The organism is Ruegeria atlantica, assembly GCF_001458195.1.
Taxonomy (GTDB): Bacteria; Pseudomonadota; Alphaproteobacteria; order Rhodobacterales; family Rhodobacteraceae; genus Ruegeria; species Ruegeria atlantica.
In genome coordinates, this window is sequence record NZ_CYPU01000006.1 from 1 (window position 1) to 56,790 (window position 56,790).

Below are 56,790 nucleotides of genomic sequence, written 5' to 3' on the forward strand. Positions count from 1 at the left end.
AGCCTGGTTCGATGTATGCCGTTTTGGCTCCGACAGCTGCAATCCAGTCGCGAACCGCCAGAGCAACGAACTCAGGACCGTTATCTGAACGGATGTAGGACGGTGTGCCGCGCAGAATGAACAAATCCGTCAGAGCATCGATCACATCCGCCGAGTTTAGTTTTCGCTTTACCCTGATTGCCAAGCACTCCCGGCTGAACTCGTCGATGATGTTCAACGTCCGGAAAGGTTTCCCATCATCGGTGCGACAATGCACGAAGTCATAGCTCCAGACATGATTGCTATGTTGTCGAGCGTCAGGTCTGATACCGCACGCCTGAGCCGCTCATTTTCCTTCTGAAGCCGCCTAAGTTCCTTCAATTGGTCTACACCCATTCCGCCATATTGCTTGCGCCAGCGGTAATAGGTTTGCTCCACAACGCCGATCTGTCTGATCGCATCCAGACGCGGCATCCCTTGCCCCATCAGAACTTCAACCTGCCGCAACTTCGAGACAATTTCTTCCGGCTTCGGTCGCTTGTTTGCCATTCTTGGTCCTCCGTTTCCTAATCTTAACGGTGGGCCCATTCAAATGGGGAGGCTCAGGAATCATTGAAGATATCAAAGTTATCGAGGGTCAATCCGTTATCAAGGGACAGGTTCTTATGACCCTCGACCAGACCTCGGCCGAGTCAAATGAACGCGAACTGTTCATCCGCAAAATTTGTCTGCAAGCCATGTCCCAGCGCTTGTCGGCTGAAAACAATGAGCGTGATCGGCTTGAGTTCTCGCCGGAACTGATTGAAGCGTCGAACGATGTCGAGGTGATGGCGATCCTTGACGGGCAAAAAATCAGCTTTGATGTATCCCGTAAGACGTTGCTGAACGACATCGCTTTGCTGGAACGCAACATGGAAGCGCTGAAAATTCGCTCAAGCGGGTTTGAGGCGCAGTTGGAAAGTATGGTTCGGCGTTCGGAAATTTTGCAGGAAGAGTTCGAAACCAAACAAGTACTGTTCAAAAAAGGGCTGGTGCGTAAGGGCGACATCAACACGATCCGCCGCGTGCAGGCCGAGGCCGAGGTCCAACTGGCGCGGTTGACGGCTGAAACGGCTGAAATCAACCAGATGCTTCTGAAATACGAAGAACAGATTTCCCGCACCCGATCCGCCTATCGCGAGGCTGCGTTGGATGAATTGAGCGTGATTGCAGCTGATCTGGAAAGCGTACGCGAAAAATCCCGGCAGGCCCGAAGCGTTCTGGACCGTGCGGTTGTGCGCGCTCCGGTCACGGGAACCGTAGTGCGATTGCACTATCATACGGCTGGCGGTGTTATCGAAACTGGTGAACCAATCGCGGAAATCCTGCCTTCCGATGCGCCCCTGATTATCGAGGCGCAGATCCCCCGAACGGAAATCGACAGCGTCGTGATGGGGCAGCAAGCAACGGTTCGACTGGTCGGGCTTAACCAGCGTACCACTCCTGTGCTGAGCGGCGAGGTCTACTATGTCTCGGCGGACGCGCTAGTGGAAGATTCTGGAGGAATTCCGCAAGAGGTTTATCTGGCGCGCATCTCGCTGGAACCCGATGAGATGGACCGCGTGCGTGGGTTTGTTCCCACACCCGGAATGCCCGCCGAGATCATGATCCAGACCGAGGAACGCACCTTTGCGGCCTATATTGCAAAGCCTGTGACAGACAGTATGTCGCGCGCCTTCCGCGAGCACTGATCACTCTATAGACCTGCTCTTTCCCGGTTTACCGTGTTAGCCTCTGGTGAGATTCACCAGAGGGGACGCTTTATGCCAATAACCGTAGGCCAGATGATGGAGGCAGCAAACGCTGCCGTCGAACGGATTGATACAAACACAGCAAAGGAATTGATGGGGCAGGGTGCCTTGCTGCTGGACGTGCGCGACGCGGTCGAGCTGCGGCAAACCGGCCGTGCGCAAGGCGCGCATCATATACCGCGCGGTATGCTGGAATTCCGCGCTGACGATGCGCTGAAATCTCATGACCCCGAGCTGCGCAAGGACCGCGCAATCGTGCTGTATTGCGCGGCTGGTGGTCGTGCGGCACTGGCGGGCAAGCTGTTGAAAGATATGGGGTATGAAAAGGTCTACAACATCGGTGGGTTGCCGGACTGGGTCAACGGTGGCGGCGAAGTGACCTGATTTCTGACCTCTGTCCGTTGAAATCTGACGCAGATCAAGGCGTATAGCATACCAGTTGTCTAAAGCGATAATCGGGCTTCTGACAAAAGGACAACTGACGATGCTACGCCTTGCCTCTATCCTGTATACTTTGATCGCAACCGCTCTGGCCGGATCGGGCGTTATTGCCGTCCTATCCGCGGGATTGGTGTCTACGGTTGCAATCGTTTCAGCAGCCGCGGCTGGTTGTGTGGCTGCTCTGCCAGTGTCCTGGTTGGTGGCGAAGAAACTGTACCAGAGCGCAGCCTGATCAGGCGTTCAGGAACGTCCTGACAGCGGCTTCAAACTCACGAGGTTTCTCGGCGTGCAGCCAATGGCCTGCGCCGGGGATTTTCGCGAATCGTGCGGCGGGAAAATGCGCGCGGATGGTGCTGCGATGTTCAGGCAGGACGTAATCGGAATCGCCACCGGACAAAAACAGGGTCGGGCCGTCCCAGGATGCATCAGTTTCCGGAAAGCCCATGATTTTGGGCATCTCGACCGCCAGCGTGTCAAGGTTCAGAAGCCAACGCTTCCCTTTGACGTCCAGCGATTGCGTGAAAAAGCTCTGTAGTGCTTTTTCGACGCCCTGCGCGGCCAACTGTCCCTCGGCGTCCGAGCGTCTTTCGATCGTTGAAAAATCCACGGCGTGCATAGCTTCGATGAATTGGACTTGGCTGTGCGTATAAGTAACGGGCGCAATGTCCGCCACAACCAGCTTGCGCACCAATCCTCCGTGGCTCAGCGCCAGCATCATCGCGGCCTTACCACCCATAGAATGCCCGACAATATCTGCCTTGCCGCCATGTTGTCGGATTACCTCAGCCAGATCCTCGGCCAGATCGGGATAACCGTGCTGATCGGTCCATTCGCTGTAGGCGTGATTACGCATATCAACTGCAATGACCTGCCTTTCATCACATAGTCGGCGCGCAATAACCCCCCAGTTTCGGGCTGATCCATACAGCCCATGCGCGATCAGCAGAGGAGGGTTCGAGGTCGGTTCACCGTGAATGATCGTGTTCAGCATTCTGGTTTGATACCTGCGTGCGTTTGAAACGACCAGCCCCCATTGTCGCCCCTGTGGGGTGAGGTTAGATTGCGCAGGCAGGAGGCCACGTCATGTCGCAAACCACAGATATCCAAAGCCAGATCGCGCAGACGGTACAATTGCTGCGTGAAAAGCTGGGTGTAAAGGACCAGACGCTGACGGCTTCTGTCCGCAAGGCCAAGCGCCGATTGCCGCGCCGCGTATACAAGCAGGCCATGATGCTGGCCGGTGCGGAGCAGATGGCCTCGCACCCTAAACTGCGGTGGGTGCTGGACACTCCGAAACTGGCCAAGGCATCGGAAGAGGTTCAGACCCATCTGAGCGGTATTAACCTGGCCGATCGCCGCTGGGGCTGGTTTCTGAACTTTCTGGGGGCTCTTGCTTTGGGATTTCTGGCGCTGGCGGCTTTGGCCGTGTTTGTTCTGCGCTGGCGCGGTTACATCTGACTGCATTCCCAACAAAAAAAACGGCGCCCATTGGACGCCGTTCTGATTTGTGATCCCTGTGTGGATTACAGGTTTGGATAGATCGGGAATTTAGCGCAAAGCTCTGCAACCTCGGCTTTGACCTTGGCTTCAACCGCGCCATTGCCGTCTTCGCCGTTGGCGGCCAGACCGTCGACGACTTCGATGATCCAATCTGCGATCTGGCGGAATTCGATCTCGCCAAAGCCGCGGGTGGTGCCGGCGGGGGAGCCCAGACGGATGCCCGACGTAATGGTCGGTTTTTCCGGATCAAACGGCACGCCGTTCTTGTTGCAGGTGATGTGCGCCCGGCCCAGAGCCTTGTCGACAATGTTGCCGGTTACGCCTTTGGGTCGCAGATCGACCAGCACCACATGGGTGTCGGTGCCGTGGGTCACCGTGTCCAGACCACCTTTGATCAACTGGTCTGACAGCGCCTGTGCGTTCACGACAACCTGCTTGATGTAATCCTTGAACGCAGGCTGCAGCGCCTCGCCAAAGGCCACGGCCTTGGCTGCGATCACATGCATCAGCGGGCCGCCCTGAATGCCGGGGAAGATGGCTGAATTCACTTTCTTAGCGATATCTTCAGCATTGGTCAGGATCATGCCGCCACGCGGGCCGCGCAGGGTTTTGTGCGTGGTGGTGGTTGCCACATGCGCATACGGGAAGGGGCTGGGGTGCTCACCCGCTGCCACCAGACCGGCGAAGTGCGCCATGTCCACGTGCAGGTAGGCGCCGACCATGTCGGCGATCTCGCGCATGCGGGCAAAGTCGATCTGTCGCGGAATGGCCGAGCCACCGGCGATGATCAGCTTGGGTTGGTGTTCTTTTGCCAGCGCCTCGACCTGATCATAGTCCAGCATGTTGTCTTCTTTGCGGACGCCATACTGCACCGCATTGAACCACTTGCCCGACTGGTTGGGGCGCGCGCCGTGGGTCAGGTGACCGCCTGCGTCCAGGCTCATGCCCAGAATGGTGTCGCCGGGTTGGATCAGTGCCTGGAACACGCCCTGGTTGGCCTGAGAGCCAGAGTTCGGCTGCACGTTGGCAAAGCCGCAGCCAAACAGCTCTTTGGCGCGGTCGATGGCCAGGTTCTCAGCGATGTCCACGTACTGGCAGCCGCCATAGTAACGCCGTCCGGGATAGCCTTCGGCGTATTTGTTGGTCATCACCGAGCCTTGTGCTTCCATCACGGCGGCAGAGACGATGTTTTCGGATGCGATCAACTCGATCTCGTCGCGCTGACGACCCAGCTCGGATGTGATCGAGCCGAACAGCTCGGGATCACGGTCAGACAGGGACTGGGTGAAAAATCCGGTATCACGGAGATTGGCGTTCATGGGGGCTCCACATGGCTGGGTAAGAATCTTGCGGATTTCCTATCGGAAACGGTACATGCGCAAAAGCTTTAAAGCGACGAATTGGCCCGCTGTGGCGTCAAGTCTGGCTTATCGGGGAAAGGTATGGTTGTTTCGGAACCAAATGTGCAAGACCGGAAACCGCAACATATGATCCAGAGAATCGCTTTCCTCGCCAGCGACGTCAAAGTGGCCCAAACAGCCCGCGACGTGCTGGTAAAACGTTATGGAAACGCGGCACCGCGGGATGCCGATGTTGTCGTTGCACTGGGCGGTGACGGGTTCATGCTCCATACGCTGCACAGCATGCAGCACCTCGATACGCCGGTTTATGGCATGAACCGAGGAACAATCGGCTTTCTGATGAACGAGTTCCACGAAGCCGACCTTATGGCCCGTCTGGGCGAAGCCGAGGAAGAAGTCATCAACCCACTGGCCATGCGTGCGATGGATCAGTCAGGTAAGATGCACGAAGCACTGGCGATCAACGAGGTGTCGCTGCTGCGCGCAGGGCCACAAGCCGCGCGCCTCAGGATAAGTGTCGATGGCCGTGTTCGCATGGATGAACTGGTCTGTGATGGCGCGTTGTTGTCCACGCCTGCCGGATCGACCGCCTATAACTACTCGGCTCACGGCCCGATTCTGCCAATTGGATCAGATGTTCTTGCCCTGACGGCTATTGCTGCATTCAGGCCGCGTCGGTGGCGCGGTGCGCTGTTACCCAAGATCGCCAAGGTGCGTTTCGATGTGCTGGATGCGGACAAACGCCCGGTCATGGCCGATGCAGATTCGGTTTCATTCCCTGATATCGACTGGGTCGAGATTCGCTCTGAACCTGCAATCCAGCACCGCATTTTGTTCGACCCTGGGCATGGGTTGGAAGAGCGCCTGATATCCGAGCAATTCACCTAAATTTTGGGACTTACGAATTTTTTAGAACATGTGTGAAGCAGTTCACATGAGCTTCATTAACTTTCCGCTAATCTGATCTTGCCCGGAGAACACGTCTCGGTGGGAGTGAGTGGCCACCAAACGACGTTTTCGAACGATTGCGCAGTTTACGCGCTGGCGAGGGTAGGTGGTGCTACGCTCGTTAATGATATCTGGGCTTATTTTAGTAAGCGGACCCCGGGCACAAAAACCCGGGGTCTATTTTCGTTTTGGATCGCACTACGTGCCCATCTCCTCCCACAACGGCAAGCACATTTGACCGACGCGCGCCTCAATTGCGGCGGCGGCATCCACGGCCATATCTTCACGCCAACGGCGGGCGGCGATCTGGACATTGATCGGCTGCGGGCCGCTGGGCAAATCCGCCAGCCGGGACGGAACGCAAGCGGCGGGCATGCCAAGGAAGTTCATCGCATAGGAATAAACGGCGCATCCAAGTACCTCGTGCACCCCTTCTACGCCTTCGGTGTCCCGATCCGGCTTGAAGAATGGTTGCGGCAGGAAAGGCGACAGGACTAAAGCGTAGTCTTCCATAAACAACGACCATTCACGGGCATAGTGGGTGCGCTTGGCCAGCATTCGGATCAGGTCGGTTTCAACTATGGGCGGGAATTCCTGAAAATAGACGTCAAAGATCTCGCGGATGGTTTCAGATCCCGCCGCCTTGATGTCGCTTTGCATCAGGGTCAGGACTTCGCCCATCAAGGCGCGATACCCTGACCGACCACACTCGAATACATCCGGCGGGTCGATCTCTTCCACCAGATAGCCGGCGTCGACCAGCGCATCGCGGGCCGTGTCCAGCGCCTTGTCGACCTCGGGGTGCAGCGCATAGCCGAAGGTGTTTTTGGTGAAGGCCACTTTGATCGGATCATCCATGGCTTCCCCGCGCCACGGAATTGAAACGTGAAATGGATCGCGGGGGTCGGCGGCGATCAGGCTGGGCATGGACAGATGCAAGTCGGCGGCAGAGCGGGTGATCAGCCCCTGGACCGACATGGATTGTGCCAGAATTCCGCGTTCGACCTGTTGGCTGGGGTTCCACGCGGGGACGCGCCCCAGCCCTGGTTTGACTGTGACCGCGCCATTGGCCGCCGCGGGAAACCGCAGACTGCCGCCAATGTCGTTGCCATGCGCGAGCGCGCCGATCCCTGCCATCACACCTGCACCGGCCCCGCCCGAGGACCCGCCGGGCGAGATATGGCGGCCCCAAGGGTTGTGTGTCCGGCCATGCAGTGGGTTGTCTGTATCGGCGCGGAATGAGAATTCGGGCGTGTTCGTCCGTCCGATCACGATGGCTCCGGCATTCTGCAGATTGCGCACAACGGGCGCATCGTCGGGCGCGATTACGTCTTTCAGGGCAACAACACCGTTCGAGGTCGCACGCCCCTTTTGATCGACGTTAATTTTGATAGTGACGGGAACGCCATGCAACGGCCCCGCGGGTGCACCGCCTGCCACGGCCGCATCCAGTTCACGCGCACGCTCCAACGCCTCGGTGCTCAGGTCTTCGACCACCGCGTTCAGGTCTGGGTTGGCCTGATGCATTCGGTCGACTGCATTCTGAGTGACCTCCAACGCGCTCAACTCACCGCTGCGGGTCAAGGCGGTCAGGTCGGTGGCGTTCAGACGCCAGATATCGGTTTGTGTCATGGGCCCTCGCTGTCTTGGAATGACAGTAGGGGGCTTGTTTCAGGTTGCAAGAGAAAGACACGCGGGCGACGGATCGTCGCCCGCATGCCTGCTACTGAGCGTAGCCAAGGGTTTTTAACGCGTCGGTGATCTCGTCCAGAATAGCCGGGTCATCGATGGTGGCTGGCATCTTGTAGTCCTTGCTGTCCGCAATCGACACCATCGTTCCACGCAGGATCTTGCCCGAGCGGGTCTTGGGAAGGCGGTCTACCACCACGGCTAGTTTGAACGCAGCGACCGGCCCGATCTTTTCGCGCACCAGTTTGACGACGTCTTGAACCACCTCGCCATGGTCGCGGTCACAGCCCGCATTCAGGCAAAGGAACCCTACTGGCATTTGACCTTTCAACTGGTCGGTCACACCGATCACTGCACATTCGGCCACGTCGGGGTGGGCGGCCAGAACCTCTTCCATCCCGCCGGTCGACAAGCGGTGGCCAGCGACGTTGATCACGTCATCAGTGCGCGCCATGATGTAAAGGTAGCCATCCTCGTCCACCATGCCTGCATCGCCGGTCTCGTAATAACCGGGGAATTGGTTCAGGTATGAACTTTTGAACCGATCCTCGGCATTCCACAGCGTTGGCAAGGTGCCCGGGGGCAGGGGGAGCTTGATCGCAATTGCGCCCAGCTCACCAGGTTTCATCGGATGACCGCCCTCGTCCAATATCTGCACGTCATAGCCCGGCATCGGTTTGGCGGGTGAACCCAGCTTGACCGGCAGTTCCTCGATCCCCAGTGGGTTGCCGGCGATGGTCCAGCCTGTTTCGGTCTGCCACCAGTGATCGATCACCGGCACCTTCAACGCGTCCTGCGCCCATTCGATCGTATCGGGATCAGCCCGCTCGCCGGCCAGATACAACGCGCGCAAGCAGGAGAGGTCATACTTCGCCAGCATTTCCCCCTTGGGGTCTTCACGCTTCACGGCGCGGATGGCGGTCGGGGCGGTGAAAAAGCTTTTGACCTTATGCTCGGAAATCACCCGCCAGAACGTGCCTGCGTCGGGGGTGCCAACGGGTTTGCCTTCAAACACAATCGTCGTGTTGCCGTGGATCAGCGGAGCGTAGCAGATATAGGAATGCCCCACGACCCAGCCCACATCCGAAGCCGCCCAGAACACATCGCCCGGATCGACATCGTAGATGTTTTTCATTGTCCAGTTCAGCGCCACCAAATGGCCTGCGGTCGGGCGTACAACACCTTTGGGCGCGCCGGTGGTGCCGGAAGTATACAGGATGTACGCCGGATCATTGCCATCGACTGGAACGCATTCCGCTGGTTCGACACCGTATTGGAAGCCATGCCAATTGTAGTCGCGCCCTTCAATTAATTGTGCCACTTCCTGTTCGCGCTGGAAGACCACGCAGAACTCGGGCTTGTGGTTGGCCATGTCGATGGCCCCGTCCAGCAGCGGTTTGTAATGCACGACGCGACCTGGTTCCATCCCGCAGGATGCAGCGATGATTGCCTTGGGCTTGGCGTCGTCGATCCGGACAGCCAGCTCATTGCTGGCAAAGCCGCCGAAAACCACCGAGTGCACGGCCCCCAGACGGGCGCAGGCGAGCATGGCCTCCAGCGCTTCGGGGATCATCGGCATATAGATGATGACACGGTCGCCCTTTTCGACGCCCTTGGCGCGCAATGCCCCGGCCAGATTGGCCACGCGGTTGCGCAGTTCGACATATGAAATCTCACGCTTGGTGTGGGTGATCGGGCTGTCATAGATGATTGCGGCCTGTTCGCCGCGACCGTTTTCGACATGCCGGTCGACCGCGTTCCAGCAGGTGTTCACCTTGGCATCGCTGAACCACTCATACAAAGGGGCGTTGTCGTCAAACAGGGCTTTGGTCGGCGGTTGAACCCAGTCAATCGCCTTTGCGGCGTTCATCCAAAAAGCCTCTGGATCCGATTTCCAGCCTTCGTAAATGTCCTGATATGCCACGGTGAACTCCTCCTAAATCTCCTTGAGAAATGTGTTATGTGGCCAGGGGGCACCGCACAAGCGAACGCTTTGACGGAGCGTCACTTTATCGCAAAAAATTTGCAAGAATCCGCAGGTTGGCCTGCAAATTTTTGCAAATCATCGCCTTTTTGCTGACTTTTAACGATCAATTTTCCGCTTTTGCAAAGTTGAATATTTTGGCGTGCAAATTATTGCCTGCTGTGAATCAAACAGGGCGCCGATACTGGCGCCCTGAATACTGTGCTCAGGTTTATTAACCGTAATGCGCTACGGGTGTACCCGCGATCGCCGCCATATTCAGCAATCCGCGCGCTGTGATCGACGGCGTCACGATATGCGCCTTGTTGCCCATGCCCATCAGGATCGGGCCGACCTCCAAGCCATCGGCCTTCATTTTCAGGATATTGCGCACTCCGCTCGCCGCATCCGCATGGGCAAAGATCAGAACGTTTGCTGTTCCTTTCAGGCGTGAGTTCGGGAAGATCCGCGAACGCAGTTCAGGGTCGAGGGCCAGATCCAGGTTCATTTCACCTTCATATGTGAAATCGCGCGGCTCGGCGTCGAGGATATCCAGTGCCGCCCGCAACCTTTTGCCCGATCCTTCAGCCTGATTGCCAAACTGCGACTGAGAACAGAAGGCGATTTTAGGCTCGATCCCGAAACGTCGAACATGACGCGCGGCGCCAATGGTCGACTCGGCCAGCTCTTCTGGGGTTGGTAGCTGCCGAACATGGGTATCGGCAATGAACAGCGGTCCGTCCTCGAGGATCATCAGCGACAGCGCGCCATGCGGGTGCAGATCGACATCGCCCAGAACCTGTTCGACGTAGTTCAGGTGCCAACGATACTCGCCAAAGGTGCCGCAGATCATGCTGTCTGCCTCACCACGTTGCACCATGATGGCCGCAATGGCGGTGTTGTTCGTCCGCATGATCGCCTTTGCCAGGTCCGGCGTGACGCCGCGGCGTTGCATGATCTCGTGATAGGAGTTCCAGTAATCATAATATCGCGGGTCGTCTTGCGGGTTCACAATCTGGAAGTCTTTGCCGGGACGGACCGTCAGCCCCAACCGCTCGCATCGTGCATTGATCACTTCGGGGCGGCCGATCAGGATTGGGGTTTCGGTTGTTTCCTCTAGAATGGCCTGAGCTGCGCGCAGAACACGCTCGTCCTCACCCTCGGCAAACACGATCCGGCGCGAGGCCACGGCCGCGGCCTCAAAGACCGGGCGCATCAGAAGGGCAGACTTGAAGACGGACTGGTTCAACCGCTCTTTGTATGCCTCGAAGTCGTCGATCGGGCGCTTGGCCACACCGCTTTCCATCGCGGCTTTGGCAACGGCCGAGGACACGACGCCGACAAGGCGCGGGTCAAAGGGTTTGGGGATCAGATAATCGGGGCCAAAAGTCAGTTGCTCACCTTTATAGGCCGCAGCCGCCTCGGCGCTGGTCGTGGCGCGTGCCATCTCGGCGATCCCGTCCACGCAGGCGATCTGCATTTCGTCGTTGATTTCGGTCGCACCCACATCCAGCGCGCCCCGAAAGATGAAGGGGAAACACAGAACGTTGTTGACCTGATTGGGAAAGTCGCTGCGGCCCGTGGCGATGATCGCGTCCGGCGCGACTTCGCGTGCGGCTTGTGGCAAAATTTCCGGGCTTGGATTAGCCAGCGCGAAGATGATCGGGCGCTTGGCCATCTTCTCAACCATCTCAGGCTTCAGGACGTTCGGCCCGCTAAGGCCAAGGAACAGGTCTGCATCGCCGATTACATCGTCTAGCGTGCGCAAATCCGTTTTTTGTGCGAATTGATCCTTGTGCGGATTCATGTCCTCTTCACGGCCTTCATAGACAAGCCCGTGAATGTCGCACAGCCAGATATTCTCGCGCTTGACGCCCAGCTTGACCAGCATCATCAGGCAGGCAATTCCCGCCGCGCCGCCACCGGTTGAGACCACTTTGACGTCTTCGAAATTCTTGCCCGCAACGTGCAGCGCATTCTTGGCCGCGGCACCCACGACAATGGCGGTGCCGTGTTGGTCGTCGTGAAAGACCGGGATGTTCATCCGTTCCCGGCACAGCTTTTCGACGATGAAACAGTCCGGCGCTTTGATGTCTTCAAGGTTGATCGCGCCAAAGGTCGGCTCTAACGCGCAAACGATATCCGCCAGTTTCTCGGGGTCGGGTTGATCGACCTCGATGTCAAAGCAATCGATCCCGGCGAATTTCTTAAACAAGACGGCCTTGCCTTCCATCACCGGTTTGGATGCAAGCGCGCCGATGTTTCCCAGCCCTAGAACCGCTGTCCCGTTTGAAACGACCGCAACCAGATTCCCGCGTGCGGTATAAAGCTCGGCGTTTGCAGGATCCGCTTTGATTTCCATGCTGGCTTCGGCCACTCCGGGAGAGTAGGCGCGCGCCAGATCGCGGCCGTTCGCCATTGGTTTAGTCGCTTTGATTTCAAGCTTACCGGGCTTTGGGTGGGCGTGATATTCAAGCGCGGCCTGCCGCAGGCTGGGTGTGTCCGACATCGGTGACTCAACTCCTCAGAAAATTTGATTTAGTGTTAAACTATTTCCCCGGCTTTGGCTACGCTACGTCATTTTGCAACAGTTTAGCTAAAGTTCACCGACATCCCGTTGAAAAGCGTCGTATTGCTTTTACATTCGGGCAACTTTGGAGCCAACTTAGACCTGTCGAGCACTGAAAGCCATAAATGAGCTACAAAGACGAAATTCAGGCTGGGACTGCCTTCCCGGCGGAACAAGTTGTGTTTGGTCCGGATCGCGCCGCTTACGTATCGGTTTTGCTGATCGCCATCCTTATTCTTGCCGCCGTCAGTATCTGGCCGGTTCAAGCCCTTGCTCTGAACGAAGAGGGGGGATTGTTCGAAACGATCTCGGCCGCAGCGCTTTTTGCCTCAGGTCTGGCCGCGCTCTGGTGCTATCCCGGCATAACCCGTCTTTATATTGCGCTGGTCTGTCTGTTGCTGGCGGAAAGAGAGCTTGAGGCGGAAATCTATCCAATCGACAGCCTGCCATATTGGGTCCTTAACCGTTTGGACAGTGTGCTTGATATGACGTCGGTCCGGATTGTTCTGGCCGTCATCGTGATCGGAGGTGCCCTATGGCACGGAGCCCCGACGGCATGGCAGGCGGTAAAACGACGGGCGCCTTTTTTCGTGATTTTCGTGCTGGCGGGATTGCTGGCGGTAACCGCTCAGCTGCTTGAGGAAGTTTCCGGAATTTACCAGGCAGATCTGTCCACACTTATGACAGTGCGGCTCTTTGTGCTGGAAGAAACGCTTGAGATGTTCTTTTCGATTGGCATTTTGGCCTCTGTTCTGATCGGATGGCCAAAATCCGATGCCGAAGAGACGCTGAATGACCTCGACCTTGAACAACAGCCAGACGCGCGCTGAAATCCGACTGCCCACCAGCGAGCTGCGCGACGATATCCCGTTTTTCACAAAGACCCTCGGAATGAGGATGGATATGATCTATCCCGCTGACGATCCGAGTGTTGCCGTGTTTTCAGGCCACGGGTTGCGCCTTCGGGTTGAGAGGGACGCGCCTGAAGCGGCAGGCACGATCCGCATCCTGACAGACGATCCTGACGGTTTTGCGGGCGGACAGCGGTCTCTGGTCGCGCCAAATGGTACACGGGTTGAAATTGACGAGTTGAACCCGCCGATGGTGATGCCTGAAACGGTGCATTCCTTTGTGGTTCGCAGGCTCAAGGATCAGGCACCCTGGATCATCGGGCGGGCGGGGATGCATTACCGCGATCTGGTGCCAGATCGGCTGGGTGGGTCGATCATCGCCAGCCATATCCGTATCCCCGATGGGGGCCCGGTGCCGGATATGGTGCATTTCCACAAGGTCGGGTTTCAACTGATTTTCTGCATCCTTGGTTGGGTCGACGTCGTGTACGAGGACCAGGGCGACAAAATGCGCCTGACAGCCGGGGATTGCTTTATCCAACCCCCAGAAATCCGCCACCGGGTTCTTGAAGCCTCGGATAATGTGCAGGTGATCGAAATCGGTGTTCCCGCCGAACATGTCACCGAAATCGACCACGAGATGGAACTGCCTACGCCGAATTTCCGCCCGGACCGCGAATGGCAGGGGCAGCGTTTTGTTTATAACAAAGCCGAGAATTCAGAGTGGGGACCATTCCGCCTGCCAGGATACATCTGTCGCGACACGACAATTGCCGAGAATACCAAGGGTGTTGCTGGCGTGCAGGTCGTACGAAAAGGTCAGGGTGAGCCGGTCTGGGTGACGCATGACACGGATATCCATTTTACCTTCGTCATGACGGGTGAGATAACTCTGGAAGGTGAAGGGCGCGACCCCTACCATCTGGAACAAGGGGATGCGTTCGTGATCCCGCCCGGTATGCGCACCAAACTGTCCGAACCTTCCGATGATGTCGAATTGCTTGAAGTCACCCTTCCGGGGGTCTTCAATACCAATCTGGGTTAGGTGAGAATTTGCCTGGGAATCTTGTACTCGGGGGTTCAACTCCCCGGGCAGTTTCCTTTAGGGTGTGATTTTCTGACCAGTTGATCAAAAATGGGGAATCGCTATGACTTTGAAAAATGCAGCTCTGTCTGTCCGGGAAAAAGCTTATGCGCCTTATTCCAACTTCAAGGTTGGGGCGGCGATCCGGTCCGCAGACGGTGAGGTCTATTCCGGCTGTAACGTGGAAAATGTGGCGTATCCCGAGGGCACCTGTGCCGAGGCCGGAGCTATTGCCGCGATGGTCGCTGCGGGCGAACAGGAACTGTCCGAGGTCTATGTTGTTGCCTCAAGCCCGCAGCCGGTTCCACCTTGTGGCGGTTGCCGGCAAAAGCTGGCCGAATTTGGCAAGAGGGACGTCAAGGTGACGCTGGCGACGGTGGATGGCGCCGAGTTTGTAACCTCGATTGGGCAATTGTTGCCCGGTGCATTCGACGCCTCGCATATGGAGGACGTCTGACCTCATGGACGCCCGTTCGATCATTGCAAAATTGCGCCGGAATGAGGTGCCGGCCGGAGATGAGCTGAACTGGTTCGCGCAAGGATTGGCCGATGGCGGAGTCAGCGACGCTCAAGCGGGCGCTTTCGCCATGGCCGTCTGCATGGGCGGATTGGGCACCAAAGGGCGCGCCGATCTGACGATCGCAATGCGCGACAGCGGTGATGTGCTCAGCTGGGATTTCGATGGCCCGGTAATTGACAAACACTCGACCGGTGGGGTGGGAGACAGCGTAAGCCTCGTGCTCGCCCCTGCACTGGCTGAGATGGGGGCATATGTCCCCATGATCTCGGGGCGGGGGCTGGGTCATACTGGCGGTACCCTGGACAAGCTTGAGGCCATTCCCGGTGTCAGCACCCAGATCGGTCAGGACCGTCTGACGCAGATTTTGCGGGATACAGGCGCGGCCATTGTCGGGGCCACGGGGCAGATCGCCCCTGCGGACAAACGCCTTTATGCGATCCGTGATGTGACGGCGACCGTTGAAAGCCTGGACCTGATCACAGCGTCGATCCTGTCCAAGAAACTGGCCGCCAGCCCCGAGGCTTTGGTGCTGGACGTCAAGGTAGGCAGCGGTGCGTTTATGAAGACGCTGGAGGATGCGCGTAAACTGGCAAAGGCGCTGTCGGAAACTGCGAATGCCGCAGGTTGCCGGACCTCGGCGGTCATCACCGATATGCACCAACCTTTGGCGCCTGCGCTGGGCAATGCGTTGGAAGTGGCCGAGGTGATGAAGGTCATGACGCAAGACCCCTATGCCCCGCTGGCCGAAATCTCGGCCGAGTTGGGCGGGGTTCTGCTGGCGGATGCCGGGATGTTCGCAACCGCCGAAGAAGGGCGCGACAAGATCACGGATGTCATCCGCGACGGTCGCGCGGCGGAACGCTTTGGGCGTATGATGGCAGCCGTAGGCGCGCCGCTGCAGTTTGTTAAAAACTGGTCCCGGTACTTGCCAGAGGCCAGCGTGATCCTTGAAGTTCCGGCACCGACCAACGGGCACATCACTGCGATTAACGGTGAGGCGCTGGGCCTGACAGTTGTTGCACTGGGCGGCGGACGGCAGGTTGAAGACGACGTAATCAACCCGGCCGTGGGTCTGTCTGACATCGTCCGGCTGGGCGACAAAGTCGAGAAGGGCGCGCCTTTGGCGGTAATCCACGCTTCGCGGGAAGATGCCGCGCGGCGGGCCGCCCAGAGCGTTCTCAGCGCGATCACGATAGGTGCCGATGCCCCGGCAGAGCCCACTCTTGTCCACGAAAGGATTACGCCGTGACCCGCGCGTTTCTTGTGGTGATGGACTCGGTTGGCATCGGCGGCGCGCCGGATGCTGATCGGTTCTTTAATGGCGATGTGTCGGACACGGGTGCAAACACCCTGGCCCATATTTCACAGGCCTGCGCCGAAGGGCGGGCTGAAGACGGGCGCTCAGGCCTACTGTACCTGCCAAACTTGGATGCGCTTGGACTGGGGGCCGCAACGCGGTTGGCATCAGAAGCTGAAACGCCGGGGTTAGAGGTCGATCCGTCTGGGCGCTGGGGGTGCGCGAGAGAGCATTCACTGGGCAAGGATACGCCTTCGGGCCACTGGGAGCTGGCCGGTCTGCCTGTGCCGTGGGATTGGCATTATTTCCAGGATACCACGCCAACCTTCCCCGCCGACTTAAGCCGGGCTGCGGCCCAGGCGGCTGGAACAGACGGTATTCTGGGTGATTGTCACGCCTCGGGCACGACCATTATCGCCGAACTAGGGGCCGAGCATATGCGGACGGGTCGGCCGATCTGCTACACCTCCGCTGACAGCGTTTTCCAGATCGCGGCACATGAGGAGAGCTTTGGCCTCGGCCGCCTGCTGGACATGTGCAAGGCGCTTGCCCCGCGGTTGCATGAGATGAAAGTGGGTCGGGTCATCGCGCGACCTTTCACAGGCTCACCCGATCAGGGCTTTACCCGCACCACCAACCGAAAGGATTTTGCCATCCTGCCGCCGGCGCCGGTTTTGACCAATTGGGTGCAGGATGCAGGACGCCGCGTCCATGCGGTGGGCAAGATCGGTGACATCTTCTCGATGCAGGGGATCGACACGCTACGAAAAGGGTCGGATGCCGAGTTGATGGGCAACTTGTCCGATTTGGTCGATCAGGCCGAAGAAGGCAGCCTGACCTTTGCAAATTTTGTTGAGTTCGACAGCCTCTATGGCCACCGCCGCGATATCAGCGGCTATGCCCGCGCGCTAGAATGGTTCGACCGCGAAATCGGCATGATCCTGAACAAGCTGCGCCCAGGCGATCTTATGCTTTTGACCGCCGATCACGGCAATGATCCCTGTTGGATCGGCACCGACCACACGCGCGAACAGGTGCCCGTTCTGATCGCGGGGCAAGGCACGGGCCAAATCGGGGCCGTCGATTTTGCCGATGTCGCCGCAAGTATCGCACACTATCTGAACATTCCGGCACAAGGGCCGGGGAAGAGTTTTCTATGACCGTCGCAGACCTACCCAAAATCGAGTTGCACCTGCATCATGAAGGGGCAGCGCCACCTGAATTCATCCGTCAGCTTGCACATGAAAAGCGCATAGACCTGAGCGGTATTTTTAAATCAGACGGAAGTTATGACTTCCGCGACTTCGCCCACTTTCTCAGTGTCTACGAGGCCGCCTGCGAGGTGCTTAAATCACCCGAGGATTTCCGTCGTCTGACTTTGGCCATTCTGGAGGAAAGTGCTGCGAATGGGGTGGTCTATTCGGAAACCTTCCTCAGCCCTGATTTCTGCGGCGGCGGGGATGTGCACGCCTGGCGTGACTATCTGAACGCCATTCAGGATGCGGCAGACGAGGCCGAGCGCAAGTTCGATATCACCCTGCGCGGCGTTGTCACGTGCGTCCGGCATTTCGGACCCGAACAGGCGAAACAAAGCGCCTATTGCGCAGCAGAAACCGCCGGTGACTGGATCACCGGGTTCGGAATGGGCGGCAATGAGGGCGTCGGGACGCAGGGCGATTACAAATGGGCCTTTGAATGCGCCCGCGAAGCTGGGCTGCGCCTGACCACCCATGCCGGAGAGTTCGGCGGCCCCGAAAGCGTACGCGATGCTGTACGGGACCTCGGTGTCGAACGGGTCGGCCACGGCGTGCAGGCGACCGAGGACGACGATCTGATCCGGGAACTTGTCGACCGCGAAGTCACGCTTGAAGTCTGCCCCGGTTCCAACGTGGTTCTGGGCCTGTTTCCCGATTTTGCGGCACATCCTATTGCCCGGTTGCGCGATCAGGGCGTGAACGTCACAGTTTCCACCGACGACCCGCCGTTTTTCCATACCACCATGCGGCGCGAATATGAGATGCTGCATCAGGCCTTTGGCTGGGAAGCCGAGGATTTTGCGGCCCTGAACGACACAGCCCTGAATGCGGCCTTCTGCGATGATGACACCCGCGAACGGGTCAAGAAAAGACTGGAGAGAACATGAGCGAACACCTGACCGTCGTTGACCACCCGCTGGTGCAGCACAAACTGACGCTCATGCGGGACAAGGGCACCTCGACCGCTGTTTTCCGACAGCTGCTGCGCGAAATCACCCTGCTGCTGGCCTATGAGGTCACGCGTGAGCTGAAGCTGACCACCCGCCACATCGAAACCCCAATGGAGGAAATGGACGCCCCCATTCTGGCCGGTAAAAAGCTGGCCTTGGTGTCGATCCTGCGGGCGGGAAATGGGATGCTGGACGGGGTGCTGGAACTGGTCCCCTCGGCCCGTGTCGGGTTTGTCGGGTTGTATCGCGACGAAGAAACGCTGAAACCGGTTCAGTATTACTTCAAAGCGCCTGAAGGTCTGAAGGATCGTCTGGTCATCGCGGTTGATCCGATGCTGGCAACCGGCAACAGCTCGGCTGCGGCGATTGATTTACTGAAAGAAGCCGGGGCGACCGATATCCGTTTCCTCTGCCTGCTGGCCGCGCCCGAAGGCGTCGCCCGCATGAAAGAGGCGCATCCTGACGTGAACATCGTCACGGCGTCGCTGGATCGCGAGTTGAACTCAAAAGGGTATATCATGCCTGGGTTGGGCGATGCCGGCGACCGGATGTTCGGCACCAAGTAACCGGCCTACTCGCCACAGATATTCTGCAGCCGGACCCAATCGCGGTCCGGCAGCACTTGCGGCAGCGGGCGCCCGGCCATCGGGTCGGCCTCGATCAGGCCGAGAGTGTCTTCCCCCGTGACATCCACAGCATAGGCATATGGCGTTGAAGGCAGCGCCGCCTGGGCAAAAACCTCTAGCAAAGCTTGATCGGACAAAGTTGGGCGCGGTTCTGACAAGACCTGTTCGGTATAGGCGTCAACGATCTCGGGCGTCAGCTCTCCGGTTGTCAGCAGGCGGAATGCCGTGGTTGGACTGGTTCGGTTCAGTACCTCGTCCAAGGGATCCTGTGCGGCAGCCCGCGCGCGTTCGGCGATGATGTAACCGGCGGCGATGGATGGGTCCTCGTGATCTTCAACCAATGAGCGGTTCAACAGAATGATCCCACCAGGCAGACCGAGGCTTGTTTGCACCCCGGCGGGCAGAATAACGACCTCTCGCACTCCGGTTCGGGCTGCCAGTTGGTCCAACGCAGCCTGTGCATCCTCTGAGGTGCACGAAACACCCGAAACCCGTTCAATCCGGTGCAGGATCGCATCTCCGATATCGTATCGCTTGATCTCGGGGACAACAGAAACGACGTGGTTTTGCAGCGCGGCCGGAACCCAAAGCAGCAATAGCGCGGCAACTGCAGCAACCACACCCGCAACACTAAGCCAGCGCAACCGTCCGGGATGCGGGCGCGACCGATCAATTGCCTTTTGCAAACGGTCGATCGCCGCGATCATCGTGGTCTCGGTTTCCACCAGCTCCAGCGTTTCGTCGGGGTCCCCGTCCGGGTTGAAGATTGCGGGATAAAGTCCTGGGTTCTGTCGTTCCAGCGCAGCCAATGACCAATGGGTTAATGCCCGATCGTTGAAATCAGAAATCGTCAGCGTTGCTTCGCCAATCGACACCACAACCTCGCGCCGCTGCACGTCGGGCGAGGGGCGCCACAGACCGGTGGCTTCGATCCGTTCGTACTGTTTCAGAGCCGTCATCAAGGTGAAGTTTGCTCGTTACTATTTTGCCCCAGCTTAACATGGTAAATTCAAAGGGCGCAAACCAGTTGCGCCGTCTGCAGTAAATGTGCTGGATACAACGGCGCGCGAAGGATCTGCCTGTCGTGCTCCACTGTTATGCCGAGGTGAATGATGCAGGCGGACACTCAGACGTCACCCATATTGGCATCAGTGCTGATGATCAGCGCGATGGCCATCATCGGGGTGATAGACAACGTGGTGATCCTGTTGGCAGAAACGGTTGGCCTGTGGCAATTCCACCTGAGCCGCGCGTTGCTGATGTTGCCGCTGATCCTTGGTCTGTCGCTATTGGGGCTGGGCAGTATGCGCCCGAAACGATTTGGCCCGGTGATTCTGCGCAGCGTACTGATCACACTAGCCATGTTGTTCTATTTCGCGTCGCTTGCGGTCATGCCGATTGCGCAGGCGCTGGCCGGGTTGTTCACGTCGCCGATCTTTGTCCTGTTGATCTCGGCCCTGGCAATGAAACAAAGGATTGGTCCTTGGCGTATCGTTGCGGTTTTGCTGGGGTTTGCAGGGATCCTGTGCGTGCTGCAGCTTGACCCCTACGATTTCGATACCCGTAGCCTGTTGCCGGTCGCTGGGGGCCTTTTCTACGCGTTGAGTGCCGTTATCACGCGCAGCCACTGTTCGGAAGAAAGCACTGTCGCTCTGTTGGCCGCGATGATCATCACGCTGGGGGCGGCCGGGGGGATCGGTCTTCTGGTTCTCGAGCTGATTCCGGTGGCCGCGCCGGATGGCCCCGACGGGTTCGCCGCCCGGGGGTGGGTCTGGCAGATGCAGCCCGCATTGCTGTGGATCGCAATACAGGCGGTTGGTTCCACGATTGCCGTCTTCATGTTGATCAAGGCCTATCAGGTTGGCGAGCCGTCCTATGTCGCGGTCTTTGAGTACTCGGTCATGATCTTTGGTCCGCTCTTTGCTTTTGCGGCCTTCGGGCAGGCAATCGGGCCGATGCAGATTGCTGGGATTGGCTTGATCGCAATCGCTGGTGCCCTGTTGGGATGGCGTGCAGGGCGCGAGGCTGCCCGGCCAGAACCGGTTTAGCCGTATCCTGAGGCCAGCCTATTGTTTTGAGTGGGCAAGCGGGGATCATTCAGACCTGATACCGATGGGAGTAACATGACCCGGGCGATTTCAATCGACGGGCCCCGACAGATTCGGCCGCACGGATGAGCGCTGGCGGTCATTATAGTTTCCAAAAACCTGCCAATATTTCCCAATTGCGCAGTGTTGTTCAAAGAATTGTTGTTTTTCACGGCTTTAAGAACGCAAATTGGGCAGCAATGTGTCTAAACAAAGTCGGCCATGTTTAAGTTGTGCTAGTCGTTATGAGTAGTTGTTTTGTGTCAGAAGTGGGTGCGACACGTGTTAAAAGTACAGAGTGTTTTGAGTTATGAGGCCGTTCCGAACCATAAAGTGCAGGACAATCCTGCGGTTTCGCTGAACGCGCGTCGGGGTGGTTTTGTCCACGGAACTAAGATTGCGACGGATCGCGGTTGGCAGCCTGTTGAAGGACTGCAAGCAGGCGATCTGATCCGAACGATGGACAACGGGTTCAGGGCAGTCTCTCGGGTTGCGACCGATTGCATCGCAATCCCTGCCAGTGAGACCAAAGCGGAAAACCTGCCGGTCCGTGTGCCGTCAAACACTTTGTATAACGGCGATCCGGTCTGGTTGATGCCAGAGCAGGGCGTGGCGTTGGATAATACCAAACTGAACCGGGGTCCGATCACGCTGCCGATCAGCATGCCCGTGGTCCCTGCGCGGGTTCTCAGCGGTACGTTCCGGCTTTCGTCCAGCGCGCCATCGTTGCTGTTTGAGGTTTGTTCTTTATTTTTTGAGCAAGACGAAGTGATCTACATTGAGGGCGGACTGCGCGCCTTTTGTCCTGCGGGCCGCTTTGGGTCGAACAGCCGGCCCGCGAACGCCTCTTACAAGGTGGTTGATGCTGAGCGGACCGAAGATCTGATCGACAGATTCGCGCATAGCAGGGATATAGCAGTGCTTGCAAACCCACTGGGCGCGCTACCGGCGCCGATCATGCAGAACCCGATATTTCCGGTGCGACCTGTTATGGGCGCGCGACGTCCTGGGAGACCGGGGCGGCCTGCTCCGATATTCTAATTTTTTTTTAAAGCTATTGATTAAAGAATGGCGCTGGCGCGGTAACCCGCACCAGCGTCTATTTTTTTAGGCAGCTTTTGCTTCGGGGTCAAAGCGACCATAGAAGCTCTGGCCTTTCTCAGCCATCTCACGCAGCAGCGGCGGGCAGGCGAAGCGTTCGCCATACTGTGCCGTCAACTGGTCGCAACGCTCGGCGGCGTAGGGCGTGCCGATGATGTCCAGCCAGCTGAGCGGACCACCCGACCATGGTGCAAAGCCCCAGCCAAGGATCGCACCCACGTCGCCCTCGCGGATGTCTTCCAGTACGCCTTCTTCCAACGCGCGGACCGCTTCAAGAACCTGCGCGAACATCAGACGTTCTTGCACTTCGATCAGGTCAGGCTGGTCCTCGGCATGTGGGTATTTCTCCTGCAGCCCCTTCCAGTACTCGGTGCGTTTGCCTTTTTCGTTATAATCGAAGAAGCCCGCGTTTGCCTTGCGGCCCAGTCGGCCCTGTTCTTCCATCCAGAAGATCAGATCATCGCCCGGGTTTTCCGGATAGGCATCGCCCATCGCGGCTTTCGTGGCGCGAGCAATCTTGGCGCCCAGATCAATCGAGGTTTCATCGTTCAGCTGGATCGGCCCAACGGGGAAGCCCAACTGACGCGCAGCGTTGTCAATCAGCACAGGGTTGACGCCCTCGGTGATCATGCGCAAACCTTCGTTGATGTAAGGGATGATGCAGCGGTTGGCGTAAAAGAAGCGCGCATCGTTGACCACGATCGGCGTCTTGCGGATTTGGCGAACATAGTCCAACGCCTTGGCCACCGCGCGATCACCGGTTTCCTTGCCCTTGATGATCTCGACCAGGAACATCTTCTCGACCGGTGAGAAGAAGTGAATCCCGATGAACTGATCCGGGCGCACGCTCGCCTTGGCCAGATCCGAGATCGGCAGGGTCGAGGTGTTCGAGGCAAAGATGCAATCCTCAGGGATGATCGCCTCGACCTTCTTGGTCATCTCGGCCTTTACGCCGACGTCTTCAAACACGGCTTCGATGATCAGGTCGCAGCCCTTGAGGTTGTCCAGATCCGGCGTCGCAGTGATGCGACCCAGCATGGCCTCTTTCTTTTCAGCGGTAACCTTGCCGCGCTTCATACCTTTGTCCAGGTAGCTCTCGGTGTAGGCCTTGCCTTTATCCGCTGCCTCTTGGTCACGGTCGATCAGAACCACTTCCATACCGGCCTGAGCTGAGACGAGCGCGATACCGGCACCCATCATGCCTGCGCCCAGAACACCGATCTTCTTGACCCGCTGATCGGGTACGCCCGCGGGGCGAACGGCACCTTTTTCCAGCGCTTCCTTGTTCAGGAACAGCGAACGGATCATTGCACCCGAGGACGGGTTCATCAGAACAGACGTAAACCAGCGCGCTTCAATCTTCAGCGCGGTGTCGAAATCGACCAGAGCACCCTCGTAGACGGCGCTCAGCAGAGCCTTGGCCGCAGGGAAGGCGCCTTGAGTTTTGCCGTTCACCATCGCCGACGCGCCGACAAAGTTCATGAAACCGGCAGGGTGGTAGGGGGCACCGCCGGGCATCTTATAGCCCTTCGCATCCCAGGGCTTGACGATGTCCGCGTCCTTGGCGCTTAGCACCCATTCCTTGGCTGCGGCCATTGGGTCGGCTGCGATCTCATCAACATAACCCGCGCCTTTGGCTTTCTTGACGTCCAGCATCTTGCCTTCCAGCAACAGCGGTGCCGCCGCAATCGCGCCAACCTTGCGGACCATCCGCGTGGTGCCGCCTGCGCCGGGGAAGATGCCGACCATGATCTCGGGCAAGCCGTATTTTGCTTTGGGGTTCTCGGCCGCAAAGATGCGGTGCGTGGACAGCGGCAGTTCCATACCAATGCCGGCAGCGGTGCCAGGCAGAACGGTGGCAATCGGCTTGCCGCCTTTCTTAGTCTTGGGGTCCATGCCCGCCATCTCGATCTTCCGCAGCAGGGCGTGCATCTGCATCGTGCCTTCGAACAAGCCTTTTGCCGGGTTGTCGCCCGCCTGTTCCTTCATCACTGCCAACAGGTTCAGGTCCATGCCCCCAGCAAATGACCCTTCCTTGCCAGACGTGATTACGATGCCTTTGACATCTTCATCCGCCAGCGCCTGATCAATGCAATCGCTCAGTTGCGCCAGCCCGTCAAAGGACATCACGTTCATGGTTTTCCCGGGCACATCCCAGGTGATTGTGGCGACGCCGTCGGCGTCTTTGCTCAGAGTGAAATCAGTCATTGTCATCTCCAATCTGGTCAGCCGTCAGCGGGCTGCCATCTTTGCGGGTGAAGGCGAATCCGTTCTCATCATCCTTCACCATCATGTCTATGTCGCTGTAATAGCCGGTCTCGGTCGGGGTCCGTGTGCCCACCACCAGAAAGGTCGCAGGCGCATCGGTTTTGTTCACAAGGTGGTGGCCGTTGGCCTCACCTGCGGGCCAAGCGGCGCAATCGCCGGGCTGCATCTCATGCTCGCCATCGTCGTCGATCAGCACGCAGGTGCCGCTGAGCATGATGGCAAATTCGTCCTGCTCCATGTGGTAATGGCGCAGCGAGGACATGCCTTGCGGCTCGAGCCGCACGATGTTGACCCCGTATTGGGACAGCCCGCCTGCATCACCGACGCGCTGAACGAAACGACCCGCGGTCGCCTCGGCCAGTTTGCCGGGATAGGCCGAGCCACCCTTGAACGAGATCTGAGAGAGATCCAGCTTGGGCATCAGACGCGCTCGATGATCGTCGCTGCACCCATGCCGGATGCAATGCAGAGCGTGGCCAGACCGGTTTCCTTGTCCTGACGCTCAAGCTCATCCAGCAGAGTGCCAATGATCATCGCACCGGTTGCGCCCAGCGGGTGGCCCATGGCGATCGAACCGCCGTTGACGTTGACCAAACCGGGGTCGACATCAAACGCCTGCTGGAAACGCAGAACGACTGAGGCAAAAGCCTCGTTCACTTCGAACAGGTCCAGATCGCTGATTTTCATTCCGTTGTCGGCCAGAATCTTCTCGGTCACCGGTACTGGGCCAGTCAGCATGATGGTCGGGTCGGTGCCAATCTTGGCCGTCGCTTTGATGCGGGCACGCGGCTTGAGGCCGTATTTCTCGCCGAATTCCTTGTTGCCGATGAGAACCGCCGCCGCACCATCCACGATGCCCGAGCTGTTGCCCGCGTGGTGGATGTGGTTGATCTTTTCCAGATGCGGGTATTTCAGCATCGCCACCTTATCAAAGCCGGGCATCTGTTCGCCCATCATCTGGAAGGCCGGGTTCAGGCCGCCAAGGCTTTGCATGTCAGTGCCGGGGCGCATGTATTCGTCGCGGTCCAGAATGGTCAGGCCGTTCTGATCTTTGATGGTGATAACCGATTTCTCAAAGCGGTTGTCTGCCCATGCTTCCGCGGCTCGGCGTTGCGATTCCATCGCCAACGCGTCTGCGTCATCACGGCTAAAGCCATATTCGGTCGCGATGATATCGGCCGAGATTCCCTGTGGCACGAAATAGGTGTCCATCGCCAGCGAGGGATCAACGGCAATCGCTGCGCCGTCGCTGCCCATGGCCACGCGTCCCATCATTTCCACGCCACCTGCGATGTACGCTTGGCCAGCGCCGCCCTTGACCTGGTTTGCCGCCAGGTTCACAGCTTCCATGCCGGATGCACAGAAACGGTTGATCGCCAGGCCGGGGATCGACTGGTCCAGGTCCGAGGCCAGAACAGCCGAACGTGCCAGACAGCCGCCTTGTTCCATCACCTGCGTGACATTTCCCCAGATCACGTCCTCAACGGCGTGGCCTTCCAGATTGTTGCGCTCTTTCATCGCATTCAGGGTCAGGGCGGACAGGCGTACCGAGGTTACCTCGTGCAGGCTGCCATCCTTGCGGCCCTTGCCGCGCGGGGTGCGCAGGGCGTCATAAATATAAGCTTCGGTCATGGGGTCTCTCCTTAAGCTCGATCCGACGGTTTGCCGGGCATCAGGTCATAGGGGTGTTTCCAGCCTGGCTGTTCCGACAAGCGGGTCAGCCAGGCGTCGATATGCGGCCAGTCGGCGCGGTCAAAGCCGAATGGTTCAGGGTAATACAGATAGCTGCAGCAGCTGAGATCGGCATTCGTGACGTCATCACCAACAATCCAATTGCGGCCTTCAAGATGAGTATTCAGAACGTCATAAGCCGCTTTGAGGCGACCTTGATTGAAGGCAATGACATCAGGATTTCGGTGCTGTTCCGGCAGAAAGTTGATCAGGAAACGGGTCAAGCCAGCCATTGAGCTAAGCTTGTGATTGTCCCACAGCACCCAGCGCAGAACGTCGTAGTTCTCATCTCGGTTCTTGCCGCCGAACTTGCCGGATTTCTCGGTCACATAGGCCTGAATGGCACCGGATTGGCTGGTCCGGAAATCGCCATCGACCAGCACGGGTGCTTCGCCCATTTCATTGACTTCGGCGCGGTATTCGGGAGTACGTGTCACGCCTTTGAAGAAGTCTACAAAAACCGGCTCCCAGTCCAGCCCGGACATTTCCAGGGCCAAGGCGGCCTTGTAGCTGTTTCCGCTTTCTCCGAAGCAATGAAGTTCGATTGTCATGCGATCGCCCCTCCCAAGGCGTACGGTGCGAAGTCGAAATTCGCGTATTTCGAGAAAGACAATCCGCTTGGCTAAGCGCCAAATGGCATTGTCTTGCTGAAAACACGCCCACCTGAGTGAAGGTGGCTGTAGTGTTTAACGCTTGCGGTCATCCAACTCGGAATTGAAGATACGCAGGCGATGGGTCAGGTTGTCCTCGTTGATCACGCTGTTGAAATTCTCGAACAGAAACGACAGCGCCTCTCCTTCATCCAACCCAGCATCACGCGCGAACGCCTTGAGCTTGCGATACCCGTCTTCGGTCATTGCGACGGGAAAGCGGCGGGTTAGTCGAAAACGCTTTGGCATGTGGTTCCTCCGGTAAGCTGGGTCCGGGCAATATCGCCCGGACCCAGACTGAGATCAGAAGTTCGCCGCGTCCAGAGCCATGACCGTGTCCGCGCCCGTCTGGATGCGTGCCAGATGCATGCCTGTAGCAGGCAGGCGGCGCGCCATGTAGAAACGGCCGGTGTTGATCTTGGTCTCGTAGAACTCTTTGTCCGACGCGCCGCCATCCAGCGCATCTTGCGCGGCTTTGGCCATCTGCGCCCACATCAAGCCCAGGCAAACATGTCCAAACATGTGCATGAAGTCATAAGAACCGGACAGAGCATTGTTGGGGTTCTTCATGCCTTCCTGCATGAAGTACATGCCAGCGGCCTGCAGGTCTTTGGACGCAGCCTTCAGCGGTTCGATGAAGGCCTTGTCATAGGCTTCGTCTTTACCAGCGCTGTCTTTGCAGAATGTCTTGACCATGTCGAAGAACGCCATGACGTGCTTGCCGCCGTCTTGCGCCAGCTTACGACCGACAAGGTCCAACGCCTGAACGCCGTTGGCGCCTTCGTAGATCATCGCGATGCGTGCGTCGCGGGTGTATTGCGACATGCCCCATTCTTCGATGTAGCCATGACCGCCAAAGACCTGCTGTGCCTGAACGGTCATGTCATAGCCCTGATCGGTCAAAAAGCCTTTGATGACCGGTGTCAGCAGCGAGATCAGACCGTCCGCATCTTTGTCGTCAGACCGATGCGCCTTGTCGATCATGGTCGCGCCCCACAGGATGAACGCACGCGCACCTTCGGTGAAGCTTTTCTGATCCATCAGGTTGCGGCGGATGTCCGGGTGCACGATCAGCGGATCGGCGGGGCCGTCCGGGTTCTTTACACCAGTTACATCACGACCCTGCAGGCGGTCTTTGGCGTATTCGACGGCATTCTGGTACGCGGCCTCTGCCTGAGACAGGCCTTGCATGCCCACACCCAGACGCGCTTCGTTCATCATGGTGAACATGGCACGCATGCCTTTGTGCTCTTCGCCCAGCAGCCAGCCGGTGGCTTCGTCATAGTTCATGACGCAGGTCGAGTTGCCGTGGATACCCATCTTCTCTTCGATCTTGCCGACCGAGACACCGTTACGCTCGCCCGGCGTACCATCTTCATTGACGATGAACTTGGGCACGATGAACAGGGAGACGCCCTTGATGCCTTCGGGGCCGCCGGGGATCTTGGCCAACACCAGGTGGATGATGTTGTCAGCCATGTCGTGATCGCCGGACGAGATAAATATCTTTTGGCCCGATATCTTATAGCTGCCATCGCTCTGCGGTTCTGCTTTGGTGCGCATCAGGCCCAGATCGGTGCCGCAATGCGGTTCCGTCAGGTTCATGGTGCCGGTCCATTCGCAGCTGACCATATTGGGCAGGTATTTGTCTTTCTGTTCGTCGGTTCCGTGCGCCAGGATCGCTGACGCCGCGCCGTGCGTCAGGCCCTGATACATCACGAATGCCTGGTTCGCAGCCGAGAACATCTCACCAACGGCGGTGCCCAGGACGTATGGCATGTTCTGGCCGCCATACTCTTCCGGCATGTCGAGCCCAGTCCAGCCACCTTCTTTCATCTGCTCAAAGGCGTCTTTGAACCCGGTCGGCGTGTATACGATACCGTTTTCCAACCGGCATCCTTCGGTGTCCCCAACCACGTTCAGCGGGTGCAGAACATTGGTGGCCACTTTGCCTGCTTCTTCCAGAACGGCGCCTGTGAATTCGGCTTCAAGCTCGTTGTACCCCGGAACGTCGGAGTCCGAGATTTTCAGTACGTCGTGCAGAATGAACTGCGTATCTTTGGTTGGCGCGTTGTAGACGGGCATGTGAAGCTCCCTTTAATTCATATGTCCGGGTGGTAGGCAGGCGAGGGGGTTACTCGGCAGCCTTTTTGTCTTGTTTGACCGAGGCGATGACTTTCTCGCCCCAGCGCAACTGTTCTTTCAGATCGTCGATCGCCTGGGTCAGTTCCTCACGGCGCGCTTCCATATCTTCCAGGCGCTCGCACGCAATTTCATAGGTGCGTGATATCTGAGTCATCTGTTGGTCGCCGACATGGTAAAGGTCCAGAAGCTGGCGTATTTCTTCAAGGCTGAACCCAAAGCGCTTGCCGCGCAGGATGAGTTTCAGGCGGGCACGATCACTTTTGGTGAACAGCCGTTTTTGACCTTCGCGGATCGGAAACAAAAGCTCTTTGGCCTCGTAAAACCGCAACGTGCGGGGCGTGACATCATATGTCTCGCACATTTCTCGGATGGTCATCAGATCTTCGGTCATGGTTTCAGCACTCTCGTCACTGGCGTCAATGAAAGTCAGTTGCGCAGTCGATGCGCACGTTACAACATGTAGATGACGTTCACGTAATGTGAACGCTGCGTCACAACAGAAGTTTACGTAACTTCCGCGCGCGTCAAGTCGCGGATTTCCGACTTTTTCGGAATTAACGTAACGGAATTTGTGGGTGCCAATTCCCGCAGAGCGACCCAACACACCTTAAGGCATGGCCGAAGTGTGCGAGAGTCGCTTCATTTTTTGAGTGTGCGATGGTGCGCCAACGGAATCACTCGAGCGATTTGGCAGTCTGGTCGCGCATCTCGGTCAGGGCATCAATTGCCTCGTCCAATTGCTGTTTTTGCTGGTTCAGTTCGACGATCTGCTTATCCGCGACGTCGACAAATGCACGCATTTGGATCTCGTTGCCTTCGTTTTCATAGATCAGCAGCCACTGCCGGATATCTTCCAGCGAAAACCCATATTTGCGGCCGCGCAGGATCAAAGTCATGCGTGCGCATTCCCGCGGACCATAATATCGCGATCTGCCTTCCCGATCGGGTTGCAGCAATTCGATGTACTCATAGTAGCGCAGGGTACGTGGAGTCACATCGTACTCGGCGCACATCTCTTTGAATGACAAACGGTTGTCGGACATTCCTGATCTCCTCTGGCGCAGCCTATGTTCTGTCAGCGGCAAGCGCAACCGGCGGGCTTGCTCTTTTGGCGGACACGGGCTCATAAAGGGATAAACCAAAAGAACGGATTCAAGTACATGGTCGACAAAGCCGCAATTGCGCGCCAGTTCATCGAGGCGATCCCGCATGCAAGGGCGTTGGGTCTGAAGCTGACCTCAATCGGAAATGGCGAAGCGGGTATTACAATGCCGTACAGCAAAGAGCTTGTTGGCGATCCGCGCACCGGGGTGATTCATGGCGGCGCTGTTTTTACCGCATTGGATACCTGTTGTGGTGCCGCCGTCATGAGCCATCCGTCGGCCCCAGGGGGTACGGCGACAATTGACCTGAGGATCGACTATATGCGGGCGGCAACACCGGGACAGACGATAACGACCCAGGCGACATGCTACCACATCACACGGAATGTCGCCTTTGTGCGCGCGACGGCGATGGACGAAGACGATGGCCTTCCGGTGGCCACAGCGGCAGGGTCATTCACGGTGGAGGGTCTGTAATGGCGCGTACTCGCCCGGAACCCGTCCAGGTCGTAAAACAACGCCGGGATGCGGCGCTGAACGCGATTGTCGATGGTGTGCCCTACATTCGGTTCCTCGAAATCGGCTTTGATCGCCGCGGTGATGAACTGACTGGTGTTTTGAACTTCGACCAGAAACTGATCGGTAATCCGTTACTACCCGCGTTGCATGGGGGCGTCACGGCGGCGTTTCTAGAAGTCACGGCCGTTATCACGCTGAGTTGGGAGTTCTTGCTGCCCAAGATCGAAAGCGGGGAACTGAATGCCAGTGATATCGCCGACTACGAAAAAGTACGTTTTCCAAAGACCGTCGATTTCACCGTCGACTATCTGCGGTCAGGCCTGCCGCGTGATGCATATGCGCGCGCGTTCATCAGTCGGGCCGGTCGTCGCTATGCCTCTGTCCGGGTCGAGGCCTGGCAGGACAATCACGCGAAGCTCTTTGCACAGGCTTCCGGGCATTTCCTGATGCCACAGCCCACTACCGACGGAAAATAGAACGCTATGCAGGACGCTTCGGCACCTATTACGCATAAGCGGGTGCTCCGGATTGCAGCGCCGATCGTATTGTCCAATGCGACGGTGCCAATTCTGGGGGCGGTGGATACTGGTGTCGTGGGGCAGTTGGGTCAGGCGGCCCCAATCGGTGCGGTCGGCATGGGTGCCGTTATTCTGGCCACCATCTACTGGGTGTTCGGGTTCCTGCGTATGGGGACAACTGGTCTTGCGGCTCAGGCACGTGGTGCAGGGGACACGGCGGAAACCGGAGCCTTGCTGATGCGCGGGCTGTTGCTGGGCGGCGCGGCGGGCCTGTTCTTTATCCTGACGCAAGTCTGGTTGTTTTGGGGGGCGTTCACCCTGTCGCCGGCCAGTGCTGAGGTTGAGTCGCTGACCCGCGCCTATCTGGAGATCCGTATTTGGGGTGCCCCGGCTACGATTGCGCTTTTTGCGGTGACGGGTTGGCTGATCGCGGTAGAGCGCACCAAGGGTGTGTTCGTTTTGCAGATCTGGATGAACGGGCTGAACATCGTTCTGGATCTCTGGTTTGTTCTTGGCCTTGGCTGGGGCGTCGAAGGTGTCGCCATCGCGACGCTGATCGCCGAATGGACCGGGTTGGCGCTTGGCCTTTGGCTGTGCCACGATGCTTTCGCTGGAAATCAGTGGCGCGACTGGCCCAGGATATTTGACCCCGCGCGTCTGCGCAGAATGATGCAGGTGAACGGCGATATCATGGTACGTTCGGTGCTTTTGACCGGTGCGTTTACCACTTTTTTGTTTGTTGGTTCCGATCTGGGGGACGTCAATCTGGCGGCAAATCAGGTACTGCTGCAGTTTCTTGAGATCACGGCCTTTGCCTTGGACGGTTTCGCATTCTCTGCCGAGGCGCTGGTGGGCAGTGCGGTCGGTGCGCGTGATCGCGCCCAGGTCCGGCGCGCGTCGATCATGGCGTCGCAATGGGGTGTCGGGGGTGCGTTTGCCCTGGGTTTTGTGTTTTTTCTAACCGGACCATCCCTGATCGATCTGATGTCAACCTCACCCGAAGTGCGGATTGCCGCGCGCGAGTTCCTGCTCTGGGCGGCCCTTGCGCCGGTGATCGGCGTGGCCAGCTGGATGTTCGACGGCATTTACATAGGGGCGACGTGGACGCGCGCTATGCGGCAGGCGATGATCCAGTCCGTCGCGATCTATGTGGTGGCCCTGTTCCTGTTCGTGCCGACGTTCGGTAACCATGGGCTTTGGGCCGCGCTGATGGTCCTGAACATCGTGCGCGGGGTCACGCTGGGATGGCGTTACCCTAAACTAGAAGCGCAGATCGCTTAAAGCAGCGACAGCAGGTTTTCGCGCGGACGACCAATCGCGGCCTTGTCGCCGGCAATGGCCAGAGGACGCTCGATCAGGATGGGGCTTTCCGCCATAGCCTGAATCAGGTCATCATCGGGCGTTGTTCTCGTAAGGCCCAGTTCCTTGAACCGCTTTTCGCCTGTCCGCATCATCTCGATGGCCGGAATTCCCAATTGGGACGACACCGCGCGCAGCTCATCAGCAGACGGCGCATCCTCCAGATATTTGCGAACTTCGACAGCCGCGCCTTTTTCTTCCAGCAACGCCAGACCGGCGCGGGATTTTGAACAGCGCGGGTTATGCCAATATTCAATCACAGCCAGTCCTCTCTTTTGCTGCCAACGGCCTGTGCGACGGATGTGAACCCGTCTTGCGCCAGCAGGTCATCCAGACCTTCGGCAATTTCTGCGGCCAGTGAAATGCCACCATAGACCATGGCCGTATAGAACTGCACGGCCGAAGCCCCGGCGCAGATCTTGGCATAAGCCTGCTTTGCCGTCCCGATCCCGCCAACACCAATCAACGGGATTTGCCCGTCGGTCAACTGGCTAAGACGTGCTAGAACGCGGGTCGATTTCTGGAATAACGGTGCGCCGGACAGACCGCCTGCTTCACCCTTATGGGCACTGCGCAGACCATCGCGTGACAGGGTTGTGTTGGTGGCAATCACCGCATCCACGCCGGTTTCGCGGGCCACATCGGCGATGTCTTGCAATTCGCCTTCGGTCAGATCCGGAGCAATCTTCAGGAAGATTGGCAAGGGGCGGGGCAGTGCGTTGCGCGTCTCAATCACGCCGCTGAGCAAAGCACTCAGGGCCGCCTTGCCCTGAAGATCACGCAGTTTTTCCGTATTCGGGGATGAGACGTTGACCGTGGCAAAATCCAGATGCGCGGCGCAATGGGCCAGGACCTTGGCGAAGTCACCCGGGCGGTCGTCGCTGTCTTTGTTGGCACCCAGGTTCAGGCCAATCACCGCGTCCTTTGGACGGTCAGCCAGACGGCGGGCCATGACGTCCATGCCTTCGTTGTTGAACCCGAACCGGTTGATGGCGGCCATGTCCTGGGTCAGGCGGAACAGACGTGGTTTCGGGTTGCCGGGCTGCGGGCGCGGGGTCACGGCACCGACCTCGATAAACCCGAACCCTGCGCGGGACAAAGGCGCAAGAACCTCACCATTCTTGTCGAATCCTGCGGCCAGGCCAACGGGATTTGGCAGGTCCAATCCCGCCACTGCGGTGCGCAACCGATTGGAGGTCACTGGACCCGGCGCGGGGGCCAATCCGGCCTTTAGCGCCTTGATCGATAATCCGTGAGCTGTCTCAGGATCCATGCGGTGCAGGGCTGCCAGCCCCAGTTTTTCAGTCAGTTTCATCCGAATACCTCTCCGCCAGCGGTAGGGGCGCATCGTATGAGGCGCGAGGTTTCGACGGCGGCTTGGCGGTGCACCACGGCCATTTGGTAAACCGGGTCCGTCACCATTTCCAGAAACGCGTGCGCTGTGGGATAGCGAGCGATGAAAACTGCGTCCCAGTTTTCGTTTTGCGGGCCGATCAGTGTCGTCTGAAACACGCCGCGCCACAGGATCGAAGCGCCAAGGCGCGCAATGATCGGAGCGGTTTCCGAGCCGTACTTGCCGTAAGCCTGCGCGCCGGTCAGCCCGGCATCCACGAGTTTGTGCCCTGCGGGATACTCAGCAGCGTCGCGGAACTTCACCAAGTTCAGCATCTCGATCGGGTGGTCCCGATCAAGATCCTTGAAAGCCTCAAACTGGGCGCGGTCCGGATCGACAAAATTGGTCATTCCATATCCATGGGAAACTGGTGAGCGGTTCCATCAAAGGGCAGGGCGCGCGACCAGACAACATCGGTCATTTTGATCTGCCGATAAAGATGCGGGAAAAGCGCGCCACCGCGCGAAACCTCCCATTTCAGGTCGTCGCCCATCACATCGGCGTCACACGCCAGCAGGGTCAGCCCTTCGACCCCGGCAAAATGTTTGGCGGCTGTTTCTGCCGCCTGCTTGGCAGTCGAGAAATGAACATATCCGTCAGAGACATCGATCGGCGCCCCGTCTGATGCGCCTTGTGCCTGTAACGTGGCCCATTCATCGGCCCGAATAATTTTGTAAATCAGCATGCGGTCGTGATGCACCGGCCTACGGGTAGAATCAAGCCGGATTTCCCCCTTTGACTCTCGGCGTTGCGCGTCGCAACATCTCCGCAATTAACAATAGGGAGTTAAACTATGCTCACCCGTCTTTTGACGTCTGCCGCCGCGCTCAGCCTGACCGCAGGCATGGCATTTGCCGAGTACAAGCTGACGATTCTGCACACCAACGATTTCCACTCGCGTTTTGAGCCGATCAACAAGTACGACAGCGGTTGCGGTGATGAAGACAACGCCGAAGGCAAGTGTTTCGGTGGTTCCGCACGCCTGGTCACTGCGGTCGAAGAAGCACGTGGCCGTGCCGAAAACTCGATTCTGGTGGATGGTGGAGACCAGTTCCAGGGATCGCTGTTCTATACCTATTACAAAGGCAAGGTCGCGGCCGAATTTATGAACAAGCTGGGCTACAACGCGATGACAGTGGGTAACCACGAATTCGACGACGGCCCCGAGGTTCTGCGCGGCTTTATCGACTCGGTCGATTTCCCGGTTCTGATGTCCAACGCGGATATCGCGGACGAAGAGTTGCTGACCGACAAGATCAAGAAATCGACCGTGATCGAAGTTGGCGGCGAAAAGATCGGCCTGATCGGCCTGACACCTATCGACACTGATGAGCTTGCCTCGCCCGGTCCGAATATCTCGTTCTCGGACCCGGTGCCTGCGGTTCAGGCCGAGGTGGACAAGCTGACCGGTGAAGGGGTTAACAAGATCATCGTGCTCAGCCACTCGGGTTATGGTGTGGATCAGCGCGTCGCGCAGGAAACCACCGGGGTTGACGTGATCGTAGGTGGCCACTCGAACACATATCTGTCGAACACGTCGGACAAGGCCGCTGGCCCGTATCCGACCGTGGTCAACGGCGTTCAGATTGTACAGGCCTATGCTTATGGCAAATTCCTGGGTGAGCTGAATGTGACCTTTGACGATGACGGCAACGTGGTCTCGGCTGCTGGTGAGCCGCTGATCATGGACAACACCGTTACCGAGGATCAGGCCGCTCTGGATCGTATTGCCGAACTGGCGGTACCTTTGGATGAAATCCGCAACAAGGTGGTTGCAAGCTCTGCCGATGCCATTGAAGGCGACCGCGCTGTTTGCCGCGTTCAGGAGTGCCAGATGGGCAACCTTGTAGCCGACGCTATGCTGGCTCGGGTTGCGGATCAGGGCGTCAAGATTGCGATTGCGAACTCGGGTGGTCTGCGGGCCTCAATCGATCCGGGCGACGTGACCATGGGCGAAGTGCTAACCGTGCTGCCGTTCCAGAACACACTGTCGACCTTTGAGATCAGCGGCCAGGGCGTCATCGATGCGCTTGAGAACGGCGTCAGCCAGGTTGAAGAGGTTAAAGGCCGCTTTCCGCAGGTTGCTGGCCTGACCTTTACCTGGGACCCGGCTGTCGCACCGAACGAAGGGCGTATTGCCGAGGTCATGGTTGCCGACGGAGACGGGTTTGTTCCCATCGATCCGGCAGCGACTTATCTGGTGGTCACCAACAACTACGTCCGCAATGGCGGTGATGGCTACAAGATGTTCTCGGGTGACGACAAGAACGCCTATGACTTTGGGCCGGATCTGGCAGATGTAACGGCTGAATACCTGGCCGAAAATGCGCCTTACACGCCCTATCTGGATGGGCGGATCAAGCAGAAGTAAGTTTGCTTCGATAAACACACAAAAAGGCCGCGTTTGACGCGGCCTTTTCAGTCTTATGGTCAGAAACGGCTTGATGGTGTTCCACTCGGTATCGGCGCGGGCGACATTAACCTACAATTTCTGAAAAAGGGACAAAGCCTATGTGCGGACGGTTTGCCGTAACACTTCCCAACGATGCAATGGCGCAGCTTTTTTCGGCCCGCCCAGCTAACACTTTGCCAGCGCTGCCGAATTTCAACGTCTGCCCGACCAATCAGGTGCATGTGGTGCGCGCGGGCGAAAACGGGCGCACGCTTGATCCGCTACGCTGGGGGTTTTTGCCCCATTGGTACAAGGCCGAAAACGCAGGACCTCTGTTGATCAACGCGCGGGCGGAAACGCTTGCCGAAAAGCCCGCCTTTCGCGCTGCATGCCGCGAACGCCGCTGCCTGATCGCTGCGACGGGGTTCTATGAATGGACCAAGACGGAACAAGGCGACAGGTTGCCATGGTACATCTTCCGTCAGGACAACGCACCGATTGCCTTTGCCGGTGTTTGGCAGGATTGGGGGCCTGAAGATGCGCGGCAGGGCACCTGCGCCATCGTCACAACGCCGGCCAACCGTCACCTCAGCGCAATCCATCATCGCATGCCTTTGATTCTGGAACCCGATGACTGGCCGCTGTGGCTGGGGGAGGCCGGAAAGGGGGCCGCGCGTCTGATGCAGCCAGCGGACGTAGATGTCCTCAGCTATCATCGCGTCAGCCCGACCGTGAATTCGAACCGCGCCAGCGGGCCGGAATTGATTGAACCGATCGAAGTTTAGCCCTGTCTTTTCATTCACGGCTTTGCGGGATAGACCTCTGACATGGTTCTGAAATTCGACAGTTTGCCCGATCTATATGCGCATGAATTTGACACGGTGATCGACGTGCGCAGCCCGGCGGAATTTGACGAAGACCACCTTCCCGGCGCCATCAACTTGCCTGTTCTCGACAACGAAGAACGCGCCCGTGTCGGCACAATCTATGTTCAGGAAAGCCCCTTTCTGGCGCGCAAACTGGGGGCCGCGCTGGTGTTTCGGAATGCGGCCAATCACATCGAGAACAGCCTGTCCCATCATGAGGGCGGATGGCGGCCGTTAGTTTACTGCTGGCGTGGCGGGCAAAGATCGGGTTCGTTCACTTGGATGCTGCAACAGATCGGCTGGCGGGCCGAATTGGTCGAGGGTGGCTATCGCACCTATCGCCGGTTGGTGAAACGGTATCTCTATGATGACCCGCTGCCGCATCACCTGATTGCGCTGGACGGATATACCGGCACGGCGAAGACCGAACTATTAGTGCATCTTGCGGCTCGCGGCGTTCAGGTTCTGGATCTAGAGGGGCTGGCCAACCACCGTGGGTCCTTGCTGGGTGATATGCCCGGTGGACAACCCAGCCAAAAGGCGTTCGAGTCTGCCCTATCGTCTATGCTATGTCGTCTGGACATGTCGCGCCCCGTGGTGGTCGAGGCGGAGTCGTCCAAAATCGGGTCTCTGATCCTGCCGCCGACGCTTTGGGCGGCCTTGCGTCAAGCCCCTCGCATCCAGATAACAGCCTCCGTTCAGGCGCGTTCGGACTACTTGGTATCCGCCTATGATGACGTTCTGTCGGACTCTGACCGCCTGCGCGACCGCCTTTCCCCGCTGCGGTTTCACCGCGGGCATGACGTGGTGGACGGTTGGCTGGACATGATTGACGCTAGTGACAAACGCGCACTGACTCAGGCCTTGATCGAGCAGCACTATGATCCTGCATATGCCAAATCTGCCCGAGTGCGCAGTTCAGACGTTATCGCGAATATACATGCGTCGGCGTTGGATCATGCTGGCTTGTCTGCAACAGCAGCGCAGATCGAAGCCATCCTGGATCAGGTTTGAACCCGAAGCCCCGGTGCATCGGTCATGTGCCCAATGATTACGGCAGGATACCCAACTTTGCGCAAAGCTTCGCAGATCATCTGTCCTTGATCCGCTGGTACCGCGGCCAGTAAGCCTCCGGCAGTCTGAGGATCATACAGCAGGTCAGCTTTGCCGCCCGTCGGTAATTCGGGCGTAATCGCTCGATTGTCTTCGAACAAGGTTGACCGGATGCCCTGCGCGGCCAGTTCCCGCGCGCCATCCATTACCGGAACTGCCTCAAGATCCAAGGCAGCACCGCAACCCGAGGCCTCGGTCATGCCCAGTAGGTGCCCAGCCAGACCAAATCCCGTTACATCGGTCATCGCATGTGCGCCTGCCAATATTTCTGAAGTCCTGCCTTGTGGCTGCACCATATGTGCAAGGGCCGCCGCAACCCATTCGCCTTTTGCTGCGCCCGCCATCTCTGCCGCCATCAGAACGCCGCTGCCCAACGGTTTGGTCAGGATCAGGGCATCCCCGAGTCTGGCGCCGGTCAGTGTGATCGGGTCGGCGTCGCACAGACCGGTCAGGGTGAACCCGATCGTCATCTCGTCACCCATCGAGCTGTGGCCGCCGACAATCTCGGCCCCGGCGTCACGGATGACGTCGCTGGCCGTTGCCATGATCTCGGCCATGGTGCGACGCTGAAGGGTTGGCGACATGCGGGGTAGGATGATCGTCGCCGTGGCGGCCTGCGGGCGGGCACCCATGGCCCAGATGTCCCCAAGGGCGTGAACCGCTGCAATGCGCGTCATCAAAGTGGGATCGTCTACGAAGCCGCGCAGATGGTCCGAGGTCATGACCTGCCGCGCGCCTCCGGTCTGCAACAGGGCGGCATCATCGCCGGGCAGTGGTGTCACATCCGCACGAACAGGGGCGGGCAGATCGGCAAGCGCGGATTGCAACGCACCGCGCCCGACCTTGGCACCGCAGCCCCCGCACATGGGATTGTCGCCCAAGGCTTCAGTCAAACCGGCCGCGTGATGGCGCGGCAAGGCCGGAGGCTTCATCTGCGGCAGGTTGCGAAACTTGTCCATAAAGCTTTGATCGATGTGGTTTTTCCATTTCCACATCAACGGCCCGCTGAACGAGGTCCCCAGCCGCTCCCCCAATGCAGACTTGCCGCCTAGTGATATGAGCTTGAGGTAATCCTTTTGCGGCTCATACCGCCGCATGGCATCTGACCCTAGGGCGGCCCTTAGGTTTTGGTACAATACGGGGGCCTCGCGCACTGCGTAAACTCCGGCTTTGGGGCGTGGGTTTTCTGTCAGATGTGCGCAATCACCTGCCGCAAAAATGGCAGGGTCGCTGGACTGCAGGCGCCCGTCGACGCGGATGAAGCCGTCCTGAAGGTCCAGCCCTGTATTCGCGATCCAGTCATAGGGTTTTGCACCGGCCGCACCGGTCACAAAGCTGGCTGCGATTTGGCGGCCATCTTGCAATGCGACGTGATCCTTGGCGATGTGCGAAACAGATGCTTGTTCGATCACTTCAATGCCCAGATCAGCCATCGCTTTGCGAATGGTCCGCGCGGACTTGGGATGAGTCGCCGTCAGGGCACGTGCGTTGTCAATCAGGGTCAGGTGCGCGGTGCGCCCCTTGGTGCGCAAGGCAAAGGCCATAGCCATGATGAGCTCGGCCCCGGCGACTCCACTGCCAATCACCGCGACCGTAGCATCACCTGATCCTTCCAGGTACTCTGCCCATTTGGCAGCAAACGGACCCAGCGGTTTGGCGGGAACGGCATGCTGGTCAAAGCCGGGCAGGGCTGGCATGTCCGATGTAATCCCCACGTTGACCGATGCTACATCAAACGCCACCGGGGGACGGTCTGGCACATGAACCTCGCGCCGGTCTGGGTCGATGCCTGAAACCGCACCCAGAATGATCCGCGCGCCGGCAAAGCGGGCTAGTTTGACCAGATCTATGTTCAGGTCCTGACGTGCGTAGTGCCCGGCGACAAAGCCCGGCAGCATCCCCGAATATGGCGCCGTGGGACCGGGGTTGATCACCGTCACCCGTGCGCCGGGCAGGGGGTTCATGCCCCACTTGCGCAGCAACAAAGCATGGGTGTGGCCCCCGCCAATTAGAACCAGATCGCGGGTTAAGGGCAGCGGTGGGTGGTGCATCAAACTCAGGACTTGCTGTGGTCAGGGACGTCTTCGACCTGCTCAACAGCGTGCGTGGCCCAAAGTTCATCCTCGCCCGCATCCGGCAGATCGCTGGGTTTTTCATGACGGTGAATGTGCCATTTGGCAATGAACAGGGCCGTGATCGGCGCGGTCAGGAACAGGAACAGAGTGATCAGAAGTTCGTGCAGCGACAGGTGCTGTTCGATCAGAACCGAGTGGCAGATCGATGCCAGCAACACGCCACCCACGCCCAGGGTCGTCGCCTTAGTGGGTGCGTGCAGGCGCGACATAGGATCTTTCAGCTTGATCATACCGTAGGACCCGACAAAGCCGAAGATGCCTGAGATGACCAGGAAGAAGGCGATCAGAAGTTCTATGATGAAACTCATTCCACCCTCACTCAATGATATTGCCACGCAGCATGAAGCGCGCGTAGGCAACCGTTGAGACAAAGCCCAGCATGGCAATGATCATGGCAGATTCGAAGAACACTTCTGTTCCCAGAGTCAGACCATATAGGATCAACAGAGCGATCGTGTTGATGACCATCGTATCCAGAGCCAGAACGCGGGTGCCGACGCCGTCTGCGGTGATGATCCGCCAAAGGCACATCATAATGGCCGCGCCGAAGCAGGCGAATGCAAAGGCGATTGCAATGTCGATCATTCGAAAATCTCCTTCAGGCGACGCTCATAGCGGCTTTTGATCTGGTCGCGCACTGCATCAGGATCGGGGGCATCTAGACAATGTACCAGCAGGTTATGCCCCTGTGCGGACAGATCGCTGCTGACGGTTCCGGGGGTCATGGTGATCGTTCCCGCCAGCACTGTGATAGCCTCAGGTGTGCGCAATTCCAGCGGGATCGAGATCCAGGCCGGCTGACGATCTGCGTCGCGTTTGAACAGGATAATCCGGGCAACGGTGATGTTCGCGATCACGATGTCCCAAAGCACAACCAGGATGTATTCAACGACCATGGGCCAGTTGCGCAGCTTTGGGCGATCAGGCCAATAAGGCTGTGTGATGAAGGGAATGATGATGCCCAGGATCAGGCCAAAAACCAGCGAATTCAGGGTCAAGTTATTGGCCAGCAGGACCCACACGATGGTCAGCAGGAACGTCAGATGCGGGTGCGGAAATATTCGGTGCAGAAGTCTGATCATGTGTCGCCTCCCAATACGGCTGCGATGTAGTTCTCAGGTGTGAACAATTGCTCGGCCGTTTTATTGGTATACTCCAGCGCAGGTCCCGCAAACAGGGTCAGCAGCACAAGGCCGATCGCCATTGCGCATACGGCGGTGAAAGCCAGCCCGGGGTTGGGCTCGGGCGCAGGCGCGGGCGGGGTTCCTTCTTCGTTTTCTGGGTCCGTTTCCGTGTTGTGCTGGGCATCATGGCTTTTCCAGAAGATCAACGAGCCCGCTCGGGCAAGGCCAACAATAGTCACGAAGGAACCGATCAGGATTACGGCCCAGATGGCGTTTGCATCCGGTGCGTCCCGTGCGGCGTCCAGCACCAGCAACTTGCCGACAAAACCCGATAGCGGCGGCATGCCCGCCAACGCTATCGCACCCACAAAGAACAGAGCCGATATCAGACCCGTTTGCGGCATTGGTGCAGTTGGGGCAATCGCGCCGCCCCGGCGTTCCATCACCAGATCGGCAACCAGGAACATAAGCGCAGTGGCTAAGGTGGAATGATACACGTAATACAGTGCCGCCGCTGTGGCCGTTTCCGTGAACAGCGAGATCGCAATCAGCAACGTTCCCATCGAGGTGATGGCACAGAACGCCACCATACGCGCGATATGCTGTGTGCCCAGAATGCCGATGGCACCAACGGCCAGCGTCACCAAAGCGGCGGGTTGCAACCAAGCGCCAACAAGGCCCTGCGTAGCCTCAACCTCTGGGCCGAAGCCCAGCGTGTACATCCGCAGGATCGAGTAGGCGCCGACCTTGGTCATGATCGCAAACAGGGCGGCCACTGGCATGGGTGCACTGGCGTAGCTCGCCGGTAGCCAGAAGTGCAGTGGCAACACAGCGGCTTTGATGCAAAACACCAGCAGCAGCAAAACCGCACCAACCCGCAGCAGGGCGGTGTCATCCGCTGGCAATTCCGCCACCCGCACGGCCAAGTCGGCCATGTTCAACGTTCCGGTCACAGCATAAAGCGTGCCTAAAGCAAACAGGAACAGGGTGGACCCCAGCAGGTTATAGGCCACATATTGCACCCCGGCTTTCAACCGTACTGCACCGCCCCCATGCGTCATCAGGCCATAGGACGCGATCAACAGAACTTCGAAGAACACGAACAGGTTAAAGGCATCACCGGTCAGGAATGCGCCGCAGACTCCCATCAGTTGAAAGTGGAACAGGGCGTGAAAATGTTTACCCCGATCGTCCCAGCCTGAGGCGATAGCATAAAGCACGATCGGCAAAGCCAACAGTGCAGTCAGAAGCACCATCATGGCCGATAGTCGGTCCAGCACCAGAACGATGCCAAAGGGCGCAGGCCAGTTGCCCAGTTCGTAGACCTGAATATCGCCACCTGCGGCCTGTGCGGTGATAGTCAGGGCAATACCAATTAGGGCCACCACCCCAGCGACCGAAAAGATGCGCTGCAGGTCCAGGTGAAAGCGCAGGACCATAATGATGAACGGGGCCAGGATCGCGGGCAGGACGATTGGCGCAACGATCCAATGGTTCATGCGTCTTCTCCCGGCGCGTCGACGCTGTCATTGGCGTTCATATCGATATGGTCATCCTTCGAGGACAGGTAGGCGCTGAGCGCGATCATCACGATCACAGCGGTCATTCCGAACGAGATCACGATGGCCGTCAGCACCAAAGCCTGCGGCAGCGGATCGGTATAGGGCACTTCTTTGTATTTGTTCAAAACGGCAGGCGCGTCCAAAGCCAATCGGCCCGTTGCGAACAGGAACACGTTCACGGCGTAAGTCAGCAGAGACAGGCCCAGAATGACAGGGAAGGTCCGGCGGCGCAGGATCAGGAATATCCCGGCAGCAGTCATGACGCCAACGGCAGAGGCTACGAGCGCTTCCATCAGACCTGCTCCATGTTTTCTTCTTCTTGCGGCGGATTGTCCCGCAATGGGTTGATATCCATCGGGAATTCCTGCGCCATGCCCGGTTGCCACGCGAACCTGGACAGGCTGTCCAGCGCCAGCATCACCGCCCCCAGAACAGCCAGGAAAACGCCGGTGTCAAACAGGATGGCGGTGGCCCATTCGAACTCTTCCAGCGGTGGCCAGTGAATATAGCCAAAATCGCTGGTCAGGAACGGACGATCATTAAACCACGCACCCAGACCCGTAGCGGCGGCAATGAGCACGCCCCAGCCGATGGAGCCATGGTAGTAGAACCTCTGGCGTTCGATGGCCCAAGTATAACCGCTGGCCATGTATTGCATCAGGAAGGCGATTGCGACAACCAGACCGGCGATGAAACCGCCGCCCGGCTGATTGTGGCCGCGGAAAAAGATATAAGCCCCGACCATCAGCGCGATGGGCATCATCATCCGGGTCACGACCACCATCATCAACGGATGCGAGTCCCCCGATTGCGGCCAATGCGGTTTTCGGTTCAGCAGGTAGCTGCGGACATTGGTGCCCAGAACGGCCTCGGTCAGGGCAAAGATGATAAGCGCGGCAATGCCCAGAACGATGATTTCGCCAAAGGTATCAAAGCCCCTGAAGTCCACGAGGATGACGTTGACCACATTGGTGCCGCCACCACCTTTGTACGAATTCGCCAGATGGAATTCCGAAATCGTCGGAAAGGCAAAATCCCGCAGCAGCAGCGCATAGATCAGCGCGCCCGAACCAATGCCCGCCATGACTGAGATTGCAGCGTCGCGCCAGCGGCGCGCGGCGCTGCTGTCCCAGGGCGTATCCGTGGGCAGGAAGTTCAGCGACAGCAGCAGCAGGATCATCGTGACCACTTCGACCGAGATCTGCGTCAGCGCCAGATCCGGGGCGGACAGATAGTTGAAGGCCATCGAAACGATCAGGCCGACAACACCAATCAGCACCAGCGACAACAGGCGATTGCGGTGGAACCACATAATCGCCAGCGTTGCACCCACAAGGCAGATCCATCCGATAAGCGGTATGATCTGAATGGGCAGCGCCTCCCGCGTTTCGGGGCCAATTGTGCCGGTTGTATAGGCATAATAACCCAGCGCGAGGGTGAAGCCGATCATAATGACCGCGTAACGGCTGAGGACGCCGTTGTGCAAAGTATCGGTGATCAAACGACTGAGTCTTGTCAGCACTCCGATCACAGTATCAAAGATCACCTTGGCCTCGGGACGCGGCAGGGCATTCCAGATTTTCTCTTCATGCCGATGCAAGCTTAGCAGGAACAGACCGCCCAGTGTCGCGACCACGGACATATAGAGGGCAGGCGTAAAACCGTGCCACAATTTCAGCGAATAATACGGCAGCTTCTCACCGCCAATGACCGCGCTGGATACAACGGCGACCAATGGGCCCACGATGGCGGCAGAGTTCAGTCCGATCAGTACCACCAGCACGACAAGGAAGGCAGGCGCCAACCATAGACCGACGGGTGGATCATGCGGATGGGCCGGGTAATCATGACGCTCCGGACCTAGGAACACGTGGCTGACAAACCTGAAGGAATAGGCCGCTGAAAACAGCGCCGCCAACAATGCCAGACCCGGTACAAGGTAATGAGAGTGCAGCCATGTGGTGTGAACGGTCTCTTCCAGCATCATTTCCTTGGACAGAAACCCGTTCAGGGGCGGTATGCCCGCCATCGACAGTGCAGCGATTGTGCCAATTGTAAAGGTGATCGGCATCAGATGGCGTAGGCCACCCAGACGTTTGATATCCCGCGTACCGGTTTCGTGATCCACGATCCCTGCGGTCATGAACAGAGCCGCTTTGAAAGTCGCATGGTTGATGATGTGAAAGATTGCAGCCACGGCGGCGATCTTTGTGCCAAAGCCCAGCAGCATGGTGACCAACCCCAGATGCGACACGGTCGAAAACGCCAGAAGGGCCTTGAGGTCATCCTTGAACAGAGCGATCACCGCGCCCATCAGCATGGTGATAAGTCCAGTTGTGGCAACAATGTAGAACCAAGCGTCGGTGCCGGCCAAAACGGGCCACATCCGGGCCATCAGAAACAACCCGGCCTTCACCATGGTGGCCGAGTGCAGGTAGGCAGAGACCGGTGTCGGGGCCGCCATGGCGTGGGGCAGCCAGAAATGGAATGGGAATTGCGCCGACTTGGTAAAGCAACCTAGCAGGATCAGGATCAACGCGGGCAGGTAATAGGGTGACGCCTGGATCAGCTCTTTGTTCTGCAAAATTACGCTTAGGTCATAAGACCCGACGATATTGCCCAGGATCAGCATCCCGGCGATCATCGCCAACCCGCCAGAGCCGGTCACTGCAAGCGCCATCCGCGCACCTTGACGTCCTTCGGGCAGGTGTTTCCAATATCCGATCAACAGGAAGGAGCTAAGCGACGTGAGTTCCCAAAAGATAAGCAAAAGCAGTATGTTGTCGGACAGAACAATCCCGACCATCGCGCCCTGAAACAGCAGAAGATAGGTGTAGAACTGCCCCATCGGGTCCTCGCGCGACAGGTAAAATCGTGCGTAGAGGATGATAAGTAACCCGATACCAAGTATCAGCAAAGCAAACAAAAATCCCAAGCCATCCAGCATGAAATTTGCGTTCAATCCAAGGGCTGGCATCCACTCGAACCGGGCGGTCACAACATCGCCTCGCATCACAGACGGGATGTGGATCAACAGACCCATCAGCGCCAGAAATGTGGTCAACCCAGCAGCAGAAGCAGCTGCATTTCGTCCTGCCCTGATCAGAAGAGCTGGAAAAACAGCGCCGAGAAAAGGAAGGGCCGCGATGAGGAATAGGGACAAGTGCGATACTCCGTTCTGGGCGGTCAAGTAGTACTGATTTTGTAAGGATAATTTTCTTACTGTCCAGCTAATACAACTCATTTGCCGCGCGCCAACACAGCGAGGCTGCGGCTTTTGCCTGCAAAAATGACGTGAACTTGAACTGCCAGGATAAATTCGGCGCGGATTCCAAATCTGCGCTGTGATAGAAACCCGGTGTCAGGTCAGGAGGGTGCGACGTGGCCCGAAACTTAAACCGATCCCGCAGGTGGATCTTGATTGGAGGCTGTGCCGCAGTGGCGGGGGGATTTGCGATACGCGAATACCGGCTTACTCCGCCTGACTATTCGGGACGGCAACTTAGCGTGCAGGATGCGCATAGGCAGGCCGTGGCCGGAGACGTGTTGTTGCTGGACATTCGCACCCCGAAAGAGTGGCAGTCCACTGGGATCGGTGAGGGCGCGAAATATTTGGACATGCGCCGTGACGATTTCATTCCCGCTCTGACGCAGCTCGTCAAAGGTGACAAGGGCGCGGCAATTGCGTTGATCTGTGCGCGGGGCGTGCGTTCGGCGCGGTTGAGCAACCGGCTGAGCGAGGCAGGATTTACGAATATTATTGATGTGCCCGAAGGCATGTTGGGGTCGGCCGCTGGGCCGGGATGGGTGCGCGCCGGATTGCCGGTTCGCGACTACGACAGGAGTGCAGTATGATCCGCGAATTAACACTGGCAACGGGTTTGGCGCTGGTCGGGCAGTCGGGGCTGGCCGCCTGTGCCGATCTGGAGGGTATGTGCGAAACCGCCTCGGGCGGCTACCATATCGAATTGCCAAAGTATGAGAACCCGCCACTGGTGGTGTTTCTGCACGGCTATGGTGGCACCGCCACCGGTACTTTGAAAAACCGTGGCATGGTGGAACCGCTGCTAGCGCGCGGCTACGCTGTAATGGCGCCAGAAGGGTCGGAGCGCAACGGGCGACAAAGTTGGAACTTCTTTCCGGGTTGGGAAGGACGCGATGAAACCGCCTTTTTGACCGAGGCGGTTGAGGATGCCGCGGATCGGTTTGGCGTGGATACGGACCGGGTCGTTCTGGGCGGGTTCTCGGCGGGCGCGTTCATGGTCTACTACCTTGCCTGCGCCGCGCCCGATACGTTCTCGGCCTATGTGCCCGTCTCTGGCGGGTTCTGGCGTCCGGATCCTGAATCTTGCGATGGCCCGGTTCGGATGTTCCACACTCATGGCTGGACGGATAACGTGGTGCCGCTGGAAGGGCGCTTGCTGGGCGGTGGCCGGTTTCATCAGGGTGATATCTTTGCCGGGCTCGAGATTTGGCGCATCGCCAATGGATGTGTCGATACCAAGCCCAGCGGGTTCTCGACCACTGGCCTTTTCATGCGCCGATACTGGAGCGGATGTGACGACGGCAGCGCGCTGGAATTTGCGCTGTTTCCCGGTGGTCATACGGTTCCCAAAGGCTGGGCCGATATGATGATCGATTGGTACGAAGGTTTGCCGGGTGGGTGATCACTCGGCAGGAGTCATTACGCCCTTGCCTTCGATCACCTTCTTAAGCTCATCCCTGTAGCGACGGGCCGAGCTTGTGATTGCGGGCTCGTTATAGTCCTCTTTCATGCCAACCATACGGCGGGCTGCTCCGGCCGATACGCCGCTGAGCGCGGACAAAGGAATCGCAAAGGCAAGACTGATCGCAATCGGGGCCAACCAGACTGATACAAGACCGGACAAGATACCGACGCTAAGGGCCACGCCGCTGATCGTTTCGACCGTGTGGCAGAGGATCAGCGTGCGCAGACCATAGCTGCCGCCATCCCGCGCCTGCGGGGACCAGCCCTTTTGGATACCAAAGGTGGTGCGAATGACGGCGATCATCTGTTGCACCATCAGAATAGGGGCGTAGAGGATCGACAGAACAACCTCGGCCAGGAATGAGGTCAGGAATTTGCGCCCGCCACCGAATTCGGCATAGCGCACTCCGCTGAGTGGCAGGGCCAGAACACCCAAGACCTTTGGCGCAAGCAGCATCGCATACATGACCAGAATGATCAGCACATGGCGGGTTTCCGTCATCTCGGGCCATTGCGGGAACAGTGGATTGTCTGGGCTGAAATAATGCAGGACCGAGGCATCCTCACCCTGACCGATCAGCGCCCACATCACCAGCAGCGCAAACCAAAGCGGCGACATCAGATATCCAACTGCGCCGTGGAACATGTGGAACCGTGACACCGACTGGAACCCGGCTGAGCCCAACAGTTTCAGGTGCTGCAAATTGCCCTGACACCAGCGCCGATCGCGCAGGGCGTGATCAATTAGTGTCGGCGGCGTTTCTTCATAGGACCCGCGAATGCGGGGCAGGAACCGCACACCCCAACCGGCCCGACGCAACAGACCGGCCTCGACGAAGTCATGGCTCATGATCAGCTTTTCCTGACCGTTCAATGCTCGCAGTTTCGGCAAACCCGCGCAATTGGCGAATGCTTGGGTGCGGATAATGGCGTTATGACCCCAATAGTTACCTTCCTGTCCGCACCAGCGCGCAAGCCCTTCGGCAAAAGCAATGCCATAGACGCCATTGGCGAATTGCTGCATTCGCGCAAAGACCGATTGTGCACCGATCAACTGAGGATAGCTCTGAATCAATCCAGCGCCCGGGTCCCAGGCCAATGCGTCGGTCAAACGGGCGATGGCGCGACCGGTCATCAGACTGTCGGCATCCAATACCAGCATGGCATCCCACTCGGCACCCCAGCGGCTGACCCAGTCGGCGATGTTGCCAACCTTGCGGTCGGTGTTTTGTTCGCGACGGCGATAATACAATTCCAGCCCGGGGGCGAGGGTGGTACGCAGCGCCTCGACACTGGCTTGCTCCTGTGCCGCGATCTCGGGGTCGCGCGTGTCCGCGAGGATGAACATGGCATAGTGATGCTGCCCACCGCGCGCCTGCAAATCTTCAAGCATGGTCCTGGCATTGCCCAGCACGTTCCAGGGAACCTCGTTATAGACCGGCATCAAAAGGGCGACACGCAACGGCTGGGCGCGACCCTGACGTACGGGACGCTCCTGCCGGGACAGGGAGACCATGCCCAGCAACACGGTGCAGACCGTGAAGGAGATCCAGAAGAAGTTGAATGAAATCAGTGCCAGAAGGATGGCCTCGATCAGGTTGATGCCTTCGGCGTCGAACCAGTCCGTCATCACCCATAACAGCCCCAGCGTCGCCGCCATTGCGGGCGAAAACGCCAGCGCACGCCAGAACCCGGCCGAGGGACGTTTGGCATCAGGAACCTGTGCATCCCGAAACCCTGCGCTGAAATCCTGCGCAGGCATGGCCAGAGGCGTCTCGGGCGGCATGATATGAAGATCTCTGGTCATGAGGTCCAACGGTAAAGCCAGACCTCAGAGGCTGGCTGTTTGTCTTTCAGCAACTGCGCACGCAATTCGACATGGTCGCGGTCGCCGGGCTCGAACGAAAACGCCAGCCGCAAACCGCCTGTGTCGGGGTTGCGTTGCAGCACACCTTCGGATGTTTCGGCATGCGGCGAGTCCACGAAAATGGTCATCGCCTCTGGGTCGTCAAACAGCTCGCTTTCTTCAAAATCGATGACGGCCAGACGCCCTTCACCAAACGTGTTGTCGCCCATCGCGGAGTTGATCACGCGCGCCATCGGTGTGCGCTGTGGCTCATCCCCCCAGATCAGGCGATAGGACAGGTCGACCTGGCTGCCAGCCGTATAGGGTTCGGCAGGGCGCCAGTAGGCAACGATGTTATCGTAGATTTCCTGATCCGCCGGAATTTCAACCAGTGTGACCGCACCTTTGCCCCAATCCGCACCGGGTTCGACCCACAGGCTGGGGCGCTTGTGGTAATTCGCCTCAAGATCCGCGTAATCCGAGAATTCACGCTTGCGCTGCAACAGGCCAAAGCCGCGCGGATTGGTGTCGACGAACGACGAAATCTGCAGGCGGGTCGGGTTCGCCAATGGCCGCCACAGAACCTCTCCGGCACCGTTGCGCACCAACAGACCATCGCTGTCGTGTACGGCAGGGCGGAAGTCGTCGAACCGGCTGTGGTTGGTCTGATCGAACAGGAACATCGACGTGCCGGGGGCGATGCCCACATGCGTCAGCTCCTCTCGTGGGAACAGCGTGGCTTCGATATCCATCACACAATCCGCGCCAGCAGTCACATTGAACCGATACGCGCCAGTCACGCTGGGGCTGTCCATCAGCGCATGGACGACCATGTCGCGCTGGCCGGGTTTTGGGCGTTCCAGCCAAAATCGGATGAATTCGGGGAATTCCTCTCCATCCGGGTCGCCGGTTTTCAGGGCCAGACCACGGGCGGAGAGACCATAGACCTCATGCAAGCCGATAGCGCGGAAATAGCTGGCCCCTTGCCAGACGCAGAACTCATCGGTCTGGCCGGGACGGTGCATCTCGGTGCGCAGACGCAGGCCGGAGAAGCCCAGCGTGTCGTCGATTGGCAGTTCCGGGACGTCCTCGGATTTGTCGAACATCTCAAGATCAAACGCGACCGGAGTAGCCATTCCGTTTTCAACGGTTTCAACTTTAACAGTGCGCGGGAAGTACAGGCCGGGAGTGAAGAAGTCGACGTTGAAGGGCGTTTCCGTTTCGTACCAAAGCGCACGGTTTAGCCGGAATCGGATCGAGCGGTATTGCTGGTACGTCAGATCCTGCCATTCCTGCGGCACCATCTCGCGTTCCGCATAAGGTCGGCTGGCCAGATCTCGGGCCATCTCAATGACGACATTGCGGTCAAATGGGACCTCACCGCCCGTGGCAAAAGTTGCTGGCGCGAATGCAAGCGCCGAAGTTGAAACCAGAAATGCGCGACGTGTAAGATTCATTTCTTAGACTTCCAAGGTTGTGACTTAAACCAAGCGGCCATGTATGCCACGCCGATGATCGTCGCAAAGCCAATCATGTTGGCGATGAAAATACTGGCAACATCCCGCCCACTCAGGTCCAGACCGACGCCGATAAGTCGTGCTGCAGCCATCGAAAATACGAACACCGCCAATGATTGTTGCCCAACTTTGGTGATGGCGGTCAGCACGAATTGCCAGACTTTGGCCGCGGTACCCTGACCGGTTGCAATCAGGCGATGCCCATGTTCCCCGGCGACAACCCAGCCCAGATAGGCGAGTGACAGGAAATGCAGATAGCGGAACAGGCCAAAATCGGTTTTGTCGCGGAACTCTTTCGTCACGGGCCAGACCTTGCGGATTTCGTCAGCCAGATCGGGGGCCGCTGCGTTGATCCATGTGAACACCTTCCACGAACCAAAGGGCATCGAGAAGATCAGGAACAGTGCTGCCGCCCAGATCAAGGTTTTCGATACTGGGGGGGCAGGTATCCAGCCGCGCATGAAGGCGAAACCAGTAAAGAACAGCAGTTGCCAGCCAAAGGGGTTGAAGAACCACTGCCGCTCAGACCACGGTTCGGCTGGGAGGTCCAGAATGTCGGTCTGTGCGACCAGCCAGATCGCGACGGATGTCGCGGCGACGGCCCAGAAACCGAACCGGTAGAGGCCCATAAACATGGGCATCATTGCCAGAACCACCAGATACATCGGCAGGATGTCGAAATAGTTCGGAACATAGGTCAGCGTGAACAAACCCACGATCTGAGGCGCAGGATCGTTGAAGAAGTGCTGCAGGTTCAAAGACGAAACGTAGGTCTTTTCAAACAGCCCTGATTGATCCAGCGCCGCCATTGACATGGCGACAAAGAAGAACAGGCAGATATGCGCCCAGTAGACCTGCCAGATACGGAACGACACGCGGGCCGTTCCAATCCACCACCCCTTGCGCAGGAACGCTCCGCCAAAGGCAATCGCCGACGCCATGCCCGAGCAGAACACGAAAATCTCGGTCGCGTCCGAGAATCCAAACCGCGCGGGAATCCACTTAGCCCATGGATCGTTCGGGATATGGGCGATCAGGATGATGAACATCGCGATGCCGCGATAGAAATCCAGGCGCGGGTCGCGCGTGCGGGCAGGGGCCGCCGCAGAGGCAGCCACTGGCGCAAAATCAGAAGCGGGCGAAACTGTCGCCATACGTATTCTGTCCTTCTTGGTCTTAGTTTTTGTTATTCAGCCGGGACGCTTTGTGCGTCTCCGTTGTCGCGTGCCGCATCGATCAATGTGCGGCGCGCAAGAGCGTAATTGTCTTCGCCCCCGGCTCTTTTGGCGCGACGGTCATCCAGGATGCGCTCGACAGCATCCAGACGGCCGGCGCGCAGGCCGGAATCAATTGTGATGCGCTCGAATACATCACGTTGGGCGTGGCTTCCACCTGCCAGTTGCATACCTGCTCGGGCGTTCGATAAAAAGTCGAAGGCGTCGCCGTAAAGGCCTTCGCCAAAGGCCTCTAGCCCTTTGGCGGCTGCAATGCCCGGATCGGACATGCGGATCGGGGTGTCCCCCTGATTGCGCTGCGCATCTTTCTGAATACGTTGCAACATCTTGCTGGTCGCTTCTGGGCGATTGTCGCCGGTCAGGGCCAGAAGGTAGTGAAGATCGGCAAAAATCAGACAACCATCTTCAGTCCGCGCTGCACTGAGATTCGCCAGTTCTTCCCAGCGGTTGCCCACATTGACGCCCTCAAGCTCAAGCCGTGACAGCAGGGACGTGGCGTTCGAGATATCGCGGTAGTCGTCGGTTTTGTCCTGACGGATGTAGTTGTCATACAGCTCCATCACCTGATCGACCTGACCCAGATCCAGATGCATCAGCGCCTTGTGCCACCAGACGTGATAGCGGAAGTTGTTGCAGTGGGTCCAAGCCTCTTCGCGTCCTGCCAACCAATCAAGGCCCAGCTGCGCGTTGCCTGTCATCTCATGCACGTGTGCAACGGCGTGCAGACCCCAGGCATCGTCCGACACCATCCACAGCGCCTGCCGACCTGCGATTTCGGCCTTTTCGTAGGCACCGGTTTCTTCCAACGCAAAGGAATGACAGCCCAGCAAATACCCACGACCTGCATGATCGGGTTCGTACGCCGGCAGAATCCGCTCGATCGACCGGCGCATGCCTTCCGCGTCGCCAAGCACAAATCGCGTCGCGTGGCTGAGTTTCATTGCCAGCGAGTCTTGTGGGTGGTCGCGCAGAATCTCTTCGAATTTTTGTATGGCTTGCGTGGGCAGGTCAGCCAGATACAGACCCAGCGCTTCGACATACAGTCGCTCGCGCGCTGAGACCGGCTGGCGTTCCATGGCACTGTTGGCGGCTGCCATCGCTTCGACGGCGACCGGCATCATCTCGCGACGGCCCAGCAGGACCATGAACAAGCCTTTGATTGCATGACCCAGGGCAAAATCGGGTTCAAGCTCCAGAACTTTGCCAAGATGCTGCGGCGTCACGGCGGCATGGGCCATGAACCCAAGCAGAACACCATCCCAGGCCTCGGCACTTGCCGGGTGGCTGAGAGTGTTCATCTGTCCGAAAACGTCTTGCTTCATGTTCATGTTCCGATCCAATCGAGAATATCTACATCACCTGATGTAGCAGAGACTCTGGGTGGGTCGTATCAGTATCGGCCCTGCTCTCGAATTGGTGAAATGCCGTGTAGGCAAAAAATGAAAAAAACCGCCGATTCAATGGCATGTTTCAGCAACATGCCGCCGAAATGGGCAGAGTGTTTCAATCGTCAAAGGGGTTTTCAGCGCGCAAAACGGCCTGCGTATCGGCCCCAAAGACGGGCGGAGCAGCCCGATATGTTACAGGTGTGCGCGACAGTTTCAGCGGATTCCCGATCAGTTGAACGTCACCCGGTGCGGCCTGCATCGCGATCTGCATCTGGCGGGCTTCGACCTGATCGGTTGTAAAAACCTGATCCAAAGTCTGTACTGGACCAACCGGAACCTTGCGGGCTTCGAGCTGCGCAATCATGGTCTCTGAAGCGTGGGTCTTCACCACCGGACGCAGCACGGCGTTTAACGCGTCACGATTTTCCAGCCTAGCTGGGTTGGTGGCGAAACGTGGGTCATCCGCCAGATCGGGGTGATCGATGAATTCGCAGAACCGTCGGAACTGACTGTCATTTCCGACGGCCAGAATGACGTGGCCATCGGCGGTTTCATAAACGTCATAGGGCACGATATTCGGATGCCCGTTGCCGCGCCGTTGGGGTACGGTGCCTGAGGTCAGATAGTTCGCACCTTCGTTGATTAGCCACGCGATCTGCGCATCTACCAGCGCCAGATCAATCTGCTGGCCTTCGCCGGTCTGATCGCGGTGGCGCAGGGCGGCTAGAATGCCGACACTTGCGTACATTCCGCACATCACATCGGCGATGCCCACGCCCACCTTCATCGGCGCGCCATCGGGTTCGCCTGTCAGCGACATGATCCCGCCGTACCCCTGTGCCATCAGGTCATAGCCCGGCTTGGACGCATTTGGCCCGGTCTGTCCGTAACCCGATATCGAGCAATAGACGAGGCTGGGAAAGTCTTGCGACAACGTTGCGTAGTCCAGACCGTATTTCGCCAATCCGCCGGGTTTGAAGTTCTCGATCAGAATGTCCGCATGCGAGGCCAACCGTTTGATTTCAGATTGTCCCTCGGTCGTGGTGATGTCGATAGCCACGGATTTCTTGTTGCGGTTGGCCGACATGAAATAAGCGCTTAGATCGGACCGGTTGCCTTGCGCATCTTCGACGTAAGGAGGGCCCCATTGGCGGGTGTCATCCCCGCCGGTCGCGGGGTTTTCGATCTTGATCACGCTGGCCCCCAGATCGCCCAGCAACTGCGTGCAGGTCGGTCCGGCCAAAATGCGACTGAGGTCCAGTACTTTGACGCCCTTCAGCGGTCCTTCAGATCCGGCCATCATAGCCTCCACGGTCAATTTCGGCGGCAATCACGGTGAAAGAGTTGGCCTTCATCGCCTCATTCAGGGCAGTACGCAGTTCCTCGCGGTTTCGAACGGTGTGACCGTTGCCGCCAAACGCCCGGCCCATGGCGGCAAAGTCATGGCGGTCGAAATCCACACCTCTGTTGCCCATCTGGCGCTGACGTTGTTTCAGCTCGATCAACGCGAGGCTTGCATCGACAAAGACCAGAAAGATCGGGTTTCCGCCCATTTCAGCGGCGGTCGACAGCTCTCCGGCGACCATCAGGAACCCGGCGTCGCCCGAAAAACTGATAACCGGGCGGTTTGGTTCGGCCAGTTTCAAACCAATCGCCATTGGCACGGCGCAGCCCATGGTACACAGCGCCGAAGACTGGATCAGTCCGCGTTCCTCGGAACATTCCCACATCTGGCTTAGCAAGATGCGATGCGCGCCACTGTCGGCTGTAGCCAGGGTTTCGGCAGGCAGGGTTGCACGGGTTTCGGCGATGATGGCGGCGGGACCCCATTCTTCGTCGGTCGGAAATGCCTCGGCCAGCGCAGATTTGACCTGCGCGGGTTCACCGCCCGACCAGGTTTCGCGGGCCGCGTTACCTTTTGCCATGGCCTCCAATGTGGCACCGGTGTCAGCGACCATGTTCAGCCCGGCCTGGTGCATATAGTGATCGTTGACCACCGCCGAGATGTCGATGACACGCTTCTCTTCGGGGTCCCAGACCTCGCGCCAGCCGGGGCGCATCTCAATCGGGTCGTAGCCAAGGCACAAGACCAGATCGGCCTGTTCAACCAGCGGCAAAAGGTGTTTGTCGGCCAGCGGTGACAATCCGGCTCCGCCAAGGCACAGGGGGTGATCTTCGGGCACAACTCCCTTGGCCTTGTAGGTCGTGACAAAGGGGATGCCGAAATGTTCCAGAAACGCCTGCACGATATTGCGTGATCCGTCATACAGAACGTCCAGCCCGACAATCGCAATGGGTCGTTCCGCATCAGCCATCCACTGGCGCGCTTTTTCAAGGCAATTGCCCTCGGGCGCGACGGCTGCAGCCTTGACCAGACGTCGCGTTTTGACGCGAGACACCCGCATATCCGCGACCGAGATCGGAACGTCGATGTGCACCGGCCCGGGGCGGGGCTGGTTGGCCAGCGATACCGCTTTGTCCGCCACGATATCCGCGCCCTGCGCCGTCAGGGTAAATGTCCCCTTGGTGATCGAGCGATAGACCTGTGCGTGATCCATAACCTGATGGGTATAGGTCAGCGCCTCATCCGCATCGACGCAACCGGTCAGCACGATCATCGGCACCCGGTCCTGCAAGGCGTTGGCGACCACATTGATCCCGTTCATCGCGCCGGGGCCAAGCGTCGCCACCAGAATGGCAGGCGCACTGTCGCGGTGATGCACGGCTTCGGCCATGAATCCGGCGGCGTTTTCGTGCTTGGTCAGGTGAAAGGCGATCCCCGCCTGTTCCAGCGCATCCACCAACGTCAGAACCTCGCCACCGGGCATACCAAAGGCATGGCGGCATCCGGCCTCGTAAAGTCTTTGGGCCAAAAGGTCCGCGGCGCGGGGCGAAAGGTCCTGCATTAGTTATGCTCCGAAATAATACGTCATTGCAGATTGCGGAGGACGCGTCCGGACGCAAGCAGGTTCACGGCAGTGTGACTAATTGACTGCGAATTCCGCCACTGCCTGAAATTTTTCATCCAGTTCCGTCGCAATTTCTTGAAGTGGCTCACCGCCTTGCTGGGCATAGGGGGCAAAGACGTGGCTTGGGGTTTTGTAGGACAAAGTCGCCGTGCCGTCCGCATTTTCGGTCACGTAGAACCGGATGGGCGCTTCGATCATTGCGTCGACCGAGGTTTC

At 58.3% G+C, this 56,790-nt stretch carries 54 protein-coding genes and 1 pseudogene (1 of these 55 only partly in view); 22 read left to right on the forward strand and 33 right to left on the reverse strand.

Features of this window, described 5'->3' with window-relative positions; translation table 11 throughout:
* Positions 1-528 (reverse strand): annotated as a pseudogene (locus RUA4292_RS23745) (DDE-type integrase/transposase/recombinase); the annotation flags it as partial.
* 29 nt (positions 529-557) lie between these two features.
* Between RUA4292_RS23745 and RUA4292_RS00250 the strand changes: the two are divergent.
* From RUA4292_RS00250 to RUA4292_RS00260, 3 genes are all read left to right on the forward strand, one after another.
* The gene (locus RUA4292_RS00250) at positions 558-1,709 is read left to right on the forward strand and encodes an HlyD family type I secretion periplasmic adaptor subunit (protein WP_233493291.1); all 1,152 of its coding nucleotides are present in this window, start codon (positions 558-560) and stop codon (positions 1,707-1,709) included.
* A 72-nt stretch (positions 1,710-1,781) separates the two neighbouring features.
* Positions 1,782-2,153 carry a rhodanese-like domain-containing protein gene (locus RUA4292_RS00255; protein WP_058275791.1) on the forward strand — a complete coding sequence of 124 codons (372 nt, stop codon included), beginning with the start codon at positions 1,782-1,784 and terminating at the stop codon, positions 2,151-2,153.
* 100 nt (positions 2,154-2,253) lie between these two features.
* The gene (locus tag RUA4292_RS00260; protein WP_058275904.1) at positions 2,254-2,442 is read left to right on the forward strand and encodes a hypothetical protein; all 189 of its coding nucleotides are present in this window, start codon (positions 2,254-2,256) and stop codon (positions 2,440-2,442) included.
* On the opposite strand, the gene RUA4292_RS00265 is transcribed toward RUA4292_RS00260, so the two are convergent.
* Positions 2,443-3,201 (reverse strand): alpha/beta fold hydrolase, encoded by a 759-nt coding sequence (locus RUA4292_RS00265; protein WP_058275792.1) that lies wholly within the window; start codon positions 3,199-3,201, stop codon positions 2,443-2,445.
* A 92-nt stretch (positions 3,202-3,293) separates the two neighbouring features.
* Between RUA4292_RS00265 and RUA4292_RS00270 the strand changes: the two genes are divergently transcribed.
* Positions 3,294-3,668: a hypothetical protein gene (locus tag RUA4292_RS00270; protein ID WP_058275793.1), complete on the forward strand. Its 375-nt coding sequence runs from the start codon at positions 3,294-3,296 to the stop codon at positions 3,666-3,668.
* A 65-nt stretch (positions 3,669-3,733) separates the two neighbouring features.
* Here RUA4292_RS00270 and glyA read toward each other — a convergent pair whose 3' ends face one another.
* Positions 3,734-5,029 (reverse strand): serine hydroxymethyltransferase, encoded by a 1,296-nt coding sequence (gene glyA, locus RUA4292_RS00275; RefSeq protein ID WP_058275794.1) that lies wholly within the window; start codon positions 5,027-5,029, stop codon positions 3,734-3,736.
* 168 nt (positions 5,030-5,197) lie between these two features.
* Between glyA and RUA4292_RS00280 the strand changes: the two genes are divergently transcribed.
* Positions 5,198-5,959 carry an NAD kinase gene (locus RUA4292_RS00280; protein WP_058274290.1) on the forward strand — a complete coding sequence of 254 codons (762 nt, stop codon included), beginning with the start codon at positions 5,198-5,200 and terminating at the stop codon, positions 5,957-5,959.
* A 258-nt stretch (positions 5,960-6,217) separates the two neighbouring features.
* On the opposite strand, the gene RUA4292_RS00285 is transcribed toward RUA4292_RS00280, so the two are convergent.
* The 3 genes from RUA4292_RS00285 to RUA4292_RS00300 form a co-directional block, all read right to left on the reverse strand.
* Entirely contained in the window at positions 6,218-7,651 is a 1,434-nt protein-coding gene (locus tag RUA4292_RS00285; protein WP_058275795.1) for an amidase family protein, read from the reverse strand.
* Positions 7,652-7,742: 91 nt separating this feature from the next.
* A complete protein-coding gene (gene prpE / locus RUA4292_RS00290) occupies positions 7,743-9,632 on the reverse strand; it encodes a propionate-CoA ligase PrpE (protein ID WP_058275796.1) in 1,890 nt (629 codons plus the stop codon).
* A gap of 274 nt (positions 9,633-9,906) precedes the next feature.
* Positions 9,907-12,180, reverse strand: coding sequence for an NADP-dependent malic enzyme (locus tag RUA4292_RS00300; protein WP_058275798.1), 2,274 nt, complete (start codon positions 12,178-12,180; stop codon positions 9,907-9,909).
* Positions 12,181-12,365: 185 nt separating this feature from the next.
* Between RUA4292_RS00300 and RUA4292_RS00305 the strand changes: the two genes are divergently transcribed.
* The 7 genes from RUA4292_RS00305 to upp all read left to right on the forward strand — a co-directional run bounded on the left by RUA4292_RS00305 (position 12,366) and on the right by upp (position 18,764).
* Positions 12,366-13,070, forward strand: coding sequence for a hypothetical protein (locus RUA4292_RS00305; RefSeq protein ID WP_058275799.1), 705 nt, complete (start codon positions 12,366-12,368; stop codon positions 13,068-13,070).
* Positions 13,033-14,136 carry a cupin domain-containing protein gene (locus RUA4292_RS00310; RefSeq protein WP_058275800.1) on the forward strand — a complete coding sequence of 368 codons (1,104 nt, stop codon included), beginning with the start codon at positions 13,033-13,035 and terminating at the stop codon, positions 14,134-14,136. The genes RUA4292_RS00305 and RUA4292_RS00310 overlap by 38 nt, the downstream gene beginning before the upstream one ends.
* 103 nt (positions 14,137-14,239) lie before the next feature.
* Positions 14,240-14,632 carry a cytidine deaminase gene (locus RUA4292_RS00315; protein WP_058275801.1) on the forward strand — a complete coding sequence of 131 codons (393 nt, stop codon included), beginning with the start codon at positions 14,240-14,242 and terminating at the stop codon, positions 14,630-14,632.
* A gap of 4 nt (positions 14,633-14,636) precedes the next feature.
* Complete coding sequence (locus tag RUA4292_RS00320) at positions 14,637-15,944, forward strand: thymidine phosphorylase (protein WP_058275802.1); 1,308 nt, start codon at positions 14,637-14,639, stop codon at positions 15,942-15,944.
* Entirely contained in the window at positions 15,941-17,152 is a 1,212-nt protein-coding gene (locus tag RUA4292_RS00325; RefSeq protein ID WP_058275803.1) for a phosphopentomutase, read from the forward strand. Before RUA4292_RS00320 ends, RUA4292_RS00325 begins: the two co-directional genes overlap by 4 nt.
* The gene (locus tag RUA4292_RS00330; protein ID WP_058275804.1) at positions 17,149-18,135 is read left to right on the forward strand and encodes an adenosine deaminase; all 987 of its coding nucleotides are present in this window, start codon (positions 17,149-17,151) and stop codon (positions 18,133-18,135) included. The genes RUA4292_RS00325 and RUA4292_RS00330 overlap by 4 nt, the downstream gene beginning before the upstream one ends.
* A complete protein-coding gene (gene upp, locus RUA4292_RS00335) occupies positions 18,132-18,764 on the forward strand; it encodes a uracil phosphoribosyltransferase (protein WP_058274218.1) in 633 nt (210 codons plus the stop codon). Before RUA4292_RS00330 ends, upp begins: the two co-directional genes overlap by 4 nt.
* A 5-nt stretch (positions 18,765-18,769) precedes the next feature.
* Here upp and RUA4292_RS00340 read toward each other — a convergent pair whose 3' ends face one another.
* Positions 18,770-19,783 (reverse strand): hypothetical protein, encoded by a 1,014-nt coding sequence (locus tag RUA4292_RS00340; protein ID WP_058275805.1) that lies wholly within the window; start codon positions 19,781-19,783, stop codon positions 18,770-18,772.
* A 153-nt stretch (positions 19,784-19,936) separates the two neighbouring features.
* Here RUA4292_RS00340 and RUA4292_RS00345 point away from each other — a divergent pair, with 153 nt between their 5' ends.
* Entirely contained in the window at positions 19,937-20,872 is a 936-nt protein-coding gene (locus RUA4292_RS00345; RefSeq protein ID WP_058275905.1) for a DMT family transporter, read from the forward strand.
* Between the two features lie 321 nt (positions 20,873-21,193).
* Positions 21,194-21,952 (forward strand): Hint domain-containing protein, encoded by a 759-nt coding sequence (locus RUA4292_RS00350; RefSeq protein ID WP_233493292.1) that lies wholly within the window; start codon positions 21,194-21,196, stop codon positions 21,950-21,952.
* Between the two features lie 66 nt (positions 21,953-22,018).
* Here the strand turns inward: RUA4292_RS00350 and RUA4292_RS00355 are convergent, their stop codons facing one another.
* The 8 genes from RUA4292_RS00355 to RUA4292_RS00390 all read right to left on the reverse strand — a co-directional run bounded on the left by RUA4292_RS00355 (position 22,019) and on the right by RUA4292_RS00390 (position 29,849).
* On the reverse strand, positions 22,019-24,220 hold the full coding sequence (locus RUA4292_RS00355; protein ID WP_058275807.1) for a 3-hydroxyacyl-CoA dehydrogenase NAD-binding domain-containing protein: 2,202 nt from the start codon (positions 24,218-24,220) through the stop codon (positions 22,019-22,021).
* The gene (locus RUA4292_RS00360) at positions 24,213-24,701 is read right to left on the reverse strand and encodes a cupin domain-containing protein (protein WP_058275808.1); all 489 of its coding nucleotides are present in this window, start codon (positions 24,699-24,701) and stop codon (positions 24,213-24,215) included. The genes RUA4292_RS00355 and RUA4292_RS00360 overlap by 8 nt, the downstream gene beginning before the upstream one ends.
* A complete protein-coding gene (locus tag RUA4292_RS00365; protein ID WP_058275809.1) occupies positions 24,701-25,912 on the reverse strand; it encodes an acetyl-CoA C-acetyltransferase in 1,212 nt (403 codons plus the stop codon). Before RUA4292_RS00365 ends, RUA4292_RS00360 begins: the two co-directional genes overlap by 1 nt.
* An 11-nt stretch (positions 25,913-25,923) precedes the next feature.
* On the reverse strand, positions 25,924-26,562 hold the full coding sequence (locus RUA4292_RS00370) for a glutathione S-transferase family protein (protein WP_058275810.1): 639 nt from the start codon (positions 26,560-26,562) through the stop codon (positions 25,924-25,926).
* Positions 26,563-26,697: 135 nt separating this feature from the next.
* A complete protein-coding gene (locus RUA4292_RS00375) occupies positions 26,698-26,910 on the reverse strand; it encodes a hypothetical protein (protein ID WP_058274212.1) in 213 nt (70 codons plus the stop codon).
* A 54-nt stretch (positions 26,911-26,964) separates the two neighbouring features.
* Positions 26,965-28,746 carry an acyl-CoA dehydrogenase C-terminal domain-containing protein gene (locus RUA4292_RS00380; protein ID WP_058275811.1) on the reverse strand — a complete coding sequence of 594 codons (1,782 nt, stop codon included), beginning with the start codon at positions 28,744-28,746 and terminating at the stop codon, positions 26,965-26,967.
* Positions 28,747-28,795: 49 nt separating this feature from the next.
* Complete coding sequence (locus RUA4292_RS00385; protein WP_058274210.1) at positions 28,796-29,197, reverse strand: MerR family transcriptional regulator; 402 nt, start codon at positions 29,195-29,197, stop codon at positions 28,796-28,798.
* 283 nt (positions 29,198-29,480) lie between these two features.
* The gene (locus RUA4292_RS00390; RefSeq protein ID WP_058275812.1) at positions 29,481-29,849 is read right to left on the reverse strand and encodes a MerR family transcriptional regulator; all 369 of its coding nucleotides are present in this window, start codon (positions 29,847-29,849) and stop codon (positions 29,481-29,483) included.
* A 117-nt stretch (positions 29,850-29,966) separates the two neighbouring features.
* On the opposite strand from RUA4292_RS00390, the gene RUA4292_RS00395 reads away from it, so the two are divergent.
* From RUA4292_RS00395 to RUA4292_RS00405, 3 genes are read left to right on the forward strand one after another with little or no spacing between them, the layout of a single operon-like run.
* Entirely contained in the window at positions 29,967-30,386 is a 420-nt protein-coding gene (locus RUA4292_RS00395; protein ID WP_058275906.1) for a PaaI family thioesterase, read from the forward strand.
* Positions 30,386-30,904, forward strand: a complete 519-nt coding sequence (locus RUA4292_RS00400; protein ID WP_058275813.1) for a PaaI family thioesterase — start codon at positions 30,386-30,388, stop codon at positions 30,902-30,904. Before RUA4292_RS00395 ends, RUA4292_RS00400 begins: the two co-directional genes overlap by 1 nt.
* Before the next feature lie 6 nt (positions 30,905-30,910).
* Positions 30,911-32,227, forward strand: a complete 1,317-nt coding sequence (locus RUA4292_RS00405) for an MATE family efflux transporter (RefSeq protein WP_058275814.1) — start codon at positions 30,911-30,913, stop codon at positions 32,225-32,227.
* On the opposite strand, the gene arsC is transcribed toward RUA4292_RS00405, so the two are convergent.
* The 4 genes from arsC to RUA4292_RS00425 are packed head-to-tail and all read right to left on the reverse strand — an operon-like array spanning position 32,224 to position 34,383.
* On the reverse strand, positions 32,224-32,565 hold the full coding sequence (arsC, locus tag RUA4292_RS00410) for an arsenate reductase (glutaredoxin) (protein WP_058275815.1): 342 nt from the start codon (positions 32,563-32,565) through the stop codon (positions 32,224-32,226). The two genes, RUA4292_RS00405 and arsC, sit on opposite strands and share 4 nt — an antisense overlap.
* Positions 32,562-33,620 (reverse strand): quinone-dependent dihydroorotate dehydrogenase, encoded by a 1,059-nt coding sequence (locus RUA4292_RS00415; RefSeq protein ID WP_058275816.1) that lies wholly within the window; start codon positions 33,618-33,620, stop codon positions 32,562-32,564. Before RUA4292_RS00415 ends, arsC begins: the two co-directional genes overlap by 4 nt.
* Positions 33,617-34,048: a DUF1330 domain-containing protein gene (locus RUA4292_RS00420; RefSeq protein WP_058275817.1), complete on the reverse strand. Its 432-nt coding sequence runs from the start codon at positions 34,046-34,048 to the stop codon at positions 33,617-33,619. The genes RUA4292_RS00415 and RUA4292_RS00420 overlap by 4 nt, the downstream gene beginning before the upstream one ends.
* A complete protein-coding gene (locus tag RUA4292_RS00425; RefSeq protein WP_058275818.1) occupies positions 34,045-34,383 on the reverse strand; it encodes a DUF952 domain-containing protein in 339 nt (112 codons plus the stop codon). Before RUA4292_RS00425 ends, RUA4292_RS00420 begins: the two co-directional genes overlap by 4 nt.
* 108 nt (positions 34,384-34,491) lie before the next feature.
* Between RUA4292_RS00425 and RUA4292_RS00430 the strand changes: the two genes are divergently transcribed.
* The 3 genes from RUA4292_RS00430 to mnmH all read left to right on the forward strand — a co-directional run bounded on the left by RUA4292_RS00430 (position 34,492) and on the right by mnmH (position 37,970).
* Positions 34,492-36,069, forward strand: coding sequence for a bifunctional metallophosphatase/5'-nucleotidase (locus tag RUA4292_RS00430; RefSeq protein WP_058275819.1), 1,578 nt, complete (start codon positions 34,492-34,494; stop codon positions 36,067-36,069).
* Between the two features lie 140 nt (positions 36,070-36,209).
* Complete coding sequence (locus RUA4292_RS00435; RefSeq protein WP_058275820.1) at positions 36,210-36,875, forward strand: SOS response-associated peptidase; 666 nt, start codon at positions 36,210-36,212, stop codon at positions 36,873-36,875.
* Positions 36,876-36,917: 42 nt separating this feature from the next.
* Positions 36,918-37,970, forward strand: a complete 1,053-nt coding sequence (gene mnmH / locus RUA4292_RS00440) for a tRNA 2-selenouridine(34) synthase MnmH (protein ID WP_058275821.1) — start codon at positions 36,918-36,920, stop codon at positions 37,968-37,970.
* Here the strand turns inward: mnmH and selD are convergent.
* Genes selD through RUA4292_RS00475 form a run of 7 tightly spaced genes read right to left on the reverse strand, consistent with a single transcriptional unit; the run spans position 37,961 to position 46,053 of the window.
* Complete coding sequence (gene selD / locus RUA4292_RS00445) at positions 37,961-40,120, reverse strand: selenide, water dikinase SelD (protein ID WP_058275822.1); 2,160 nt, start codon at positions 40,118-40,120, stop codon at positions 37,961-37,963. The two genes, mnmH and selD, sit on opposite strands and share 10 nt — an antisense overlap.
* A 5-nt stretch (positions 40,121-40,125) precedes the next feature.
* Positions 40,126-40,512 carry a Na+/H+ antiporter subunit G gene (locus RUA4292_RS00450; RefSeq protein ID WP_058275823.1) on the reverse strand — a complete coding sequence of 129 codons (387 nt, stop codon included), beginning with the start codon at positions 40,510-40,512 and terminating at the stop codon, positions 40,126-40,128.
* A 7-nt stretch (positions 40,513-40,519) separates the two neighbouring features.
* Entirely contained in the window at positions 40,520-40,789 is a 270-nt protein-coding gene (locus tag RUA4292_RS00455) for a K+/H+ antiporter subunit F (RefSeq protein ID WP_058274196.1), read from the reverse strand.
* The gene (locus RUA4292_RS00460) at positions 40,786-41,286 is read right to left on the reverse strand and encodes a Na+/H+ antiporter subunit E (RefSeq protein ID WP_370247519.1); all 501 of its coding nucleotides are present in this window, start codon (positions 41,284-41,286) and stop codon (positions 40,786-40,788) included. Before RUA4292_RS00460 ends, RUA4292_RS00455 begins: the two co-directional genes overlap by 4 nt.
* On the reverse strand, positions 41,283-42,827 hold the full coding sequence (locus RUA4292_RS00465) for a monovalent cation/H+ antiporter subunit D (protein WP_058275824.1): 1,545 nt from the start codon (positions 42,825-42,827) through the stop codon (positions 41,283-41,285). The genes RUA4292_RS00460 and RUA4292_RS00465 overlap by 4 nt, the downstream gene beginning before the upstream one ends.
* A complete protein-coding gene (locus RUA4292_RS00470) occupies positions 42,824-43,183 on the reverse strand; it encodes a Na+/H+ antiporter subunit C (protein ID WP_058274194.1) in 360 nt (119 codons plus the stop codon). The genes RUA4292_RS00465 and RUA4292_RS00470 overlap by 4 nt, the downstream gene beginning before the upstream one ends.
* Positions 43,183-46,053 carry a monovalent cation/H+ antiporter subunit A gene (locus RUA4292_RS00475; RefSeq protein WP_058275908.1) on the reverse strand — a complete coding sequence of 957 codons (2,871 nt, stop codon included), beginning with the start codon at positions 46,051-46,053 and terminating at the stop codon, positions 43,183-43,185. Before RUA4292_RS00475 ends, RUA4292_RS00470 begins: the two co-directional genes overlap by 1 nt.
* Before the next feature lie 218 nt (positions 46,054-46,271).
* Here RUA4292_RS00475 and RUA4292_RS00480 point away from each other — a divergent pair, with 218 nt between their 5' ends.
* Together RUA4292_RS00480 and RUA4292_RS00485 are read left to right on the forward strand one after the other, a co-directional pair.
* Complete coding sequence (locus tag RUA4292_RS00480) at positions 46,272-46,745, forward strand: rhodanese-like domain-containing protein (protein WP_058275825.1); 474 nt, start codon at positions 46,272-46,274, stop codon at positions 46,743-46,745.
* Positions 46,742-47,557, forward strand: a complete 816-nt coding sequence (locus RUA4292_RS00485; RefSeq protein ID WP_058275826.1) for a CE1 family esterase — start codon at positions 46,742-46,744, stop codon at positions 47,555-47,557. Before RUA4292_RS00480 ends, RUA4292_RS00485 begins: the two co-directional genes overlap by 4 nt.
* On the opposite strand, the gene mdoH is transcribed toward RUA4292_RS00485, so the two are convergent.
* The 7 genes from mdoH to RUA4292_RS00520 form a co-directional block, all read right to left on the reverse strand.
* Entirely contained in the window at positions 47,558-49,426 is a 1,869-nt protein-coding gene (mdoH, locus tag RUA4292_RS00490) for a glucans biosynthesis glucosyltransferase MdoH (protein ID WP_058275827.1), read from the reverse strand.
* Positions 49,423-50,922, reverse strand: a complete 1,500-nt coding sequence (locus RUA4292_RS00495; RefSeq protein ID WP_058275828.1) for an OpgD/OpgG family glucan biosynthesis protein — start codon at positions 50,920-50,922, stop codon at positions 49,423-49,425. Before RUA4292_RS00495 ends, mdoH begins: the two co-directional genes overlap by 4 nt.
* Positions 50,919-52,136, reverse strand: a complete 1,218-nt coding sequence (locus RUA4292_RS00500) for an OpgC family protein (protein WP_058275829.1) — start codon at positions 52,134-52,136, stop codon at positions 50,919-50,921. Before RUA4292_RS00500 ends, RUA4292_RS00495 begins: the two co-directional genes overlap by 4 nt.
* Positions 52,137-52,168: 32 nt before the next feature.
* Positions 52,169-53,539: a tetratricopeptide repeat protein gene (locus tag RUA4292_RS00505; RefSeq protein ID WP_058275909.1), complete on the reverse strand. Its 1,371-nt coding sequence runs from the start codon at positions 53,537-53,539 to the stop codon at positions 52,169-52,171.
* A gap of 181 nt (positions 53,540-53,720) precedes the next feature.
* Positions 53,721-54,905 (reverse strand): CaiB/BaiF CoA transferase family protein, encoded by a 1,185-nt coding sequence (locus tag RUA4292_RS00510; RefSeq protein ID WP_058275910.1) that lies wholly within the window; start codon positions 54,903-54,905, stop codon positions 53,721-53,723.
* Positions 54,892-56,511 (reverse strand): thiamine pyrophosphate-binding protein, encoded by a 1,620-nt coding sequence (locus RUA4292_RS00515; protein WP_058275830.1) that lies wholly within the window; start codon positions 56,509-56,511, stop codon positions 54,892-54,894. Before RUA4292_RS00515 ends, RUA4292_RS00510 begins: the two co-directional genes overlap by 14 nt.
* Before the next feature lie 78 nt (positions 56,512-56,589).
* Positions 56,590-56,790: the 3' portion of a DUF302 domain-containing protein gene (locus RUA4292_RS00520; RefSeq protein WP_058275831.1), read on the reverse strand. It continues 258 nt past the right edge of the window; only the last 201 of its 459 coding nucleotides appear in the window; its start codon lies beyond the right edge, outside the window; the stop codon is at positions 56,590-56,592.

Excerpts from the sequence above, each read along its gene's own strand:
- RUA4292_RS00255 (WP_058275791.1), top strand. The coding sequence starts at position 1,782 with ATGCCAATAACCGTAGGCCAGATGATGGAGGCAGCAAACGCTGCCGTC.
- RUA4292_RS00260 (WP_058275904.1), top strand. The coding sequence starts at position 2,254 with ATGCTACGCCTTGCCTCTATCCTGTATACTTTGATCGCAACCGCTCTG.
- RUA4292_RS00265 (WP_058275792.1), bottom strand. The coding sequence starts at position 3,201 with ATGCTGAACACGATCATTCACGGTGAACCGACCTCGAACCCTCCTCTG.
- RUA4292_RS00270 (WP_058275793.1), top strand. The coding sequence starts at position 3,294 with ATGTCGCAAACCACAGATATCCAAAGCCAGATCGCGCAGACGGTACAA.
- glyA (WP_058275794.1), bottom strand. The coding sequence starts at position 5,029 with ATGAACGCCAATCTCCGTGATACCGGATTTTTCACCCAGTCCCTGTCT.
- RUA4292_RS00280 (WP_058274290.1), top strand. The coding sequence starts at position 5,198 with ATGATCCAGAGAATCGCTTTCCTCGCCAGCGACGTCAAAGTGGCCCAA.
- RUA4292_RS00285 (WP_058275795.1), bottom strand. The coding sequence starts at position 7,651 with ATGACACAAACCGATATCTGGCGTCTGAACGCCACCGACCTGACCGCC.
- RUA4292_RS00300 (WP_058275798.1), bottom strand. The coding sequence starts at position 12,180 with ATGTCGGACACACCCAGCCTGCGGCAGGCCGCGCTTGAATATCACGCC.
- RUA4292_RS00305 (WP_058275799.1), top strand. The coding sequence starts at position 12,366 with ATGAGCTACAAAGACGAAATTCAGGCTGGGACTGCCTTCCCGGCGGAA.
- RUA4292_RS00310 (WP_058275800.1), top strand. The coding sequence starts at position 13,033 with ATGACCTCGACCTTGAACAACAGCCAGACGCGCGCTGAAATCCGACTG.
- RUA4292_RS00315 (WP_058275801.1), top strand. The coding sequence starts at position 14,240 with ATGACTTTGAAAAATGCAGCTCTGTCTGTCCGGGAAAAAGCTTATGCG.
- RUA4292_RS00320 (WP_058275802.1), top strand. The coding sequence starts at position 14,637 with ATGGACGCCCGTTCGATCATTGCAAAATTGCGCCGGAATGAGGTGCCG.
- RUA4292_RS00330 (WP_058275804.1), top strand. The coding sequence starts at position 17,149 with ATGACCGTCGCAGACCTACCCAAAATCGAGTTGCACCTGCATCATGAA.
- upp (WP_058274218.1), top strand. The coding sequence starts at position 18,132 with ATGAGCGAACACCTGACCGTCGTTGACCACCCGCTGGTGCAGCACAAA.
- RUA4292_RS00340 (WP_058275805.1), bottom strand. The coding sequence starts at position 19,783 with ATGACGGCTCTGAAACAGTACGAACGGATCGAAGCCACCGGTCTGTGG.
- RUA4292_RS00345 (WP_058275905.1), top strand. The coding sequence starts at position 19,937 with ATGCAGGCGGACACTCAGACGTCACCCATATTGGCATCAGTGCTGATG.
- RUA4292_RS00355 (WP_058275807.1), bottom strand. The coding sequence starts at position 24,220 with ATGACTGATTTCACTCTGAGCAAAGACGCCGACGGCGTCGCCACAATC.
- RUA4292_RS00360 (WP_058275808.1), bottom strand. The coding sequence starts at position 24,701 with ATGCCCAAGCTGGATCTCTCTCAGATCTCGTTCAAGGGTGGCTCGGCC.
- RUA4292_RS00365 (WP_058275809.1), bottom strand. The coding sequence starts at position 25,912 with ATGACCGAAGCTTATATTTATGACGCCCTGCGCACCCCGCGCGGCAAG.
- RUA4292_RS00370 (WP_058275810.1), bottom strand. The coding sequence starts at position 26,562 with ATGACAATCGAACTTCATTGCTTCGGAGAAAGCGGAAACAGCTACAAG.
- RUA4292_RS00375 (WP_058274212.1), bottom strand. The coding sequence starts at position 26,910 with ATGCCAAAGCGTTTTCGACTAACCCGCCGCTTTCCCGTCGCAATGACC.
- RUA4292_RS00380 (WP_058275811.1), bottom strand. The coding sequence starts at position 28,746 with ATGCCCGTCTACAACGCGCCAACCAAAGATACGCAGTTCATTCTGCAC.
- RUA4292_RS00385 (WP_058274210.1), bottom strand. The coding sequence starts at position 29,197 with ATGACCGAAGATCTGATGACCATCCGAGAAATGTGCGAGACATATGAT.
- RUA4292_RS00390 (WP_058275812.1), bottom strand. The coding sequence starts at position 29,849 with ATGTCCGACAACCGTTTGTCATTCAAAGAGATGTGCGCCGAGTACGAT.
- RUA4292_RS00395 (WP_058275906.1), top strand. The coding sequence starts at position 29,967 with ATGGTCGACAAAGCCGCAATTGCGCGCCAGTTCATCGAGGCGATCCCG.
- RUA4292_RS00400 (WP_058275813.1), top strand. The coding sequence starts at position 30,386 with ATGGCGCGTACTCGCCCGGAACCCGTCCAGGTCGTAAAACAACGCCGG.
- RUA4292_RS00405 (WP_058275814.1), top strand. The coding sequence starts at position 30,911 with ATGCAGGACGCTTCGGCACCTATTACGCATAAGCGGGTGCTCCGGATT.
- RUA4292_RS00415 (WP_058275816.1), bottom strand. The coding sequence starts at position 33,620 with ATGAAACTGACTGAAAAACTGGGGCTGGCAGCCCTGCACCGCATGGAT.
- RUA4292_RS00420 (WP_058275817.1), bottom strand. The coding sequence starts at position 34,048 with ATGACCAATTTTGTCGATCCGGACCGCGCCCAGTTTGAGGCTTTCAAG.
- RUA4292_RS00425 (WP_058275818.1), bottom strand. The coding sequence starts at position 34,383 with ATGCTGATTTACAAAATTATTCGGGCCGATGAATGGGCCACGTTACAG.
- RUA4292_RS00430 (WP_058275819.1), top strand. The coding sequence starts at position 34,492 with ATGCTCACCCGTCTTTTGACGTCTGCCGCCGCGCTCAGCCTGACCGCA.
- RUA4292_RS00435 (WP_058275820.1), top strand. The coding sequence starts at position 36,210 with ATGTGCGGACGGTTTGCCGTAACACTTCCCAACGATGCAATGGCGCAG.
- mnmH (WP_058275821.1), top strand. The coding sequence starts at position 36,918 with ATGGTTCTGAAATTCGACAGTTTGCCCGATCTATATGCGCATGAATTT.
- selD (WP_058275822.1), bottom strand. The coding sequence starts at position 40,120 with ATGCACCACCCACCGCTGCCCTTAACCCGCGATCTGGTTCTAATTGGC.
- RUA4292_RS00450 (WP_058275823.1), bottom strand. The coding sequence starts at position 40,512 with ATGAGTTTCATCATAGAACTTCTGATCGCCTTCTTCCTGGTCATCTCA.
- RUA4292_RS00455 (WP_058274196.1), bottom strand. The coding sequence starts at position 40,789 with ATGATCGACATTGCAATCGCCTTTGCATTCGCCTGCTTCGGCGCGGCC.
- RUA4292_RS00460 (WP_370247519.1), bottom strand. The coding sequence starts at position 41,286 with ATGATCAGACTTCTGCACCGAATATTTCCGCACCCGCATCTGACGTTC.
- RUA4292_RS00465 (WP_058275824.1), bottom strand. The coding sequence starts at position 42,827 with ATGAACCATTGGATCGTTGCGCCAATCGTCCTGCCCGCGATCCTGGCC.
- RUA4292_RS00470 (WP_058274194.1), bottom strand. The coding sequence starts at position 43,183 with ATGGAAGCGCTCGTAGCCTCTGCCGTTGGCGTCATGACTGCTGCCGGG.
- RUA4292_RS00485 (WP_058275826.1), top strand. The coding sequence starts at position 46,742 with ATGATCCGCGAATTAACACTGGCAACGGGTTTGGCGCTGGTCGGGCAG.
- mdoH (WP_058275827.1), bottom strand. The coding sequence starts at position 49,426 with ATGACCAGAGATCTTCATATCATGCCGCCCGAGACGCCTCTGGCCATG.
- RUA4292_RS00495 (WP_058275828.1), bottom strand. The coding sequence starts at position 50,922 with ATGAATCTTACACGTCGCGCATTTCTGGTTTCAACTTCGGCGCTTGCA.
- RUA4292_RS00500 (WP_058275829.1), bottom strand. The coding sequence starts at position 52,136 with ATGGCGACAGTTTCGCCCGCTTCTGATTTTGCGCCAGTGGCTGCCTCT.
- RUA4292_RS00505 (WP_058275909.1), bottom strand. The coding sequence starts at position 53,539 with ATGAAGCAAGACGTTTTCGGACAGATGAACACTCTCAGCCACCCGGCA.
- RUA4292_RS00510 (WP_058275910.1), bottom strand. The coding sequence starts at position 54,905 with ATGGCCGGATCTGAAGGACCGCTGAAGGGCGTCAAAGTACTGGACCTC.
- RUA4292_RS00515 (WP_058275830.1), bottom strand. The coding sequence starts at position 56,511 with ATGCAGGACCTTTCGCCCCGCGCCGCGGACCTTTTGGCCCAAAGACTT.